Origin of the sequence: uncultured Pontibacter sp. (assembly GCF_947499215.1) — a bacterium.
Classification (GTDB): Bacteria; Bacteroidota; Bacteroidia; order Cytophagales; family Hymenobacteraceae; genus Pontibacter.
In genome coordinates, this window is record NZ_CANMNI010000002.1 from 346,029 (window position 1) to 403,699 (window position 57,671).

At 49.4% G+C, this 57,671-nt stretch carries 42 protein-coding genes and 1 tRNA gene (2 of these 43 cut by a window edge); 24 read left to right on the top strand and 19 right to left on the bottom strand.

What is annotated here, in order from left to right; genetic code table 11:
• Positions 1-1,314: the 5' portion of a S41 family peptidase gene (locus tag Q1A04_RS09450; RefSeq protein ID WP_299704503.1), read on the bottom strand. 402 nt of this gene lie to the left of the window's left edge; the window shows 1,314 of its 1,716 coding nt (coding positions 1-1,314); the start codon lies at positions 1,312-1,314; the stop codon falls past the left edge of the window.
• A gap of 481 nt (positions 1,315-1,795) precedes the next feature.
• Between Q1A04_RS09450 and trxA the strand changes: the two genes are divergently transcribed.
• On the top strand, positions 1,796-2,122 hold the full coding sequence (gene trxA / locus Q1A04_RS09455) for a thioredoxin (protein ID WP_191184504.1): 327 nt from the start codon (positions 1,796-1,798) through the stop codon (positions 2,120-2,122).
• Between the two features lie 59 nt (positions 2,123-2,181).
• Here the strand turns inward: trxA and Q1A04_RS09460 are convergent, their stop codons facing one another.
• Together Q1A04_RS09460 and Q1A04_RS09465 are read right to left on the bottom strand one after the other, a co-directional pair.
• Entirely contained in the window at positions 2,182-2,679 is a 498-nt protein-coding gene (locus tag Q1A04_RS09460; RefSeq protein WP_299704511.1) for a DUF421 domain-containing protein, read from the bottom strand.
• Between the two features lie 41 nt (positions 2,680-2,720).
• Entirely contained in the window at positions 2,721-4,649 is a 1,929-nt protein-coding gene (locus Q1A04_RS09465; RefSeq protein WP_299704514.1) for a hypothetical protein, read from the bottom strand.
• A gap of 146 nt (positions 4,650-4,795) precedes the next feature.
• Between Q1A04_RS09465 and Q1A04_RS09470 the strand changes: the two genes are divergently transcribed.
• The 3 genes from Q1A04_RS09470 (at position 4,796) to Q1A04_RS09480 (ending at position 6,644) form a co-directional block, all read left to right on the top strand.
• Positions 4,796-5,188, top strand: coding sequence for a DUF5329 family protein (locus Q1A04_RS09470; protein ID WP_299704548.1), 393 nt, complete (start codon positions 4,796-4,798; stop codon positions 5,186-5,188).
• Between the two features lie 98 nt (positions 5,189-5,286).
• Positions 5,287-5,652, top strand: a complete 366-nt coding sequence (locus Q1A04_RS09475; protein WP_299704552.1) for an STAS/SEC14 domain-containing protein — start codon at positions 5,287-5,289, stop codon at positions 5,650-5,652.
• A 275-nt stretch (positions 5,653-5,927) separates the two neighbouring features.
• Positions 5,928-6,644, top strand: coding sequence for an OmpA family protein (locus tag Q1A04_RS09480; RefSeq protein WP_299704555.1), 717 nt, complete (start codon positions 5,928-5,930; stop codon positions 6,642-6,644).
• Between the two features lie 75 nt (positions 6,645-6,719).
• Here the strand turns inward: Q1A04_RS09480 and Q1A04_RS09485 are convergent, their stop codons facing one another.
• Together Q1A04_RS09485 and Q1A04_RS09490 are read right to left on the bottom strand one after the other, a co-directional pair.
• Entirely contained in the window at positions 6,720-7,244 is a 525-nt protein-coding gene (locus tag Q1A04_RS09485; RefSeq protein WP_299704558.1) for a DUF6141 family protein, read from the bottom strand.
• An 84-nt stretch (positions 7,245-7,328) separates the two neighbouring features.
• On the bottom strand, positions 7,329-8,468 hold the full coding sequence (locus Q1A04_RS09490) for a cystathionine gamma-synthase (RefSeq protein WP_299704561.1): 1,140 nt from the start codon (positions 8,466-8,468) through the stop codon (positions 7,329-7,331).
• Between the two features lie 171 nt (positions 8,469-8,639).
• Here Q1A04_RS09490 and Q1A04_RS09495 point away from each other — a divergent pair, with 171 nt between their 5' ends.
• Entirely contained in the window at positions 8,640-9,359 is a 720-nt protein-coding gene (locus Q1A04_RS09495) for a TVP38/TMEM64 family protein (RefSeq protein WP_299704564.1), read from the top strand.
• Positions 9,360-9,426: 67 nt separating this feature from the next.
• Positions 9,427-9,503: transfer RNA gene (locus tag Q1A04_RS09500), tRNA-Arg, on the top strand.
• A gap of 750 nt (positions 9,504-10,253) precedes the next feature.
• Here the strand turns inward: Q1A04_RS09500 and Q1A04_RS09505 are convergent.
• The 3 genes from Q1A04_RS09505 to Q1A04_RS09515 form a co-directional block, all read right to left on the bottom strand.
• Complete coding sequence (locus Q1A04_RS09505) at positions 10,254-13,433, bottom strand: type ISP restriction/modification enzyme (protein ID WP_299704567.1); 3,180 nt, start codon at positions 13,431-13,433, stop codon at positions 10,254-10,256.
• Between the two features lie 178 nt (positions 13,434-13,611).
• A complete protein-coding gene (locus Q1A04_RS09510) occupies positions 13,612-14,013 on the bottom strand; it encodes a hypothetical protein (protein WP_299704570.1) in 402 nt (133 codons plus the stop codon).
• A gap of 513 nt (positions 14,014-14,526) precedes the next feature.
• Positions 14,527-15,756, bottom strand: a complete 1,230-nt coding sequence (locus Q1A04_RS09515) for a hypothetical protein (protein WP_299704572.1) — start codon at positions 15,754-15,756, stop codon at positions 14,527-14,529.
• A gap of 24 nt (positions 15,757-15,780) precedes the next feature.
• On the opposite strand from Q1A04_RS09515, the gene Q1A04_RS09520 reads away from it, so the two are divergent.
• The 3 genes from Q1A04_RS09520 (at position 15,781) to Q1A04_RS09530 (ending at position 17,980) form a co-directional block, all read left to right on the top strand.
• Complete coding sequence (locus Q1A04_RS09520) at positions 15,781-16,428, top strand: hypothetical protein (RefSeq protein ID WP_299704577.1); 648 nt, start codon at positions 15,781-15,783, stop codon at positions 16,426-16,428.
• A 95-nt stretch (positions 16,429-16,523) separates the two neighbouring features.
• Positions 16,524-17,711, top strand: a complete 1,188-nt coding sequence (locus tag Q1A04_RS09525) for a helix-turn-helix domain-containing protein (RefSeq protein ID WP_299704580.1) — start codon at positions 16,524-16,526, stop codon at positions 17,709-17,711.
• Positions 17,712-17,794: 83 nt separating this feature from the next.
• On the top strand, positions 17,795-17,980 hold the full coding sequence (locus Q1A04_RS09530; RefSeq protein ID WP_299704583.1) for a hypothetical protein: 186 nt from the start codon (positions 17,795-17,797) through the stop codon (positions 17,978-17,980).
• 243 nt (positions 17,981-18,223) lie between these two features.
• Here the strand turns inward: Q1A04_RS09530 and Q1A04_RS09535 are convergent, their stop codons facing one another.
• Both Q1A04_RS09535 and Q1A04_RS09540 read right to left on the bottom strand, forming a co-directional pair.
• Positions 18,224-19,009: a hypothetical protein gene (locus tag Q1A04_RS09535; RefSeq protein WP_299704586.1), complete on the bottom strand. Its 786-nt coding sequence runs from the start codon at positions 19,007-19,009 to the stop codon at positions 18,224-18,226.
• A gap of 102 nt (positions 19,010-19,111) precedes the next feature.
• Positions 19,112-19,636: a hypothetical protein gene (locus Q1A04_RS09540; protein WP_299704589.1), complete on the bottom strand. Its 525-nt coding sequence runs from the start codon at positions 19,634-19,636 to the stop codon at positions 19,112-19,114.
• Between the two features lie 239 nt (positions 19,637-19,875).
• Between Q1A04_RS09540 and Q1A04_RS19040 the strand changes: the two genes are divergently transcribed.
• From Q1A04_RS19040 to Q1A04_RS09570, 7 genes are all read left to right on the top strand, one after another.
• Positions 19,876-20,193, top strand: a complete 318-nt coding sequence (locus Q1A04_RS19040) for a DUF6660 family protein (RefSeq protein WP_366943841.1) — start codon at positions 19,876-19,878, stop codon at positions 20,191-20,193.
• Positions 20,194-20,300: 107 nt separating this feature from the next.
• On the top strand, positions 20,301-24,689 hold the full coding sequence (locus tag Q1A04_RS09545) for a CusA/CzcA family heavy metal efflux RND transporter (RefSeq protein WP_299704592.1): 4,389 nt from the start codon (positions 20,301-20,303) through the stop codon (positions 24,687-24,689).
• Between the two features lie 25 nt (positions 24,690-24,714).
• Entirely contained in the window at positions 24,715-25,902 is a 1,188-nt protein-coding gene (locus Q1A04_RS09550) for an efflux RND transporter periplasmic adaptor subunit (RefSeq protein ID WP_299704595.1), read from the top strand.
• A 10-nt stretch (positions 25,903-25,912) separates the two neighbouring features.
• Positions 25,913-26,359: a transcriptional repressor gene (locus Q1A04_RS09555; RefSeq protein WP_299704598.1), complete on the top strand. Its 447-nt coding sequence runs from the start codon at positions 25,913-25,915 to the stop codon at positions 26,357-26,359.
• Positions 26,360-26,388: 29 nt separating this feature from the next.
• Complete coding sequence (locus Q1A04_RS09560; RefSeq protein WP_299704601.1) at positions 26,389-26,760, top strand: DUF3703 domain-containing protein; 372 nt, start codon at positions 26,389-26,391, stop codon at positions 26,758-26,760.
• 6 nt (positions 26,761-26,766) lie between these two features.
• Entirely contained in the window at positions 26,767-28,794 is a 2,028-nt protein-coding gene (locus Q1A04_RS09565; protein ID WP_299704604.1) for a heavy metal translocating P-type ATPase, read from the top strand.
• 252 nt (positions 28,795-29,046) lie between these two features.
• Positions 29,047-30,009: a hypothetical protein gene (locus Q1A04_RS09570; protein WP_299704607.1), complete on the top strand. Its 963-nt coding sequence runs from the start codon at positions 29,047-29,049 to the stop codon at positions 30,007-30,009.
• 122 nt (positions 30,010-30,131) lie between these two features.
• Here Q1A04_RS09570 and Q1A04_RS09575 read toward each other — a convergent pair whose 3' ends face one another.
• Both Q1A04_RS09575 and Q1A04_RS09580 read right to left on the bottom strand, forming a co-directional pair.
• Entirely contained in the window at positions 30,132-30,725 is a 594-nt protein-coding gene (locus Q1A04_RS09575; RefSeq protein WP_007654348.1) for a hypothetical protein, read from the bottom strand.
• 5 nt (positions 30,726-30,730) lie between these two features.
• Positions 30,731-32,020, bottom strand: coding sequence for a tyrosine-type recombinase/integrase (locus Q1A04_RS09580; RefSeq protein ID WP_299704614.1), 1,290 nt, complete (start codon positions 32,018-32,020; stop codon positions 30,731-30,733).
• A gap of 678 nt (positions 32,021-32,698) precedes the next feature.
• Between Q1A04_RS09580 and Q1A04_RS09585 the strand changes: the two genes are divergently transcribed.
• The 3 genes from Q1A04_RS09585 (at position 32,699) to Q1A04_RS09595 (ending at position 41,849) form a co-directional block, all read left to right on the top strand.
• Positions 32,699-38,068, top strand: a complete 5,370-nt coding sequence (locus Q1A04_RS09585) for an alpha-2-macroglobulin (RefSeq protein ID WP_299704617.1) — start codon at positions 32,699-32,701, stop codon at positions 38,066-38,068.
• Positions 38,069-38,358: 290 nt separating this feature from the next.
• Positions 38,359-40,707, top strand: a complete 2,349-nt coding sequence (pbpC, locus tag Q1A04_RS09590) for a penicillin-binding protein 1C (RefSeq protein WP_299704620.1) — start codon at positions 38,359-38,361, stop codon at positions 40,705-40,707.
• 266 nt (positions 40,708-40,973) lie between these two features.
• The gene (locus tag Q1A04_RS09595) at positions 40,974-41,849 is read left to right on the top strand and encodes a hypothetical protein (protein ID WP_299704623.1); all 876 of its coding nucleotides are present in this window, start codon (positions 40,974-40,976) and stop codon (positions 41,847-41,849) included.
• Between the two features lie 20 nt (positions 41,850-41,869).
• Here the strand turns inward: Q1A04_RS09595 and Q1A04_RS09600 are convergent, their stop codons facing one another.
• Positions 41,870-42,226: a hypothetical protein gene (locus tag Q1A04_RS09600; RefSeq protein WP_299704626.1), complete on the bottom strand. Its 357-nt coding sequence runs from the start codon at positions 42,224-42,226 to the stop codon at positions 41,870-41,872.
• A gap of 461 nt (positions 42,227-42,687) precedes the next feature.
• On the opposite strand from Q1A04_RS09600, the gene Q1A04_RS09605 reads away from it, so the two are divergent.
• The gene (locus tag Q1A04_RS09605) at positions 42,688-43,104 is read left to right on the top strand and encodes a BrxA/BrxB family bacilliredoxin (RefSeq protein ID WP_299704628.1); all 417 of its coding nucleotides are present in this window, start codon (positions 42,688-42,690) and stop codon (positions 43,102-43,104) included.
• 76 nt (positions 43,105-43,180) lie between these two features.
• On the opposite strand, the gene purD is transcribed toward Q1A04_RS09605, so the two are convergent.
• On the bottom strand, positions 43,181-44,473 hold the full coding sequence (purD, locus tag Q1A04_RS09610) for a phosphoribosylamine--glycine ligase (protein ID WP_299704631.1): 1,293 nt from the start codon (positions 44,471-44,473) through the stop codon (positions 43,181-43,183).
• 206 nt (positions 44,474-44,679) lie between these two features.
• Positions 44,680-46,860: a DNA helicase RecQ gene (gene recQ, locus Q1A04_RS09615; protein ID WP_299704634.1), complete on the bottom strand. Its 2,181-nt coding sequence runs from the start codon at positions 46,858-46,860 to the stop codon at positions 44,680-44,682.
• A gap of 67 nt (positions 46,861-46,927) precedes the next feature.
• Between recQ and Q1A04_RS09620 the strand changes: the two genes are divergently transcribed.
• Complete coding sequence (locus Q1A04_RS09620) at positions 46,928-47,899, top strand: KpsF/GutQ family sugar-phosphate isomerase (protein WP_299704637.1); 972 nt, start codon at positions 46,928-46,930, stop codon at positions 47,897-47,899.
• 2 nt (positions 47,900-47,901) lie between these two features.
• Positions 47,902-48,978, top strand: a complete 1,077-nt coding sequence (locus Q1A04_RS09625; RefSeq protein WP_299704640.1) for a mannose-1-phosphate guanylyltransferase — start codon at positions 47,902-47,904, stop codon at positions 48,976-48,978.
• A 106-nt stretch (positions 48,979-49,084) separates the two neighbouring features.
• On the opposite strand, the gene rlmB is transcribed toward Q1A04_RS09625, so the two are convergent.
• The 4 genes from rlmB to Q1A04_RS09645 all read right to left on the bottom strand — a co-directional run bounded on the left by rlmB (position 49,085) and on the right by Q1A04_RS09645 (position 54,902).
• The gene (rlmB, locus tag Q1A04_RS09630; protein ID WP_299704642.1) at positions 49,085-49,930 is read right to left on the bottom strand and encodes a 23S rRNA (guanosine(2251)-2'-O)-methyltransferase RlmB; all 846 of its coding nucleotides are present in this window, start codon (positions 49,928-49,930) and stop codon (positions 49,085-49,087) included.
• Positions 49,903-51,165 (bottom strand): GWxTD domain-containing protein, encoded by a 1,263-nt coding sequence (locus Q1A04_RS09635; RefSeq protein WP_299704645.1) that lies wholly within the window; start codon positions 51,163-51,165, stop codon positions 49,903-49,905. The genes rlmB and Q1A04_RS09635 overlap by 28 nt, the downstream gene beginning before the upstream one ends.
• 90 nt (positions 51,166-51,255) lie before the next feature.
• On the bottom strand, positions 51,256-54,213 hold the full coding sequence (locus Q1A04_RS09640) for a DUF2723 domain-containing protein (RefSeq protein WP_299704648.1): 2,958 nt from the start codon (positions 54,211-54,213) through the stop codon (positions 51,256-51,258).
• 128 nt (positions 54,214-54,341) lie between these two features.
• On the bottom strand, positions 54,342-54,902 hold the full coding sequence (locus Q1A04_RS09645; RefSeq protein ID WP_299704651.1) for a T9SS type A sorting domain-containing protein: 561 nt from the start codon (positions 54,900-54,902) through the stop codon (positions 54,342-54,344).
• A 583-nt stretch (positions 54,903-55,485) separates the two neighbouring features.
• Between Q1A04_RS09645 and Q1A04_RS09650 the strand changes: the two genes are divergently transcribed.
• Complete coding sequence (locus Q1A04_RS09650) at positions 55,486-56,961, top strand: T9SS type A sorting domain-containing protein (protein ID WP_299704654.1); 1,476 nt, start codon at positions 55,486-55,488, stop codon at positions 56,959-56,961.
• Between the two features lie 144 nt (positions 56,962-57,105).
• Positions 57,106-57,671 carry the 5' portion of a YceI family protein gene (locus tag Q1A04_RS09655; protein WP_299704657.1) on the top strand. 28 nt of this gene lie beyond the right edge of the window, so 566 of the gene's 594 nt are visible here — the first part of the coding sequence; the start codon lies at positions 57,106-57,108; the stop codon falls past the right edge of the window.

The window sequence follows — 57,671 nt, forward strand, 5'->3', positions numbered from 1 at the left end:
GAAGCCTGGGAATTGCACAAGAGCTTCGGAAGAGGTTGACACATGAAAGTTATGACCATAGAGGGCTGGTAACGTCTGCTGGTATACCTGAAAGTTCGGGTAGCCTCTCAAGTCAAACACAACTGCTTTGGCACTTTGCATAGCTTTGAAAAGCGCCTGTAGTGTATCAGTTTTCTTGATGCTAGTAAAATCAACGTATAGGATATCCTTCTTAAGTTCGTTCCACAGCGTCTGAGTTGGCTTATCACTGAGTATTACCAACTCCTGATAAGGATAGCGACTGATTTGCCTGACAAGACTGTTTTTACCACGTCGTATCTCTATAGTCACTTGGTTGTCAGTGTTTACATTCAGCAGGTAATTGGCTATGTCCCGGTAAGTTGCGGCTTCGTTGGAACCTACCATAAGCGGCTCCAACTCCCTCACCCGTTCCTTTACAGGTTTTCCGTCAATGGCTGTGATTACATCTCCTACCTGCACATCCTGCGATTTCGCGATAGAGTCTGACAACATTTCAGTAATAACGAACTGGTTCTGAACGTAACTGACCTTAAAGTAGGGGTTTGGCCCCCATATTCTATCCAATACTGGGCTGCTCACATAAGTGTGGCTGTCCCGAAGTTCCTTGTTCAAGCGTTGCATAGCCAAGTGATAGGCCAATTCATTTTCCACATTACTGAACACAGGTATGTACTTTGCCAACGTTGTTTCCCAGTCCTTGCCGATTGTCAGTTTATGCGGATAGAAAAAGTTAATCGCATTCCAATACCTCGCTAAAGCCAACAACCTAGTTTCCCAATCAGGATAAGCCTTATCAGGCATAGGGTTTTCAAGAAATCGCACATGATCCAAAGTATATTCTTTATACTTGTTGCTGGTATACCTATTCTCAATTGGCAGGTGCCGTTCGTACAATTCCTTCAGTTGCCGCTTTAGGGGGATACTGGCATTGTAATTTGAAATCTCTTGCACTGAGAAAATTGAAACCACCGTATCGGACTGCGGTAGGTTATAGGCAGTAGCGAGCTTTGGAGCATGTACTTGGCCATAGAGATTATCGAGTAATTTGTGAAACTCCTGCTGATTTTTCGCTTTCGCCACTTCAGGTACAGTAACTACAAATAAAGAGTCCCAATCCATAGTCCCAGTGGCAACTCCTGGATGGTAATACTTCATTAGTCCCCAGACCTTTGTGAAGGTAGCAATACGGTTGACGGTCTTCTTGTCTAATTGCTTCGGGATATCGCCACTATACGCATAATTGCCTACTAATTGCAAAAACGCATAAACAAGGTAAGTTCTGAATAGCTTCATAAGGTATAGGGTTAAGTATTTTAATTAAATTCTACAGACTAATCACTTAACTGAGTTTCCTTAGATACAATCAATATCCAAACAGCAATAACAGCCGTTCATTATCATATATAAATTACTATTTTTATTAATAAAATACCAATATAAAAAAATTTATAAAGTTAATTTGTTTTAAAACTGCAGGGGTAAACTCGAGATAAAATTCAACAGACACAGATTGCCCGCTTGTCACAAACACTACCCTAGCCTGTATACCTTACCCACACCATTGCCACTGAAACTAAATCCTATAACATTTGTTTATACAAATAAATATACCCTCGGCTTGCAAAAGACGTATGTATAAGTTCTAAATTTGCAACGGGAGTTACCCGAAAACAGGACAGCTTGTCAGACAAACCAAGTTTGGGCTCAAATTTGACAAGCTAATAAATGTTACTATATTTAAAACACAGAATTTAACCAACAAAACGTTAAAGTTATGGCTAACAAAGCATTAGAAATCACTGACGCTAATTTTGATGAGATCATCAATTCAGATAAACCCGTGCTGGTAGACTTTTGGGCAGAGTGGTGCGGTCCGTGCCGCATGGTAGGTCCAATCGTTGAAGAACTGGCCGGCGAGTACGAAGGCAAAGCCGTGATCGGTAAAGTAGACGTAGACGCCAACCCACAGACTTCTGCCAAGTTTGGCATCCGTAGCATCCCGACGCTTCTTATCTTCAAGAACGGTCAGGTAGTGGACAAGCAAGTAGGTGCTGTTCCAAAAGGCGCACTGGCTCAGAAGCTGGACGCTCAGATGGCCTAAGCACCAGCTTATCATATTTAAACACGAAAGCCTTTCCGGTGTCGGAAAGGCTTTCGCGTTTAGGAGTCTTTTTTGACAATGCTGATATCTCCACTCCGTTCCAGACAGCCGTAGGCTACGTCTTTTACTTCTGTAACACCTCCGACGCGCAAGGCTTCCTGCAAGTCTTTCTCGGTCAAGTTGTGTTTCTGTAACTCATCTTCTTGAATTTCGCCGTCTTTTATTAAACACACGGGACTCCCTTTGATCAAAGGCCCAAAGAAGCCAGAGGTATTATAGGCGAGAAACGCAAAAAAACGGTGCAGCAAAACCAGCGTAAGTGCGGCGGCAAGCGTGGGCCAGAAAGGAGAATTACCTGTAATGGCGCGACTCAGGATAGAGCCGTAGATAATACCCAGCACGATATCGAAAGCGGTATGCTTGCCAAAAATACGCTTGTTGCCAATGCGCATGATCAGTAAAGCTGCTATGAAGACCACAACCGCCCGGATGGACATCTGCCACCACGTGAGTGAATCGGAGCCTATACCTAAGAGCGTATACAGAAAATCAACCATACACTCCCAACGGGGAAAATCATGGGAATGTTATTGCCTCACTATTGGCACTCGCAAAGCTTCTTATCCAGCTGACAGAGCATGGTATAGTGCTGTTCTGCGTCTTGCATCAGCCTTTTAAGCTGTTTGTTGTATTCCTGCACCTGCTGCAGCCGGGCGTTGGCAGGTTCGTTTTTTACCAGTGCGTCCAGTTCTTTGATGGTAGCGGCAAAGTCATTACTCTTCTCATTCAGCTTACTGTAATACTTGTCCATCCCGTTTTCGGTGCTGGCCACGGCTAACGCCTGCAAGTTGTTGTCGAAGCACGATTGCCAGCGCAACTGACGGAGCACCTGCTGCTCGGCGGCGCTTTGCAAATTGCCCATTTCCTTTTTCTCTTCCTTCAATCTGAATGATTCGTAGCGTTTGTTATACTCTCCCACGGCATCGCGCACCTTGTCGCGACAGCTCAGGCAGTTGCTCGTGTTGGCTTTGTCTTGCAGGGCATTGCGCATTGGTATGGTTTCGTCAGAGGCCTGCGTATCGGCTAGTCTCTTCACTTCCCTCTCGAACACCTCGCGGTACTGCAGGTCTTCTAGCTTTTTGGTCAGACGCACGATGGCCTCTCCTTCCACCGAAGCTGACAGATAATCGGCCCGAGGTAATTCTACTGATGAAAGCTTAGCCAGTGCGGCTTCGCGCTTAGTTGGCGTATCCCACGCTTTTGGGTTATTCTCGAGTTCCTGCAGCGTATTTACCAGCACCTTGGCATTCTTTAGGTTATGGTCGGCGTCAAGGTATAGGTCAGCGTTGGACAAAATGGACTCGTACTCTGAGCGGAAGATGTTCTTATAAGTGGTGTTCTTATCAAACTCCTTTTCACGTGCCTCAAAAGCGGTTTTCATGCGCTTATACTCTTGCATGATACCGAACAGGTTTTTGGCATTGATCTCCGGGGAGTTGTTGCGGTAATTGAGTCGGTAGGCGTTCAGGTTCTGCTTCATCTCGGCGAATATGCGCAGGAACTCTACGTATAGCTTCTCCTGACGATAAGTCTCGTCGTTCATCAGCTTAGTGTCATAAGCGGTCTGGATCTTCTGCTTCCGCTTCTCGATCAAATCCATGGTCACTTCATCGCCCGTCAGCACATCCACCTTATAGAGCGACTTGTAATTGGCCACCACAATGTAAGGGTAGTCTTTGTATCCGATGACCTCTTCCAGTTGCTTGCGATCCAGCTTGCTGGTGTTCTTGCTGAGGTAGTCGCCGAGTTTGGCGGGTTTTAGGGTTACGGTTTTTACGCTGCCCGGCACGAAAACGTATACCTTCACTGAGTGCAGGCGCGTGTCGAAGTCCTGCCCTTCGTAGAGGCGGATCGTCGAACTGAACTTGTATTCCTTCTTCTTAGCACGGGCGTTCAGCAAATTGCCAAACTCTCCCACCAGCGACATCACCGCCACCGAAGGGGTGGTCAGGTTCGAAAGGCTCACCAGTTGGTTTGCTACCAAATTAAATACCTGATCGCCATCCTGATTGGAAACCGCCTTCGCATTGATGGCCGCATCGATACTGTTCTGCGCCGAGGTCAGCGGCATTTTGTCGATGATGCGCACTACCTCCAAATGGTCGCTCACCTGTGTGTGGTAATCGTTTTTGTCTTTGTTGATGTGGAAGTTGAAGAGTGGGTACACGATCTGGTCGTTACCGAAAAGCTTCAGGTTTTTGAGCTGTGCCGTGATGAAGAGGTACTCCAGTTCATAGGCATACCTCTTCTTGTTTTTCTTTTTTACACCAGAGTCCAGTTCGTTGAGCACACGGTTGAACTGACCGCCATTATAGAGGTAAATATCGGTGGAGAGGTATTGCCACTCGTCCGAAAATTCAAATTTGTCGTTGTAACTATAACCCAGTCTGGTTTCGATGTTCTGCTGGGCAAAGGCCTGCTGGCATAGCAACAGCGCCATCGCAAAGAGTGAGAAAATTTTCTTCATAAAATACGTATAGCCGATAAAACGGCAGATTCAGGTATAGCTTTTGCTTCTGAACCTAACGTTAAGACTTGAAGTTAAGTGCATTATCGCTGCGGTAAATATCGCTAATCGTTCAGATTTTTTTAAAATAAAGAAGTACAAAAACTATGCTTAGAATATTATTTATGGCGCTTGCCATTACGTTTACCCAAAGTGCTCTACAACCTGTGGCAGCTCAGGCATCCTATGAAAACAGTGAAGTTCCCGAGGTGCTGTCAGAAGCGCAAAAGGTACAGAAACTGCTTGATTATGTCCGCTCCTTAGAGGGCGCCACTTTTATTCGGAACAACAGCGAATTTTCCCCTGAAAAGGCCGCCGGGCACCTTTCCTCGAAATGGGAGAAACACGCGGCCAGAGTAAAGACCGCTGAGGGCTTTGTTACAAAGCTGGCTTCGGAATCTTCATCGGGCGAGCCCTATAGCATACGCTTCGCCGACGGCACTACCAGCACCACACGCGATGTTTTGCTTCGGCACCTGCGAACTCTTGACGTCAAGTAAGAAAAACTGTACAAAAAGAGGGATAAGTATCGTTGTAGCCATATATTATACCGGAACGCAGCACCCTGCGTTACGTATCTATGACAAACTTAATTCCGATGCTACAGTTACTTGAAGAGTCAAGAGACGAGCTGGTTGCTTTTCGACTGGCAGGCAGTATAGACCGGCACGATTACGATGTAATGCTTCCCATTCTGGAGGAGAAGATAAAGCAGTATGGGAAAATTCGGGTGTACGCTGAACTGCAAGATGCCGAAGACGTATCGTTGCAGGCACTCTGGGAGGATCTGAAATTTGATTTCCGCCACGCCACGGATTTCAGGAAAGTGGCATTGGTTGGCAACCGAAAATGGCTGGACTGGCTTACTGTTATGGCCTCGCCATTTACTACGGCAAAGGTAAAGTACTTTGAACCCATGGACCGTGAAAAAGCGCTTGACTGGGTAAAGGCAGACCAAGAATAGATAAATTTACTAAGTATAAAAACAGAAGAGGCAGACTGTAAATGGTCTGCCTCTTCTGTTTCTGATCGCAAATTCCGCTCTAAAATCTTCTTTCAGAATTATTATTCGCTATATCACTTATAATATATAGTTTTAGCATAATATTTGCTCTTGTATGGAGGCTGTGCTGCTAAACATTTGAGGGGTTGATTATAATATTAGGCCTCCTTTTTTCGTTTTGACCCATAGTTGCCCGTTAAAAATTAACAAACAACACAACAAACAATCAAACCCACATGAAATCTAATTTCACAAAAGCCTCTTTGTCTCTGCTGCTATGCGGCGCCCTTATGTCTTCGTGCGTGTCGTCTAAGAAATACGACGAATTGAAAGCTAGCAAAGAAGCGTTGGAGCGCGAACAAGCCGCCAGCCGTGACAAGGAAAAAGAACTGAACAACACGCTGAAAGAGCGCGAACAGAAACTCGCTGAACTGGAGCGCGCTATGAACGACCAAAAGAAGATCTTGGACGATCTGCGCAACGAAGTGAACGCTGCCCTTTCCGGCTTCAACCAAGGAGACCTGAGCGTAAACATCCGTGATGGCAAAGTATACGTGTCCATGTCAGACAAACTGCTTTTCGCGACAGGAAGCACCAAAGTAAATTCCATTGGCAAACAGGCACTGGACCAACTGGTGACTGTATTGAAGAAAAACCAGAGCGTAGGCGTGATGGTAGAAGGCCACACCGATGACGTAGAAGTACGTCCAGGCACAAAAGACATCGCCGATAACTGGGACCTGAGCGTGCTGCGCGCCACTGAGATTACCCGCCTGATGGCACAGCGTGGCTTGTCGCCTGACCGAATCACCCCAGCCGGACGCGCTTACTTCCAGCCGGTTGACACAGGCCGCACGCCTGCCGCAAAAGCCAAAAACCGCCGTACAGAGATTATCCTGACCCCTGACTTCACCGAGATCTACAAGATCCTCGGCATTCAGGCGCAGCAGTAATTCTTATACCTAATGCATAACAAAAGGCCGTTGCCCCTCAGGAGCGACGGCCTTTCTGTTTTCTATACCTAATTTCTATACCTCTATACCTTTGCCCATTGATTTTGCCTGCTCGATGGCTCTAAACAATTCAGAGGCCCGTTGCGAGCCGATTAGGAGTGGCTGCTGGTTGTAAAAGTGTAGCAACACCCCTTCCCTGCCCGACATACTGTAGGCTTTACCTCTGGTACTCCAGCGAATGCCCCAGCCGCCATACTCTCGGATCGGATCATAGGTCACCTTCTCGAAAGTACGCAGCGTGTGCAGCGGTATGCGCACCGGTTTCATGTGGAAAGGCTTGAATCGCACAAAGAGCACACCGGGCTGTACCTCTGTCGTCATCGACATCCAGTAGAAGAAAAAAGGCAGGCCAAAGCCGATTAGTGCCAGCATGACACTCAGCTGAATGTCCGATACGGGTCTGTTCCCAAATGCACCACCCAGCACCACTTGGTACACAAAACCGGCCCAAAAGATAAATGCTATACCCAGTATGAGCGCCCAAAGCCAGAATTGCTTAAACCGCTGCCGCTCTCGGAATATGACTTGTGCATTTTTCATTTTATACCTGCATGAACCGATAATTTACGAAAAAAGCCGTTCCGGTTTAATCCGGAACGGCTTTAATTTCGATGGTTCAATTAACTATCCTATCGCCTGCTCGAGGTCGGCCAACAGGTCTTCGATGTCTTCTATACCTACACTCAAGCGAATCAGTGAGTCGCTCAGGCCTGCCTTCAGACGCTCCGCACTCGGTATGCTGGCGTGCGTCATAGAGGCCGGATGTCCGCACAGCGACTCTACGCCACCCAGCGACTCGGCAAGTGAAAAGTACTTGAAGCGCTCCAGCGCTTTAATGGCATCTTCCATTTTATCACCTTTCAGCACAAAAGAAACCATGCCACCATAGGAGCGCATCTGCTCTTTGGCCACTTGGTGACTTGGATGGTCTTCTAAGCCTGGCCAGAATACCTTCTCCACCTTGTCGTGGTTTTTGAGGTACTGTGCCACGGCACGACCGTTTTCGCAGTGGCGCTCCATTCGGATATGCAGCGTCTTGATACCGCGCAGCACTAGGAAGCAATCCTGCGGACCCGGTATACCACCGCAAGCGTTCTGGATAAAAGCCAGTTTTTCGTGCAGTTCGTCATCCTTTACAACCACGGCACCCATCACCACATCCGAGTGGCCTGCCATGTACTTGGTGAGCGAGTGCATCACAATGTCAGCGCCCAGTTCGAGCGGGTTCTGCAGGAACGGGGTTGCGAAGGTATTGTCGGCCACCAGCAAGAGCTTGTGCTTTTTGGCGATCTCCGCGCAGCCTTTGATGTCGATGATGTTGAGCAATGGATTTGTCGGGGTCTCTACCCAGATCATGCGGGTGTTTTTGTTCACAAGCGCCTCCACTTTGCTCAGGTTGCTCATGTCGGTGAAGTGGAATTTGATGCCGTAGTTGGCAAAAATTTTAGTGAAGATGCGGTAGCTTCCGCCATATAGGTCGTTTGTGGAGATCACCTCGTCGCCCGGCTTCAGCATTTTGATGATAGCGTCTATGGCCGCCATGCCGGAAGCGAAGCATAGGCCATGCTTGCCGTTCTCCAGCTCCGCCAAGGCGTTTTGCAGAGCCGTGCGGGTCGGGTTGTGCGTGCGCGAGTACTCATATCCCTTGTTGTCGCCCGGCGACTTCTGGACGTAGGTAGAGGTCTGGTAGATGGGCGTCATGATAGCGCCTGTGGTCGGGTCTGGCTCCACGCCGGCGTGTATAGCTTTTGTTCCGAATTTCATAGTTTCTATTTTAATGATGAATGGTATGCTACAAGTTAATAAATTTACAATCGAGGAAGCTGCGTAGCCCCTAAGCTTTCGAAAACTGTTGCATACCCGTCTGTTTTGCGTATACCTTCACCAGACTTATATCAGCCCTTAAGTGGCTTTAAATGAACTAACACACAGTTTATGCTGAAACTATCCATGCTGCGGACTTTTATACGGGAAAACGCCTCCTCGTTTATCTCCATGCTGCTGTTGGTGGTGGTGCCACTGGTGGTGAGCTCGTCTGCGGCCGTATACCTGTACCAGAACGAAACCCTGCTGCAGGACCTGAGCTGGCCCCAAATGCTGCTTTATTTTGTGGTGATCTCCTTTACGATGTCGCTTGCTCTTACCCCTACCACCTTTGTGGCGCTGGTGAGCGGCTTTTACTTGGGCTGGCCCGGCTTTGCAGGTGTGGTGGTATCCTACGGCATTGCCTCGCTCATCGGCTATACCTTGGCCCAGCTGATAGACCACGGCAAGATGATGTCGTTCCTGAACCGCTTCGAAAAGACCATGTACCTGATGCAGGAGCTGCGCGACCAGAGCTGGGGCCTGATCTTTTTGACCCGCATCTCGCCTGTGCTGCCCTTCGCGCTTATGAATTTTGTGCTCTCTCTGCTGCAGGTAGACAAGACCCGGTTCTTCTTGGCGAGCATTGTAGGTATGTTGCCGCGCACACTTTTCTTCTTTTGGGTGGGCACACAGGCCAGCGACGTTATAAAATTATTGCAGGACCCGGGAAGCAACAAGGGTAGTCAGCTGCTTATGATATCCTTGATTATCATTTCGATAGGCGGATTGTACTTCATTTTCGACCATGCCTTGAAGCGGGCGCTGCGGAAAGCGACGGCAAAAAATTGATAAAAATTCGCTTTGGGGCTTGCATTGCAAGAAAAAAGGCCTTTACTTTGCATCACAATAACGGAATGGTCACGTAGCTCAACTGGATAGAGCATCTGACTACGAATCAGAAGGTTAGGGGTTCGACTCCCTTCGCGACCACCACTTTACAAAGTTAACCGCTAAGACTCAATGACTTAGCGGTTTTTTTGTGCCCATGCACCACATTCTTTCACCACAAACACACTTTCACCACCTCACACAATAGTTACATTTTACAATATTTACATTTTGTAAAAAATATTTCTACATCCAAAGCTCTGCTCTCAGACACTGTAGTGTAGGGTGAATCAATGTAGACACGCTGCGTATATATTTATCGCATTACCCCCTTCACGGTTATTAACCCAAAAGAGCGGCCCTACCTAGGATATATAAGGAAAACTCTAACATGCAGGAACACCTTGATGCCATAGATTTCCTTCGCCAGTTCGGTAGTTGTACTTATGTAACGACCTATAGGAACATTGATTTTGAAATCTCATTACGTGTAGTGGTGAGTGGTGAGCCATACTATAATTATGTCTTTTCTATGTTCGGCTTCGGTGAAGCCATAGTCGACATGTTACAACAGAGCATTCATTCAAAACAAGAAGTCTGCATATTCACTGCATGTTTGTCAGAGCAACTCTCGCCCCTCGATGTACCTGTACAACAAGTGCCAGTCCACCAGCTCAGCTCATTAGAGATTGAGATAAGAATGCCAACAAGCACAGAACCCATAGATGCATCTTCCACGCACATTAAAACTCGGTTCAGCGAGTATAAGGGCTAATATTAGTTTATTGATTATGCTCAGTTGCCTATGCTCACTGCGAAATGCAGTTTACTTGCGTTTAGACTTACAAAGATGCGCTACCTTTCAACTTCCTTTACTTCCTGAGCCTCCACTACCCTAATCTTATCAATCTCCTTCATGAGCCTATCCGTCTCGTTCAGGGCGACAATGATTTTCTGGTAGTGGAGTATCTCATCGAAGCCCAACTCCCGACCCTTGCGGTCTTTCAACCACTTCTGCGCTGGTTGGTATCCACCGATATAAAACTCCCATACTGGCTGCGGCACATCAGCAAAATACTGTGTGTCGTTTATGTAGACGTTTCCATCCACGTACTGTAATTTCTCCACCAGATTACTTCCATCCTCCGGGTACTGGGTTATGTACTCTCCCACCACCCTGCTTTCTAGAAGATGTACCTGCCGAAGCTCCCCTCCAAGTTCCACGAGCTTCCAGAACGTATCAGGTCCACTTGGGAAGGGTACACGTGGGAAGCCGACCTTTAGGAACTCCTTGTACCTCTTCCGATATGAAGGGCTGTGAAGAACCGCATATATATAGTCGAGAATGTCGATTGGCGCAAATGTGTTTTCGGTTTCGCTTCGTTCAGGAGTGAACTTCATTCCCATACGCTCCTCTATCTGCTGTACAATATCTTTTCTCAGATTAGGAGTGCGTTCCATGCTGCTGCCAAAGGTCGTCTGTCCCGAGTGCTCAGCATAAAGATAGAGCGGGAAGGCATACCCAACCTCGCCCGTCTGCAAGGACACGGTACACCTCTCTACAATATTCTTAGAAATGAAGACATGTTGGAAGTCGAAAGATGTCTGCTGACGACATGCCAACAGAGCGAGATTTTCCTTCTCCAACATGTGTTGCATCACCTCGTTCCTTGGATAGGCCATGAAGCCCTTGCTCCGGCCTGTATAGATTGTCTTCCGTATATCGAAGGGCCGGTATAATACATCCTGTACCTCCCCCCGGTAAGTAGCTAAATCATTCTTCGCATATGACACCTTCCAATCCCTTCCGTCCGGCTTAGGAGTGTATGTCTTACGGAATGCATCTTCCGATAGCACTTGAATGTCCCTGCGTATATCGTGGAGCTTTGCCTCATCGAACTGAATCGTGAGGTGGTCTCTCTCAGTGGTCATACCGCTTGCATTCAATTGGAACAGGTCGCTAATAGAGAACCCAGCTTTGTAAGCCTGTTCGCTCTCTAGGTTCTTGTTAACAAAGAAGAAATCCGGTTCCCTAATCACAAGCTTTTCCCAAGCGATGGTGCCCAGTGAGTTAATGGAAAGCTTCTCGTATTTGTAATCTCGTTTTCCCCACAAATCGCACCTGTATACTTCCCCTAGCTCCTTCTTCTGCTTCTTTCCCGTTTTTACAAGTAGATTTATACTTACCCCTTGCATGATGTCGAACACGTTTTGGTCAGCGGAGCCATCCGGGGCGACCTCCTTCTTCTTGGAGTTGCCGTGCAGGTCCAGAATGTAAACTTTGTCAAAGCTCTCCAACAGACTCTTGCGCATCTGCCGATGGATTAATCCCTCAATGAAGCTGTTGTTGGATATGTAGGCCAACACCCCCTCACCATTTTTATCGATGAAGTGCTGCCCAAAACGAATGAATTTGATGTAGTCATCTGACAGAGGCTGTATGTTCCGCTCGTTCAGGTTCTTCTTGTAGTCCGCCACCAGCCTCTCTATCCACTCACTCTTATTCGTACTGCTCACGCTGTAGGGTGGGTTCCCCATTACCACCATGACAGGCGTGTCACGCTTGATGTGATTGGCCTCGTTCGCCTCATTGGCCAGTGCGGTTGCGAACAAGGACCCGGTATCGGGGTGGTGCTCCTCCAAGCTGTTGGTCAGGTATACCCGGAAGCGCTGGTCTCTGGTGGGCTTGTAGCCCGTCTCTGTCAGCAGCAGGTCCAGTTTAAGGTGCGCCATCGCATAAGATGCCATCAGCAACTCGAAGCCGTTCAAACGTGGTATCAGGTGGTTCTCCACGTAGTTGCTCCAAATACCCTGCTGGCCTTTAAACCGACTGTGGACATGCTTCACGACCTCGGCCAGAAATGTCCCGGTTCCCGTTGCTGGGTCGAGTATCTGGACCTTGTGGACCTCCTGCTCGTACTCACGTTGACCCGCCTTGAAGCGCTTATCATGCGTGGGCACCTTCAACGTCACCTTCGTCTTGGACGTGTCTGCCAAACCCTGTGGCAAACTGAACTCCGTCTTTAAAATGTCATCTACCGCACGCACGATGAATTGAACCACCGACTCCGGGGTGTACCACACGCCACGTGCTTTGCGCAGCTTCGGGTCGTACTCAGCAAGGAATGTTTCATAGAAGTGTATGATAGGGTCATGGGTCTGCGTGGCCTTGCCGAAGTTCTTCAACAGAGCAGCCACGTCCGTGGCCCGGAAGAGGTCTGCCAGCCCGTCTACTATCCACGTGATGCGGCTGTCAAGGTCGTAGCCAGCGATGTACTGGAATAGGGTACGCAGGAAAGGGTTTGACTTGGGTATGAGTTGTGCCGCCTCCTGCCGGGTGAAGGTAGGCAGGGTAGGGTCGTGCAACCGGGCAGCGAACATGCCATAGGCGATGGTCTGGGCATAGATGTCAGCAAACTCTCTCGTCTTGATGTCGTGTAGGAGAACCTGTCGGAAGGCTTCCATCTGTTCTTGCAGCGTGCTGTTCTCTCGGTTCTCCTCGTCACTGTTCAGTGCCTTCCCAATCACCTCAGAGAGCATACGAGCTTTGCCTGCCATCATCTCTGCCAGCTTCCTAGAACTCTTGATGGTTTGGCCATTAAAGGTGCAGAAGTCCTTCATCAGATTCTCGAACATGGTGTAGTTGTCCGGGATAGGACGAACCTGACCATCCTGTATTTCTGCAATCCTTACAGATGTCGTGAACTCGCCCTCAATGTAAAGGTGAAAGTCCATGTAATCTGTTATGATGAGGTTATCCAGTGACGCACGGTAGCGTTCGAACTGTTCCTTCAAGCTCTTGCTACTGAGTTGTACACCTATGTCCTTCGCCTCGATATAGCCCACCGGGATGCCTTTCTTGGTCAGGATGTAGTCGGGCGCTCCGCACGCAATTCTAGCAGGTTCATTAGTCACCAGCACGTCAGGAGCGAGTGATTCCAATAGGTTCTGTAGGTCGCCACGGTAACTGTGCTCTCTCGATATTCCAGCCTTGTACCGGGTATTAAGTCTGTCGATGTATTCGCTAAGTGTCATATTACTACTTGCATCAAGGTCTCCGTCCATCATACTATTAGTCGGAGTAGATTCATGATTTATCTACTAAATGCAATATAGAAATATATAATAAACTTTCTCACTCTAATGAATGAGCATGGCAAGTCCCAGAGAATATTATCAATTGATAATGTGGGAATAAATTTCTACAAAATTGCTATAGGGGCATATGCTGGCCCTTGCTTTCAATTACACGCATGAACTCGTCATAACTTAGGATGGGGATGCTATGATACATACTTTCAGGTTCCCGGTCGTGTAATTCTTCCACGGTGAGATGAAGATGTTTCAACTGAATCAGTGTAGCGCCATCCTGAGCGAGGTACTCGGTAACGCAAATATCAGCTTGCCCTGCGCCATTTGCTTTCAAACAGTATGTAACCACTCCGGGTATCCGCTCCGCTAACTCGTTCATGGACAGCATAAAATCGTAGGCGGGCCGCACATTCTCTTCTCCGAGATAGAGCGAGACGTAGTAGTCTTTACCTTCAATATTTTGTGTATAACAGAAAGTGCCTGTAAGGTACAAGTAATTCATATTTATCATGACCTTTCCCATCGTTTTATCGCAGATATGAGTTTCCGGAGAGCTAAGTCAATTACCTCATTCTTCTTCAAATAATAGCCATGCCCCCGTAGTATTTGGACCGCCTCAGTAACTGTGGACCACGTTTCCGTTTTGCATTTTACACTCTGGTATTTGCTCATAAGATGCTGTTCATTTCTGGTATATATAAATTTTTCCACCCGTTTTTCTACCAGTTCGGTCTTTTCTGATGTAGGAATAAATATATAACTACACCGCAGCTGATGTGGGAATGAAAAAATGAACCAACTAATGGATGAACAAGGAGGCAACATGAAGATTACAATTATTTTAGAAGGAGAAGAACTCCGGGACGTACTCGGGGAAATTATAGAACGGATGACTCCCAAAAGGCCGAACGGTGGATACCAGCACGTTCCATCGCAAGAAACAACCTGTGCTGCTAACGAAGAGGATGACTTTCTAGGTGACTTTATAAAGGAAATGAACTTGAAAAGACGAGGCAGGTCATAGTGGTCCAGAACATTATAGGCCTTTCAGTATGACCCCAGATGGCCTGCTCTCTAGGTATTCTTTCATCTGCTCAGGCGACATATCGAAGAAGTCTTCCTCGCTTATGATATCCCTGCCTGCCTTCTCCATAGCCAACATGCCTGAGGTGGCACCGGGAGTGGTATGCAGACCCACTCGATTCTCCTTCCAACCATCGTAGAATCTAGCCCCTCCTTCTTCCACCTCAGACGAGAACACACCCATCATTTCATTGATTGATTCGCTGGCATCCTGCTGCTCTATAATCACTTTCGTTGACAGGTATTCGGCACGTAGGCTTGGCTCCACGCCACATGCGTGGCCATAGTACACCTTCATCAGGTTTACCACCTCGTCCACGTGCTTCACATCACAAAGGATAGAATCATGGACGTGGCTGAACCAGTCACACTTATACCTGCCAAACAGATAGGTAAGGGTCTGGTCGAGACAAACAGTACTCTCGATGCGCTGCATCTTGATTGAGAAATCAGCGTGGTCACACGCTCTCTCCTGTAAGGTAATCTCTGCCACGGTTGGAAAGATTTCATGGAACGCCTTGAACTCAGGAGACTTAACTGCTGTCGAGTTGCGACAGTAAAAAATGTTCTTGAAGAACCGCTCCTTGAAAGTCCCATCTTCGTCCGGTATCCCAAGCTTCTCTTTCATATAGGAGTAGAACTCACCGTTGCGCACAAGGTCCACGTACTTCTGAGTACTCTTGGAATACGGGGTGTTATTGATTCGATGATACTCCTGTATGATGGCTGTCATAATAAAGGGTTGGCTGTTCCGACAGTCTATCTGCACCAAAGTGACCTCCGGTACCGCCAGATACTGCCTCAACTCAGACGCCAAGTTCGTCAGATTGGTGTGAACACGCCTTCCGGCCTTATCACGAATCGAATAGAACTCCTTTCGGTGGATGCTACTGATACTGGTGTAGCGTGTCCTGAACCTATCGATGACATTCTCCGCTCTTGCTTGCGCAGTCTTGGACCCGGTTATAACTTTCGGCACCAGCACGGTATACTGTCCTGCTACCATCTCCTCAGCAACGGTGACGTCATCGGGCAACTCGTTGTACAGGTCCGTTACCGCCTCGTTGTTCGCTCCGACCACCGCCTCCATGGCTCTGCCATAATCGATTCCTACGTGTTCGAGGTTGCGGAAAATATCTCTGGTGACCGCATCCATCTTACTCCTGTTCGCAACGGCTTTCAATCGGAGCTTTGTCTCCAACTTCTCATGCAGGAACATATCCTCGAAGAAGAGCGGGTGCTCCTTTATGAACTTCTTGGAAATCCTGTACCCGAGCGCTTTACTCCTCATACTGTATCCGTAGTTGTGGTAAAATATATTATCACATTCAACGATTCCCTTTGTAAGATAAAATTCAAGGATGTCTCGGTAGTAGTTCTTACCAAGCAGCGCACGGAAGTCATCAGCACATATTTCGATGTAACTGTTGAACGTCTTGTTCTTGCTGGTGACAGTGCGCAGGTAGATGAAGTGCAGGAAATACTTGTACTTATCGGTATGCGTGTCGAGGTACTGACTACGCCTTCCTTCCGACTGGTCGGGATGGAACGTTCTCCTGTAATCTCCTATTTCCTTACGAAAGTCAAAATTAGGAGGGGTATACAATCTGAGGTTCATGTGTGGGGAAATTTTGGTTATATATCAGCCAGAGACACTCTCTCCCTGATGCCATTCCCTACTTCTATCACAGATTCCTCAAAAGTTTTAAGGCCAACTCAACTATTTTTTCTCTATCATTCCATTCTATTTTTCTTTTGTTTATGGTCTTATGGGTGGGCAAGTTTTATAACAGCAGTTAAAGTTTCAACAGATAAACAGTTTATGTTACCCGCATACCAATTAGTGCAAGAATGAAGAATATTACTATCTTGTATTAGTTATATGAGCATTATTCGAGACGTATTGGCATCACATGTCATATTCACTAAATTCTTTAAAAAAGACGCACCATGATGGACATTGAAGAACTAATCAGGTACCACAATGAATGTGTGTATCTTGACTTCAAATTGGATGAGTACTCAAAGGAGAAAAAGGCGGAGTTGATAAAGGATGTGATGAGTTTCGCCAATGCGCACCACGATGGCGACAAGTACATCATCATCGGTATAAAGAAAGAAGCTGGCAAGCATATCTACAACTCCATAGACGCTCCGAAGGACTCAGCCGGTATTCAGCAGACCATCCTTCATAACATCGAGCCGGAGCTTGACATCTCCTATACGCCTTTTCACTTGGATGGAATCAAGTACATGGTGCTGACCATCAAGTCACCGCAGAACCAACCATACTTGGCCAAGAAGACCATTAACAGTGAAAATGGCAAGGCGATGTTAATAGAGGGAGACTGCTGGGTTAGAAAGGGGGACCTAAAACTGAAAGCAACCCGGAAGGACTTCGACCGGATGTATCTCAGACATTTAGAGAGTAGGTACTTCAAGGGAGACGTGGAAATACTTTTTACACCAGCCCAAAGCAGGAGACTGTGCCTCCAAACTATCGGTGACATTGAGTTACCATCGACATTGACGCAGGAGCGAATACGGAAGATTATTGACAAAAAGGAAGCTCTCCGTGCAAAGGACCCAAAGGCCTATGAGTTCTCCAACATCAATCTCGCTCCGATGTTTTCAGGAAGACCCTATGAGAAACGAAGCATTGAAGAGTTAAAGAAGATATTAGAGACGCTCCGGGAAGACTTCTTCGAAAAGGATATGCACCATGTGTATGAGGAAAGGTCCCATAGGGTAAATCTAAGCATAACGAATAGAGGCAATGAGTACATTGAGGATGCCAGCATCCAAGTCCGTATAAAGCGAAGTGGTGGTCTCGCCATTGCTGATGTGGTGTATAAGGTAAGGGAGAGCAGTAGCAACCCCATGCTCCCGTACGTCCCACGTGTTGCCTCCTACAGTGAGTTGAATTACCCTTCGGTTGAGGTCATTGACGATTTCTATGTAATCTCAGAAGATATAGGCGACCTAAAGCACGATATTACACAGAATGCCTTCAAGGTTCCACTCAGGTTGGTGATAGAGAATAATGCGGTCGAAAGGGAAATACCAGTCGAGTGTCTGATACGAGCCAAGAACCTAAAGGAACCTATCAAACAGATACTTATTATTGAGGTTGTATAGCGAATGTTATAGAGGGTCGTCAACACCTTTGAATCACGACAGTGTATAATGCGGGTAATATCTACAATGGTACCGTGTCCGACATGTCGCTCATACCCAAGCACCGGGGAAACACAGTGTTGATGCTGGAAAAGGAGAGCAAGAGCAAAGAGGCGTATACGCAGGGAAGCATGATATTTACCTCGAACGACATCATCAACAACAGTTGTGTGATTCTGGCTGGCGTGCTGGTTCTCCTCATGGCTCCGCCCTTCCTGACTTGGTGGTAGGTAGGTGCTATCGTGTTCAAGGTCGTTATCCGGGGACCGTTCAGGATACTCAAACTGGCAAAGGAAAACACCATTGGAACCTGTCTCTCGTGCTTAGGAAATGCAGGCCCCAAGGCCCAATAAAACACCAATAAATCTTGAATGTGGGTATTTTTTGTGGTGAATTCCTTAAAAGGATGTCTGTAGGCCTCAGAATGAACACTTGTTGGGGTCCCCTGCGGACTCCAATTAGGTCTATCACAGCTAGAATCCAAGCTTAGCCAGTTTTGTAATGCGTGTGTTGTAAATACGGGTCCAACCTTTTGGCTTCTGCTTGATTTCATCTTCAGTAGTGATGTTCTTCCAGGCCAGGTTCTGATATTTGTATTCACCAAAGTCTACCTGGCTACTGTATTCAAGTTCATCAGGATGAAACAGAGTGTAGATATCGAGAGAGTCCCTACACCTAAAATAAATAGTGTAGCCGTCATTATACTTATCTAGCTCATACCGTTCAATCGCAAAGATGTACAGCGTGTCGAAGTTTACTGCTTTGACCTTGGAAACCGGTTCTTCTAAATAGAGTAGCTGAAAGCCGTTTTTTATATGTCCGGACTCATACACCACGTAGTCCTCTTCTTCCCCCACGTAATCCTCTCTTTCCTTTAGGTTGTCGAAATAGATGTGGTTGTAGTTGAACGAAACGCATGGCTTCCACCTAGAGCTATCATACGGTATGTACGTCCCGTGTTGTTCCACTTTCAAACTTGAATCAGTGGCACCTGTAGTCTTACTGTGTTCTATTCCCATTTCTTGAATGTTTCTATGATATACATCAATTATAGAATCAGCTATAGTAAAAGTTTTAATCGGGGTCGAAGTTTTTTTCTCTATGTAGGATTCCCAGGGCCATGTACGGCCGATGCTTCCATGTGTATACTTGAGAAAGCTCGGCCCGGTAAGGGCGTGCAGTAAAAGTCTGTACAGGGGTGAGGCGCTGTCCACACGTTTGTTAGTGCTGGTGCCCTCACAAGCCCAAGCCCCCTTCATCGTTAACCTTGTAGGTTACGAATGTTACGGTCATATTTACCAAGGTGAGTGGAAGAGCTGGGACCTGAGGATGCCGACCTGATGTACCGCCATAGGCGGATGTTAGAAGCCGAGGTTGGTCAACTTATTCACTCGGGTGTTGTAGTAGGTGACATTATCTATTTGGCTTATTTCTGCTTCCGTCACTTTGTTTCTCCAGGCAAAGCTTTTTTCAAAGTCCCAAGCTTCAACGTCTGAGTCACATGCAAACCGAAAATACATAGGGTACTCTAAAAAGTAAATATCAAGTGTTTTCAGGCATTTGAAGTACAAGTCGAAACCATCCAAAAATGGATACCATTCGTAGTGCTTGACAGCATAGATGTACAACTGCTGAAAATCTATGGCCTTAGGTTGAGCATCTCCTGCCTTCTCCTTGTACAGTAGCTGGAAGCCTGGTTTTACATGCTCGTCATCGTAATATAAACAATCTCCCTCTCCTAAAAGCTTCCTGAAGTATATGTGGTTATAATTTAGGACCGTAGATGGATTCCATCTTGAGCTGTCAAACAGCTTATCCATTTGATTTTTTGCCGCTGAAAATTTTCTAACTATTGTTCCAGCATGTAGTTTTTGAAATGATTTCATATAAGTAAAGGTTGTGTATCACATCTTATAGAAACAGGTTATGGAAAAGTTTTAAAGAGTTATCGATTTTTTTTGATTATTCTAACGGAAGGTCGTTAGAAGGCCTATGGGCGCTGGATGAGTTAAAACTATGCATTTAAGATTCACGTTACGATGGATAAGCTTTCTGGCGTCTCTATAACGATGGATGAACAACAGGAAGGGAGCATGAGTAGCTAAAATTTATTACCTTTGCACAAATGAAGTACCTGTCTGTCATATGGGGAATCGTTATCTTTCTACTGGCGTGCCTGCCGTGCACGGACAGCGGGACGGCCTACGCCCAGTGTGAAACAACGACAGTCCAGGCTACCCACAGTCATGCTGACCCGGCACAGGGCGCTGACCTCTGCTCTCCCCTGTGCGAATGCAACTGCTGCGGGGGAATCACACTTTCTTTCAGCTGTCCGCAATTAGCGGAGCCACCTCATAATCCGCAAGGTTCTTACCTGAGCGCCTACCTTCCCGGTGGTGCTGCTTCCCCCTCTTTTACTTTCTGGCACCCGCCCAAGGCTTAACCTATTTCTGTTTTAGGTAAGTAAACACGTGCTGCCGCGCCCCTGTGCGGCCTCAAGAGGCGTGCGCATACTTTTGTATGTGGTTTTTGGGATTAAAGAATTAAAAGGTGCTAGATAAAATCATTCATTTTTCTATCCATAACAAGCTCATCATCGGAATTTTCACCCTTGCGCTTGTTATCTGGGGCGGCTATTCCGCCACGCAGCTGCCCATCGATGCCGTGCCTGACATCACCAACAATCAGGTGCAGGTCATCACCACCAGCCCCTCGCTTGCCGCGCAGGAAGTGGAGCGGCTCATCAGCTTCCCGGTGGAGCAGACCATGTCCACCATCGCTAAAATTGAGGAGGTGCGCTCCATCTCCCGATTCGGCCTCTCTGTGGTAACCATTGTCTTCGAAGAGAACGTGGACATATACTGGGCACGCCAGCAGGTAAGCGAACGACTCGTAGAGGCCACGGGTAACATACCGCCTGGGCTAGGTAGTCCGGAGATGGCCCCTATCTCCACCGGCCTTGGGGAGATATACCAATATGTGGTACACGCCAAGCCGGGGTATGAGGAGCAGTACTCGGCTATGGACCTGCGCACCATACAGGACTGGATTGTGCGCAGGCAACTGCTTGGCACGCCCGGTGTGGCCGAAGTGAACAGCTTCGGCGGCTTCCTGAAACAATACGAGATTGCTGTTGACCCCGACAGGCTGAAAGCCCACAACCTCAGCATCAGCGATGTGCTGGAGGCGCTGGAACGCAACAATGGCAATACCGGGGGAGCCTACATCGACAAAAAGCCAAACGCTTACTTCGTACGCAGCGAGGGCCTCATAGAGAGCCTGGACGAGGTTAAGAAAGTGGTGGTCAGCAATACCTCCAACGGCACACCCTTATTTATCGCTGATATTGCCCAGGTACAGTTTGGTAGCGCTAACCGCTACGGTGCTCTGACCGATGCCAACGGAGAGGCGGTGGGGGGCATTGTGATGCTCCTGAAGGGGGAGAACACCAATCAGGTGGTGGGTCGCGTGAAAGAGCGCATGGAGCAGATTGCAAGGTCCCTTCCGGAAGGCGTGGCAGTAGAGGCCTTTCTGGACCGGAGCGAGTTGATTGGGCGGGCAATGGGCACAGTGGAGCGGAACCTGATTGAGGGCGCTCTGATAGTGATTTTCGTGCTGGTGCTCTTCCTGGGCAACCTGCGTGCTGGCTTGGTGGTGGCCTCTGTCATCCCGCTGGCCATGTTGTTTGCCATCATCATGATGAACCTCTTCGGCGTATCAGGCAACCTGATGAGCCTCGGGGCCATCGACTTTGGACTCATTGTGGACGGGGCCGTTATCATTGTGGAGGCGACCATGCACCACTTGGGCCTGCGCAAAGAGGGAAGACTGACGCAGGCCCAGATGGACGAGGAGGTGTATGAATCTGCCCGTAAAATTCGGACTGCCGCTGCCTTTGGTGAAATCATTATCCTGATTGTATACCTGCCGATTCTGGTGCTGGTGGGCATTGAGGGGAAAATGTTCCGTCCCATGGCGCTGACCGTCTCCTTTGCCATATTTGGTGCCTTTATCCTCTCGCTCACTTATGTGCCTATGATGTCGGCGCTATTGCTGAGCAAGAAGACCACTCATAAGCGCAACATTTCCGACAGGATGATGGACTTTTTCCAGCGTATGTACAGCCCCGTAATCAGGGGTGCCCTTCGGTTCAAGGCACTGGTGCTTGTTTCTGCGCTTACCTTGTTTGCCCTGAGCCTGATGCTTTTTTCCCGCATGGGAAGTGAGTTCATTCCTACCCTGGAGGAGGGCGATTTTGCTTTGGAGACAAGGCTATTGACCGGCAGTTCACTTTCCGAAACCATCGAAAAGGTATCGCTGGCTTCTCAGATTCTAAAGGAGCGATTCCCGGAAGTGAAGGAGGTAATCAGCAAAATAGGTGCAGCTGAGATTCCGACAGACCCTATGCCCATGGAATCCGCTGACGTCACTATACTCCTCAAGGACAAGGACGAGTGGACCAGCGCCAGCACCCGAGAGGAACTGGCCAGCCAGATGACGGAGGCGCTGGAGGACATACCCGGTGTTACGTTCGGCGTTTCACAGCCTATCCAGCTACGCTCTAACGAACTGATTTCAGGCGTGCGCCAAGACGTGGGCATCAAAATCTTCGGAGAGGATTTGCAGGAACTGACCAGGCTATCCCAAGAGGTCGGCCGTGTGGTTTCTACCGTGGAAGGGGCTGAGGACCTCTACCTGGAGCAAGTGTCCGGACTGCGACAGATTGTGGTGGACATCAACCGGGGACAGATAGCCAAGTACGGTCTTGACGTGGAGGCGGTTAACCAGGTTATCAACGCTGCCTTCGCCGGGCAGAGCGCCGGGATGGTGTACGAAGGGGACCGCCGCTTTGACCTGGTCGTCCGGCTGAAACAGGATGACAGACAGGATATCGCCGATGTGCGTCGACTCTACGTGACCACCCCGAGCGGACTGCAGGTGCCTCTGGAGCAGGTGGCCGATATACAGTACCGGCAGGGACCGAACCAGATACAGCGCGAGGATGCCAAACGCCGTATCATCGTGGGTTTCAACGTGCGTGGGCGGGACATCGCCAGTGTGGTGGAGGAAGTGCAGCAGAAGATAGACCGACAGGTAACACTGCCCACAGGTTACTTTGTGACCTACGGGGGGCAGTTTGAGAATCTTCAGGAGGCAAATAAGCGCCTTTCTGTGGCCGTTCCGGCTGCTTTGGCGCTGATATTTCTGCTGCTGTATTTCACCTTCGGCTCCGTGCGCCACTCGCTGCTCATCTTCACGGCTATTCCACTGTCGGCCATTGGGGGCGTACTGGCCCTGTGGCTGAGGGATATGCCCTTCAGCATATCGGCCGGTGTAGGCTTCATCGCCCTGTTCGGTGTGGCGGTGCTCAACGGCATTGTGCTCATCGCCGAGTTCAACAGGCAACGCAAGGAGGAAAGTATTCAGAGCCTCCGTGAGGTGGTGCTCAAAGGCACCTCCATACGACTTCGCCCTGTGCTGATGACGGCTACGGTGGCCTCCCTGGGCTTTCTGCCGATGGCGCTCTCCAACACAGCCGGGGCTGAGGTGCAGAAACCACTGGCCACCGTAGTGATAGGCGGACTTATCACCTCCACTATGCTGACGCTAGTGGTGCTGCCCGTGCTCTACATACTCATAGAAGGGTATGTCTCCAACAGAAAGAAACGCAACGCGAGCGGCAGCGGATTACCGGCAACTACCATAGTAACCATTATTGCCTCAGTTGCCCTGCTTATGGGTAAGGCGCAGCAGGCACAGGCACAGCAGCTGCCAGTAGAAGTGTACACGCTGGATGAGGCCGTTGCCAAGGCAATCAGCCAGAACCCTGCAGTAGAGGCCGCCAGGCTTGACATCAAAAGAAGCCAGTCGCTTAAAGGGGCGGCCTGGGACATCAATAAGACGCAGCTACAGTACTCTACCGGTAAGCTGCAGTCTGGAGAGTATGACAGTGAGGTTTCGGTATCGCAGACGTTTGCCTTTCCGACTGTCTATGTCAGACAGGCAAAGCTTGCCGGGGAACTCACCCAAGCGAACAGAATTGGCCTGACACAGCGCCAGCGGGAAATCGTCCGCGATGTGAGGCTCAACTACTACGGAATGGTCTACGCGCGCTCCCGCCTCAGCTTGCTCACCTACCAGGATAGTTTGTATACGGCTTTCCTCAGGGCCGCCCAAGTGAGGCTCCGGACCGGGGAAACCAACCTGCTGGAGAAGGTGACGGCCGAAACACAGCTGTCTGAGGTGCGCAACAGTGTCTTTCAGGCAGAGGCTGACAGGGACGTTTTTCAGCAGCGCCTACAGGCTTTGCTGTCAACTGATACGCTGATAGCCACGGCAGACACGGCACTGAACCGCTTGCCTCTGCCAAGCATAACCGAGGAAATGCTGGAGCAGAATCCAAGGCTCCTCCTGGCCCGGCAACAGGTCGAGGTGCGGCAGGCGGAGACCAGGCTGGAGCGGGCCAGGCTACTGCCGGACCTGCAGTTAGGCTACACGAACCGAACCATTGCCGGGAGCCATGGGAAAAGGGGGATAGAGGAGTTCGAGCCGCCGCAGGAGGTGTCCTTCGGCGTGGTCATCCCGCTGTGGGCAAAGCCACAGAGGAGCCGTATAGAGGCTGCCAAGTTACAGGCTGACGTAGCCCAGTTGAACCTACAGTATACTCGCAACGAGCTGCGGGCCGATGTGGCGGGCGCACTACAGCAGGCGCTCAAGCTGCAGGGCAGCCTGGATTACTATGAACGCACGGCACTGCCGCAGGCGCGGCTCATCATAGACCACGCCACCAAAGCCTACCGGGTAGGGGAAATCAACTACCAGAACTATATCCTGAGCCTAAGCAGGGCATTGAGCATCCAGGCGAACTATCTGGAAACACTCTACGCCTATGACAGGGCTGTCATTGAACTCCACTATATTACAGAAAACCAACAGTAACCAACAAAAGCAGAATCTATCCCATATGAAAAGGATTATCCATATATTTTACCTAGCGGGTGCATTGCTCTTTTTATCCTGCGGCAGTGAGTCTGAGCCGACGAAAGTGGCCACGGAGGAGCATGGTGAAGAGAACCCAAACGAGGCGGAGCTGACCGAGCAGCAGTACAAGGTGGCGGGCATAGCGCTGGGCAAGCCTGAGATGCGCAACTTGAGCAATACCCTGACGCTGACAGGCAAGCTGGACCTGCCGCCACAGAACATGGCCTCTGTGAGCGCCCCCCTGGGCGGTTATGTGAAGAGCACGGAGTTGTTGGAAGGCATGCGTGTAAAGAAAGGGCAGTTGATTGCAAAGATTGAGAACCCTGAGTTTGTGACACTGCAGCAGGATTACCTGGATGCCAGAAGCCGCCTTGGTTTCCTGGAGTTGGAGTACGAAAGGCAGAAAGAACTGTCCGCTGAACAGGTCACCTCCGCCAAGACGTATCAGCGGACTGCTTCCGAGTACAAGTCTGTAAGGGCACAGGTCGAGGGGCTGGGGGAGCGACTGCGCATCATCGGCGTCAACCCCGCTTCTTTGCGGGAAGGCAACATCAGCCGCATCCTTCCCATCTATGCTCCGATTGAGGGCTTCGTGACTTACATCAACGCCAGCATTGGGCAGTTTGTGAACCCGACGGACGTACTGTTCCGCATCGCTGATACCGACCACCTGCACGTGGAGCTGACGGTGTTTGAGAAGGACGTGCCGACGCTGAAAAAGGGGCAAAAGGTATTGTACTCCCTGCCCAATGAGACAGAGGCTAGGCACGAGGCCACCGTCTATCTGATTGGAAAAGAAATAAGCCCGGAGCGGACGGTGCAGGTGCACGCCCACATGGAGGAGGAGGACAAAGACCTCGTGCCGGGCATGTACGTGCAGGCGCGTGTGGCACTGAACGGCCAGGAAGTACTGGCTCTGCCGGAGGCGGCTGTGCTGCATGACAATGGCAACAACTATATCTTCATCTACACAGGCGATGAAAAAGAAGGCGAGACGGTGATGAAGCGTTTCCGCATGGTGCCCGTGGAGCGAGGAACCGAGGAAGGAGGCTATGTGCAGGTGGCGCTTCCTGCCGGAATTGATACCGCTGCCGCCAATTTTGTAACGAAGGGTGCTTACTCTTTGCTTTCCAAGATGCGAAATGCTGAAGAAGAAGGAGGCCATCATTAAACAATTCCCTATGCTACAAAACTTAGAACTTATCCTGCAAGAAAAGGGCGTCCGCCCGACGGCCATGCGCCTGATGGTGCTTGACTTCCTGCAAGGCCAGTCTTCGGCAGTGAGCCTGAATGACTTGGAGGCACACTTCCTTCGCTCAGACCGGATTACCTTATACCGTACCCTTAAAACCTTTGAGGATAAAGGACTTGTACATAGTATAGAGGACGGAACAGGTTCTACGAAGTATGCGCTCTGCGAAGAAGGCTGTGCATGTGCACCTGAAGACCTGCATGTTCATTTTTCCTGCAGCAAATGCCAGGAAACATTTTGCCTCCCGATGTCACGCATCCCAAAGATTCCGCTGCCTGACAACTTTACCATGGAGGAGGCTAGCCTGGTGGTGAAGGGCCTCTGCGGCAGTTGCGCCACCAAAAATGCAATGCGATTGCAGGGCGATGAGGCGTAGCTTTACATAACTGGACAAGAAAGCACATCATGAAACTCAACTGGAACATGCCCGCCAAGCTCAGGCCCTTTTACCGACAGGAACTGACCGCTTACCACACCTGCTGGAGAGAGGGCAATCCTGTCGCTGCCTGGAAGCATTTAGAAAGAGCGCATATCCTGGGGCAGCCATACCCGCTGGAGCATACAACCGTACACTGGAAGATGCTCAGATTCGGTCTTAGGACAAAGAACACGACAGAAGTGATTGGACAGCTTCCCCGTCTGTTGGTAGGTGGGGTAAAGTCCTGGGCCGGAAAGATTCCAGTGGGCAACACAGGCGGAGCCAATGTTCCGCCCCTCCGGCCAATGCCCATCCCGAATGACTTAAAGCGAATCATAGCATCTGCTATTAACCATTAGAATATTATGAATAAGAGCGATAGTACATCAAAAAGCATAGAAGAGGATTTCAAACCACTGGAGATTACCTCTCCCAGAACTGCGGAGGCCCCTGGACCCAATGTCGGTGCGGAATGCTGCGCTGCGGATGGCAGGACCAAGCAGGCTGGTGCTATGGAGCATGAGCATGCCGAGGAGGAGGCAAAGTCCTCCTACATTCCAACGGCCATCAGTCTTGTGCTGCTATTGGGAGGTATTCTGCTTGATTACCTCGACACACCCTGGTTCTCCGGATATGTGCGGCTAATAACCTATGGCATAGCCTACGTGTTGGTTGGTTGGCGCGTGGTATGGCATGCCATCAAGAGCCTTAGGAGCAGCTTCTTCAATGAGTTCTTCCTGATGACCATGGCCACCCTGGGTGCCTTCTACATTGGGGAGTATGCTGAGGGGGTGGCCGTGATGCTGTTCTATGTGATTGGGGAGCATTTTCAGGAGGCGGCCGTGCTGCGCTCCCGCCGTTCCATCAAGGCGCTCATCGACAACAGGCCTGATGAAGTGGGACTGGTGACGGATGACGGCATCGTCACAGTGAAGGCGAAAGAGGTGCAGGTGGGCGATGTGGTGCAGGTGAAGGCCGGTGAGAAAGTGGCGCTGGACGGGGAACTGCTCACCGAAAAGTCTTCCTTCAACACAGCCGCACTGACAGGTGAGTCAAAACCTGACACGAAAAAGCAAGGCGAGACGGTATTGGCGGGTATGATTAACTTGGACCGCGTTATTGAACTGAGGGTCACCTCTGCGTATGAAAACAGCGCCCTTTCAAAAATACTGAAGCTGGTAGAGGAAGCAGGCAGCCGGAAGGCCAAGACGCAGCAGTTCATCACCAAGTTTGCCAAAGTATACACGCCCATCGTGTTCTTCCTCGCAATTGGTCTTGTCTTTATTCCTTACTTTTTTGTGGAGAGCTATGACTTCAACCAATGGCTCTACCGGGCGCTGATATTTCTGGTAATCTCCTGTCCCTGCGCCCTGGTTATCTCCATACCGCTCGGTTACTTCGGCGGCATTGGGGCAGCCTCACGCAACGGACTCTTGTTCAAGGGGTCTAACTTCCTGGACCTGATGACGCAGGTGGACACGGTGGTGATGGATAAGACCGGTACGCTGACCGAGGGGGTGTTTCAAGTGCAGCGTGTGGAGACGGTACTGCCCGAGAAAGAGTGGTTCCTGTCGGCCGTGGCTGCGCTGGAGAGCAAATCCACACACCCTATCGCACAGGCCATCGTCTCAGAGGCGGGTCAGGTATACCAGCAACATGTGGTCAGTGAGGTGGAGGAAATCTCCGGCCACGGTCTAAAAGGGAGTGTTGACGGCAAGCTTCTACTGGTTGGTAATGCCAGGCTGCTGGATAAGTACAGTGTGCCGTATGACCCTAGCCTGAAAGAAATTGTGGAGACGATAGTGATAGTGGCCGTGGACGGAACCTACGCAGGCTATATCACCATCGCTGACAAGACGAAGGAAGACGCTCCGCTTGCTGTAAAGAGAATGCGGGAGTTGGGGGTGAAAAGGCTGGTGATGCTCTCCGGTGATAAGGACTCAATCGTCCAGAAAGTGGCAGCCGAGCTGAAGTTGGACGCGGCCTATGGCGGACTGCTCCCGCAGGACAAGGTGAGCCATGTGGAGAAACTGAAGGCTGAGGGCAGAACGGTAGCCTTCGTGGGCGATGGCATCAACGATGCGCCCGTGATTACGCTCGCCGACGTGGGCATGGCCATGGGTGGCCTTGGTTCAGACGCGGCCATTGAGACAGCGGACGTAGTGATTCAGATGGACAATCCCGCCAAAATAGCTACCGCAATCAATATCGGCAAGAAGACCAAGCAGATTGTCTGGCAGAACATTGCCCTAGCCTTTGGGGTGAAAGCCATCGTGCTGATACTGGGTGCCGGAGGGTTGGCGACCATGTGGGAGGCTGTCTTTGCCGACGTAGGCGTGGCATTTCTGGCTATTCTGAATGCAGTGCGGATTCAGCGAATGCATTTTGACTAATTCGGCATGTGTTCCCTCAGCCGGGACCAGCTTTTTGCAGGTGTAGCCAGTGTGAGAGAAAGGTTTTAGAATGTAAAAATTAGCGACAGCCTGCCCTATGATTAGCATCAACGTTGCCAATGCCTAACATGACCGACCGGTATAGGTATAGGCGGTATCCTGGCAGGGTATAGAATTGTTTTGTTAGAAATGCTGGGCAAAGCTGCCTGCCACTCATGTGGCTTGATAGTATCATAAGTTTATTGATAGCGAATGAGTCTGCTAAACAAACTCCACACCCTCATTATAATAGCAGCGGTTTTACTTGGCCTGCTCCTGGCGCAAGTGCCATTCATTGCTGCGCACGCAGCCACGTTCATCATACCTTTCCTGATGCTGATGCTCTACGGCTTGTTCCTGGCAATGCCACTGCAAGGGCTAAAGCAGGGCTTCCTACACAGAAAGTTTGTGACCATAAGCCTTCTTATCAACTTCGTGTGGACCCCGCTGCTGGCGTACCTCTTAGGTTATATGTTCCTGTCACACCAGCATGCGCTTTGGATTGGGTTCGTCATGCTGATGGTGACACCCTGCACGGACTGGTATATCATCTTCACCGGCATTGCGAAAGGCAACACGGTGCTCTCGGCTTCCATCCTTCCTCTCAACTTGTTGCTGCAGGTAATCTTGCTGCCCATTTACCTGCTGCTGTTCTTCAACCAGACAGGCATGCTACCATTAGGGTCTTTGCTTGAAAGCATCGTGCTGGTAATTGCCGTGCCCTTTATATTTGCCCATGCGACAAGGCTTCTCATGCTCCGGTCAGGCAGGCAGGGCCTTTTCGAGGAACGGCTCCTCCCGACATTTGAGTCCGCCCAAATCTTTTTTTTAGGATTCGCCATCATGGCGATGTTCGCTTCCGAGGGAGGTGTGCTGGTAAACAACCTAGAGGTAGTGTATGTCATGCTGGTCCCTTTGCTGCTCTTCTTTGCCATCAACTTCATCGTTGGTCGACTCGGCAGCCACTGGGCGAGGCTCAATTATGGAGACGGAGCGAGCCTGAGCCTTACCACCCTGGCCAGAAACTCACCCGTAGCGCTAGCGATAGCCGTTGCAGCTTTCCCGGATACACCGCTCATAGCGTTGGCGCTGGTAATTGGTCCTCTGATAGAGCTTCCCATCTTGGCCATAGCCTCTCATATCCTGCTGCGTGCAAAGGGAAGGCTGCTCAACTAACAAATCAAGTGGCAAGAGTAGTGTCAGCGTATTTATTTTCCTGTACCCGCAAAATGCCCGGGAGGCGGTACTCATAGTACTGCCTTCCGGGCAAACAACAAATGTGAGAGAATTTTTAATGACTACAACTGGCCTTGCAGAGCCTCCCGCAACTTCTTCTGGTTCGGAATGTACTGATACTTCTCCCGAAACTCGTCATCGACTATGAGAGTACGCCCTAGCACCTCCTCGTACTTTCGGCAGAAGTCTTCCTCCAATACAAACTTGGCTATCCCGGGTAATTCGAATGCCCTCAGATAGCCACCACGTTTATGGGTCCAGTTGTTAACTGTGGGCTTGGTTACACCAAGAATGTCAGCGATGGTCTGAATTTTATAGACTGGCTGTTCAAAATTAATGGCCCTACCTTTATTCTTCTTTATTGCCAGCAACCTCTCAGTTATCACTCTGTCAGTTATTCGAAAGAGCTTATCGAGTCCTTTCTGAATGAGCTTTAACTCCTCCTCATCTGAATGCTTACCACTTCTGAGTACCAGCCGTTGGTCTGCCCAATCGCTCATCATCCATTCTACCTCCTTCAACTCAGCATCTGTGGCCTCTGCGCACACGGTAAGTAAATGCGAGTATGGCCGTAAACTTCCTTCGAAGGCTCTGAGGATTCTACCAACTTGGCGTTCACGAACCTCTTTGTTATCTATTTCAGTTAAATATCCCATATCTACTACATAAGAGCTTTAGACCACGCTTCAACACTTTTATTGGCTGTTACCTGCTCTGATATTCTCACATACTTTTCGAAGTCCGTACTATTGAAACTGTGACCACTTATTGTTTTTACCTCGGTCGGAGTCATTCCTAGCATGAGAAGGTTAGTTATTCCGCTGCGTCTCATACAGTGACTACTGATGAACTTCTCCTTGGGAACGTACTCAACAACCTGCTTACCACGCTTCCACCGAACCCGCTTAAAGTCCTTCTCCCAGTCGTTACCTACTATATTTAGCTCGTTGGATTGTTTTAGCTCTTTCAGGTGCGATTTGAACGCAGCCGCTAAATCTTTTAGGTTCTCATTGAACTTCACACTGCTGATTGGTGGAAGTAACGTCCTGTATTTCTTCCTGTACCGCTTGATAATTTCTACTCCTATTGGGTTCAGCCTTACTGTGAGATTTTTCTGGGTCTTACCCACCAACGTGTTAATATAATACTCATCACCTATTACCAGCAAATCATTATCGGTTAAACTCAGCAGGTCCTCTACCCGGAGACATGTGAAGGCTCCTATTAGAAAAATATCCCTTGTCCGGGTCAGCTTATCGCTCTCAATCTGCATGTTGTGTAGTATCCTGATTTCATCAGCATACATGACCAGTATTTCGATTTTCTCTTTCCACACCTTCCAGTTCTTCATATTGATTGGGCTATTTATAATGCCCCTGTCAAAGCACCAGTTCAGCATGGTGTTTATAATCTTTACTGCCTTTCCGGTGTGATTATCAAAGCTTTTAAGGTCCGTCCAGTAGTACTCGCAGAGCGCATGATAGAACTTGTCATTGATATCTTCCCAGTTAAGGCTATAGACCTTGTTGAATTTATGAAGGTTGGCCAACGTGGACTTATAGGACTTTATAGTATTCTTTGCATACCGCTTGTTATCCCGGGTCAATTTTACTCCTGACTCACAATCATCAATAAATTTTTGGAAAGCCTCCAAAAAAGTGAGAGGCCTTGACACTACCGGTGCGGACGGCAGCACCCCCTTCTTTATGTATACGGTAAGCTGCTTAGCAGTTAAGTCAGGGTAATTGTCTAACGCTGCTTGTACCTTCTTCAAGGTATCCTTGATGTGATTGTTCTTGCCTTCGATGTCGGACAAGCCGCAAGTCTTGTTTAGAAGACCGTTTGCGTTAAGTTTGTCCACCCTGAATCCACATGGTATACGGACATGTTCACGGAATCTGGACGCATAAATGTACACACTGCCTTTGTAGATGATGCTCTTTGCTAACATTGCTCTTAGAGGTTAATGGCGTCTGTTCACCACAGAATTCACCACATATTTGTAAATTTCACCACAATATTGGAAAGAAGCAATATTTTGTAAAGTCTGAAAAATGTGTTCCTAGTCGAGTAGCGGATATTTTCACATTTTTGTAAAGCATACTGTATAGTTCGTGGTGGTCCCTTCGCGACCACCGAAAAGGCCTCTCAGAGAAATCTGAGAGGCCTTTTTCTTTTACATTCCCCCTCCACCTTATTACAGTTGCTAAACATTTATTTAGCATCCTTTATAGCTTATCTTATACATAATTGTAAATTAGTCCTTCGATATAAGTAGGCCTATATCCTATTAAATGGGGTTAAGTAAGTGGCGGAAATGCTTTCACCAAAATCCTGTCAACCGGAAAGCACAGGGTGGGCAAGCTTAAGCCAGAAACAAGGAGGGCATCATACCTGCCTCAGGACCAAAGCAGGCGGTTGATGAGAAAAATGACCCGCTTCACAAAGAAAAAAGGAGGTCAGTTAGCCAGTATCAACAGCACATTTAGCTATAGAAATAAATGTTACCTCTATACATGGTGAATTACAACCAGATAGTTTTTGCCCTTCTTCTGCTCATACTATGAATTTAAGACAAGCCCATCCCGCTCCGCATAAATACCTGCTCAGATTCAGTGTATTCCTTTCAATGCTTAGTATAATTAGTTGCCGCAGCAACGGCGATGAACTGCGGTTGACAAGCAAGAACTTTAACCAAGAAATTGCCCAAGAGCAAAACTTGATGTTCACGTTCGACAAAGATTTGGTAGGTGATTCGCTGCTGAACCAATGGGATACCACTTCTTATATAGCATTCTGGCCTCAAATAGCCGGCAAGTATAAGTGGACAGCTCCGAACGAACTGGTCTTTTCGCCGGATAAGCCTTTTACTCCCACTACAGATTACAAAGCGGAATTAACCGAAAACCTGCTCAGACACTCGACCGAAAAGTATAAAATTCCCGCCGGACAGGGCATTACCTTCCATACGCCATACCTGAGGCTGCAACAGGTAAAGAGCTACTGGGTGGCCAACGAGAACAACCCGAACCAGCTGGAAGCAAGTCTGCAGCTGGATTTTAACTATCCGGTGCTGTTTCAGGAATTGCGTGAGCATTTGCGTGTGTATGCCGGCACCAAAGAACTGCCTGTAGAGCTGGCCAGCGGCAACCGCGACAACATCACCATCCGGGTCAAAAACGTGGAGGGGCAACAAGACAAAGAAATTCCGCTACGCCTGAGTATAGCAAAAGGCCTGAGCGTTGCCGGAAGCACTAACCAAACTGACCACACCTTAGAACGTGATATATTATTGCCAAGCCGTCAGCGCATGATGGTATCAGAAGTTACCTCCGCTTTGGAAGAAGGGCAAGAGCGCATTTACATCCTCACTACACAGCCTGTTACCAACAGCAGCCTAGGCGAATTGATCAGCATAAGCCCACGCCGCGAGTATACCGTAGAGCGCCTGCAAAACGGTCTGGTCCTGAAAGGTAACTTCAATCAGAACAGCACCTATACCCTCACCCTCTCCGGCGACCTGATGGGCATGGAAGGCAAACCGATGGGGCAACCTTACCGGCACAGCGTCACGTTTGCCACAACGCAACCAAGCATCAGTTTTGCCAATGCCAAAAGCATTTACCTCAGCAGCCAAGGTGCCCGCAACATCGCCCTGAACCTGAGCAACGTACCGCGCATAAAAGTGAGCATCAGCAAGGTATACGAAAACAACATCCTGCACTACCTGCGCGAGGGCAAGATGTACGACGGCTACTACGACGAGGAAACAGAAGAATACTACTCCAGTTCTTACTTTGATGTGAATGAGAACAACGGCAATACCTTGTTTGAGCGCGAATACAATACCGAAAGCCTGCGCAAGCAAGGCAGTTCCCACCTGCTTAACCTCAACCTGCACGACCTCGACTTCGATAGCCAGTTCAAAGGTCTGTATGTAATTACGGTGGAAAGCACTGACAAAAATTGGCTGAAGGACTCCAAGATCGTGTCGGTTTCGGATATCGGCTTGATTGCCAAACAGGGCAAAGATGAGGTGCTGGTGTTTGCCAATTCCATTCGTGAGGCCTCTACCATGGAAGGTGTCGAGGTCCGATTCATCAGCACGAATAACCAAGTGGTGCACAAAGCCACTACCGATAAAGATGGCGTGGCCAAGTTTAGCAACATCGGTAAAGCGGCTCCTGACTTTAAGATGGGCATGATCACGGCCCGTAAAGGCGACGATTTCAACTACATGCCTTACAGCCAGACACAGGTAAACACTTCCCGCTTCGACGTGGGTGGCAAACGCTTGAACGAACTCAACTACGATGCCTTTATCTACGGCGACCGCGACCTCTACCGCCCCGGCGACACTATCCATGTCAACACCGTGGTGCGCACCCCAGATTGGAAAACGGTGGCTGGGTTACCTATCAAAGTGAAACTGCTGCTGCCCAACGGCAAAGAGTACCGCAGCACCAAAGGCAAACTGAACAACCAAGGCGCCAGCGAAACCAGTTTCATCTTAAACGGGGCCGCTGTCACGGGCACCTATACCTTGGAGGTATACTCGGGCAACGATGTACTGCTGAACGCCAAAAAGATCGGCGTGGAAGAGTTTATGCCGGACCGTATGAAAGTGACGGCTGTACTAAACAAAAGCACTTACAAGGCGGGCGAGAAACTTATACTCAACCTGACGGCGCAAAACCTGTTCGGGCCACCGGCTGCCAACCGCAACTACGAAACACAGCTCAGTCTCAAAAAGAAAACCTTCGAGGCCAAAAGCTTCCCCGACTATACCTTCGACATCCATACCTCCGGCTCCATCGACATCCAGACCAGCACCCGCCAAGGCCAGACTGATGCGCAGGGTAAAGGGCAGGAAGTGTTTGAGCTGGATAATTTTCAGGATATCGGTTTGTTGGACGGTTCTCTATATACCACTGTTTTTGATGAAACAGGTCGGCCGGTAAACCGCCTGAACAAATTTGACGTGAGCACGCAGCAGGCCTTCTTCGGTATTCAAAATTTTGACGATTATGTGAGTACCCGCCGCGCTTTGAACATTCCGCTTGTTGCGCTAGATCGCAACGGAAACCCGACAGCTGCTACCGCCAAAGTACAGCTAGTGCGCTATACCTACGAATCGGTGATAGAGCGCCACAGCGATGAGTACAACTACAAATCGCAGCGCAAAGAGAATGTCATCAGCAGCCAAAACATAGCTGTACCTGCATCCGGAGCTACATTTAATTTCACACCTGTTTCGTCTGGTCAGTATGAATTGCGCGTGATGCGCCCGGGTGCCTACAACTATGTGGCGCAGGAGTTTTATGCCTACGGCTGGGGCGATACCGAGAGCACTTCCTTTGCTGTGAACACCGAAGGCGAGGTGGACATCTCCTTGGATAAGACGCAGTATGAAGTAGGCGATAAGGCCAAAATTCTATTTAAATCGCCATTTGCGGGCAAGCTACTCGTGACCGTGGAGCAGAATAAAGTGCTGAGCTACTACTACCTCAAAACTGACAAGAAAGCTGCTTCGCTTACCCTGCCCATCAAAGACGAGCACCTGCCAACGGCCTACATCACCGCTATTGCACTGCGTCAGGTAAAAGACAACCAGATGCCGCTTACCATCGCCCGTGGTTTTAAGCCTTTAACGGTTACCAAGAAGAGTACACAGCTGGATGTCGCCATACTTGCCCCTGAGGCATCTCGCTCAAACAGAGTGCAGCAGGTGAAGGTGAAAACGGCTCCTAACGCAGAACTGACACTGGCTGTGGTGGATGAAGGCATCCTGCAGATAAAGGATTACCAGACACCTGACCCGCACGGCTTCTTTTACCAGAAACGTGCGCTGGAAGTAAATGGCTACGACTTGTACCCCTACCTGTTCCCCGAGTTAGTCGCACGCTCCAGTGTTGGGGGAGACGGGTACGACTTGGCAAAACGAATCAACCCGCTCACCAACAAACGGGTAAAGCTAGTGTCACTATGGAGTGGGCAGATAAAGGCAAACGCCAATGGCGAAGCAACGGTGCGGGTGCGTATACCTGAGTTTTCGGGAGCGGTCCGCATCATGGCGGTGGCTTACAAAGACAATGCCTTTGGCTCTTCCGAGAAGATGATGCGGGTGTCGGATCCGGTCGTGATCAGCACGGCCCTTCCCCGTTTTGTGAGTCCACGCGATACGATCCTAGTACCTGTAACGCTCAGCAATACCACTACTAGCAGAGCCACAGCCGCGAGCATGATCTCCGTGACAGGCCCCTTACGCGTGGTAGGCGAAACCAAGAAATCAACAGGTATAAATCCGAACACAGAAGCACAGGTTATCTATAAACTAGTGGCTACGCCTGCCATCGGACAGGCTACGGTTAAGGTGGCGGTCAATGCGCTAAACGAGGCTTTTGTCAGCAACACTGACATCACGGTGCGCCCCATCGCGCCGCTCACCAAAGTAACGGAGGCCGGCAGTGTGAAAGACGGAACCACGGCTGATATCAAACTGGCCAACGACTTTATACCTTCATCAGTATCAGCCAAGCTGGTGGTGAGCCGCTCCCCGCTGGTACAGTTCACCGATGATATTACCTTCCTGCTGCGTTACCCGCATGGTTGTTTGGAGCAGACTACTTCCACGGCTTTTCCGCTTTTATACTACACCGACTTGGCCCGCTCGCTGAACCAAGACCAGAAGAGCCGCGCCTTTAACCCGAACTACCTCGTGCAGGAGGCCATCACCAAAATTGAGCTGATGCAGCAATACGACGGTGGCTTTACCTACTGGCCCGGCGCCACCTACACCGACTGGTGGAGCAGCACCTACGCCACACACTTTTTGCTGGAGGCCAAAAAAGCCGGGTTCCCGGTAACGCAGGATGTGCTTGATAAGGCGGTGCGCTACCTGCAGCAAAAGGTAAAGGGCAAGGCCATGGAAGAATACCGCTACTACGATGCCAGCCGTCAGGTGCAGAGCAAGTACATCGCAGCCCGCGAAACCACTTACTCGCTTTACGTGCTCAGCATCGCCGGCACAGTAGATTGGTCAACGATGAACTACTACAAGGCCAAACCGGAGCTGCTTTCTATTGATGCGCGTTACCTGCTGGCCAGCACCTATGCGCTGAACGGCAGTCGCGAGAGCTTTAACCAGATCCTGCCCCGCTCCTTCTCCGGCGAAACATCGGTGCGGGCGCTTGGCGGCAGTTTCTACTCGCCTATCCGGGACATGGCCATCTCGCTGAACAGTTTGATAGAGGCTGATCCAGATAACCCGCAGATCGGCACACTGGCACGGCACTTGTCGGATGAACTGCGCTCCAAACGCTGGTACAATACGCAGGAACGCGCTTTTGCCCTAATGGCCTTGGGCAAGCTTTCGAGCAGAAACCAAGGCAACCAAACGGCGCAGGTATACCAGAACGGCAAAGAGATCGGTACTTTCTCCGGCAAGGACCTGACCTTAACCAGCAACATCGGCAGCGGCCCAATCAGCATCCGCTCCAAAGGCAACGGTACTTTCTACTATTTCTGGGAGCTGGAAGGTATCAGCCAGAGCGGCGATGTGAAACGCGGAGACAATTACCTGAAAGTACGCAAAACCTTCTTCGACCGGAATGGCAAGGAGATCACCAACAACACCTTCAGACAAAACGATTTGGTGGTAGTGCGTGTAGTGTTGCAGTCGCTGGATGGCAGAAGTATGCCAAATATCGCCATCACCGATATGCTACCAGCCGGCTTCGAGATAGAAAACCCGCGCCTGATGACGGCCCGCGAGTTCAGCTGGATAGAAGCCCAAAAGCCCGCCACCACGGATCATATTGATATCAGAGATGACAGGATAAATCTTTACGCGACAGCAAAACCGGAGCAGCAGTACTTTTTCTATCAAGTAAGAGCGGTGTCGAAGGGCACGTTTCAGTTAGGGCCGATCGGGGCTGATGCGATGTATAATGCGGAGTATAATAGTTATTCCGGTGGTGGGGTAATTAGAGTGAGGTAGAGTTTGGGAGTTAATATTTATGGCGCGAGCGTCCTCGCTCGTGTCTACTATGGTGGGGCCTCTGGCCCATTAGGATTGATGAAATAATTCAATGCAGGTACAGGTCGTGACCTGTACCTGCATTGAACAGTTGAAATAGGACTTCTTTATAAGATGATTAATAAAAGGGGTTCTTTTACATGGTAAGGACAAGCATAATTGCCCAGTGCTGAAAAAAAGGCTGGGCCGGAGGCCTCACCATAGTAGACACGAGCGAGGACGCTCGCGCCATAAAAGTATATAAACCAAAAATGCCAACACAACAACCAACGTATACCCTCCCCCAGCGGCTGCTAGCCTACAGCAAGCCCTTGCTCAGGTATATGCTATACCTTGTGTTGATACTTTGCCTAGCCTTTGCCCTACTCAACTACCTATACCCACTCAAAGTATATATCTCCTACTCCCCCGTTATCGCCGCCTCGGATGGCAGCGTGATCAATGCTTTTCTGAGCCGGGATGATAAGTGGCGGATGCAGCTGGAGCCTGATGAGATCAACCCTGTCCTTAAAAAGGCTGTGCTGCTAAAGGAGGATAAATTCTTTTACTACCATCCGGGCATTAATCCTTTTGCCATTACCAGAGCCTTGGCAAACAACATGCTGCAAGACAGGAAAACCTCCGGTGCCTCTACCATTACTATGCAGGTCGCGCGACTGCTTTACCCGCAGCAGCGCACTTATGCTAACAAGCTATTCGAGATGTTCCGGGCACTACAACTAGAATGGTATTACAGCAAAGACGAGATCCTACAGTTATATCTAAACCTAGTCCCCTTTGGCGGAAACATCGAGGGTGTAAAAGCCGCTTCTGTTTTATACTTTCAGCAGTCACCGAGGCAGCTGAGTATGGCGCAGGCGGTCACACTGACGGTTATACCTAATAAACCCTCTTCACTACGCATTGGCGAGCAGAATGAGCGAATCGTGGCGTTCCGGAACAAGTGGCTGCGCTATTACCAAGGGCAACAGGCTTTCCCGGCCTCCGAGATTGAAGATGCTTTGCTGGAACCGTTGGAGGCACGCAGGCAGGATGCACCCAAAGTAGCGCCGCACTTCGCCTACCGCATGCACCGCAAGTATAAAATTCAACCTATCATCAAAACCACGCTTAATCGACAGATGCAGGAAAAAGTGGAGCAGCTGGCTTACAACTACATGCAGCGGCTTCGCTATCAGAACATTCACAATGCCGCGGTGCTGGTCATCAACAACCAAACCCGGGCCGTAGAAGCTTACCTAGGCTCTGCGGATTTCAATGATTTTGCTAACCACGGGCAGGTGGACGGCATCCGGGCGATCCGCTCACCGGGTAGTACGCTAAAGCCTTTTCTATATGCCGCCGCTTTTGACAAAGGCCTGCTTACGCCTAAAACCGTGATTACCGATGTACCTGTGGATTATGCCGGGTATCGCCCGCAGAACTATTTTGGCAACTACAACGGCAACGTAACCATAGAACATGCGCTGGCCACCTCCTTGAACGTGCCTGCCGTCAAAGTGCTCGACCAGTTGGGTGTTTATACTTTTGTGCAGAAACTAAAGCAGGCGGAATTTTCGGAGATGAGGCGTATGGGCAACCAGTTCGGCCTGTCTTTGATTTTGGGTGGCTGTGATGTGAAGTTGGAGGAGCTGACACTGCTCTACTCTGCTTTCGCCAACCAAGGAAGGTATAGCCCCATCAAATGGCTGCATGAGGACACGGTGCAACAGGAAACACAGCTGCTGTCGCCGGTATCAGCTTATATGGTCAATCAGATCCTCACGCAGCTCACGCGCCCTGACCTGCCGCACAATGCGCACAACAGTCCGAACCTGCCCCAGATCGCTTGGAAAACCGGCACCTCTTATGGTCGCAAAGATGCTTGGAGCATTGGTTACAACAAAAAGTATACGGTGGGTGTGTGGGTCGGCAATTTCTCTGGCGAGGGTGTGCCAGAACTAAACGGCACGGACTCCGCCACTCCCCTACTTTTCGACATCTTCAACAGCATTGATTACAACTCTACCGACGGGTGGTTTCAGCAACCTAAAGGCATTGGTTTAAGAGCAGTATGCGCCGAAAGCGGCAGCCCTGTTAATAGCTTCTGCAAAGATCAGGTGCTGGATACGTTTATACCCGGCATCTCGTCTACACAAAAGTGCGGCCACCTAAAACGCATCGCGGTATCTCCAGATAAGAAGCACAGCTACTGTACCAGCTGCCAGCCAGCCACCAGTTTTGTGCAACAGCTATACCCGAACCATGCGCCGGAGCTGCTTACTTTTTATGACTCCGAGCGGATACCATACCAGCAGATCCCGGTGCACAACCCTAGTTGCAGTCGCATTTTTAAAGAGCATGCCCCGGTTATCACCTCTCCCGCCTCCGGCATGGAGTATTTACTTGAACAGGAAGAACGTCAGCAACTGATGCTACACTGCAATACCCACAATGAGGTGAAGCAGGTATACTGGTACATCAACGATGAATTGCTACGCGCCACAGCGTCTAACGAGAGGGTGTTTTTTGAGCCGCAAAGGGCCGGAAGGTATAAAATATCCTGTGCCGATGACCAAGGCCGTAACACGGATACTTACATCACAGTGAAGTTTTTGTAGGCCACAGGTTGTTTTGTCCTTTGTTATCGTCTTATCCCAATTCCATACATTCGTAGCGGCTTGTTTGCTTTCTGAAACCGGGGAGTCAACAAGTAGTGCTAAAAGAAACCTCCACATTCGCATGCTACGGCCTGCAGGTGCACTAGGAACCTGTGTCACATCGAGTTTGTTAGCGATTATTCGGAATATGTTACCAAATAAGGTAATACACCTGATTGTACATTTGACAGGGCGCCTCCGACTACATGTACCGCTTATATTACCCTATGAGAACAAACAATTACCTGCAAGCTATCCTGTGTTTGGGCTTGTTGATTACATTGGGCTCCTGTGAAAAGGAAATGGTAGGAGATCCGAGAGAGCATGAGCAATCCGCGCTTTTTCAGGCAACTCCCGTAGCCCCCGAACTAAGCGAAGCATCTGGCATGGCCGATAGCAAAACTCACCCAAAACACCTTTGGGTACATGAAGATAGTGGAAACGCGACACAGCTATACCTCTTGGGTTATGACGGCAACATAAACAGGAAAGTATTCTTGAAAGGGACCACTAACAGAGACTGGGAAGCCATGGCACGATTGGGGAATGATTTGTATGTGGCTGATATTGGAGACAACAACCAAGTCCACAAAAGCTATTGGATATATAAATTCGCTGAACCTACAGCTGACATTGACACCGTTAGCAGCATTCAGAAAATAAACTTCACCTACGCTGATGGCGCGCACGACGCAGAGGCTTTCCTGATAGATGCTAAAACCCAAGACATCTTCCTAATCACTAAGCGGGATAGTCCGTCCAGAATATACAAACTAAGCTTGTCTGCTGCTAACAAGGGGCTTTATGTTGCGACCTTGGTGGGTACCTTGACTTACGCTGGGGTTGTGGGCGCCGCACAATCACCAGACGGCAAAGACATTATCATAAAAACCTATACCGGCCTGTATCGATACAACCGCACAGCCGAAGAATCAATTGATGAAGCGCTAGGGAAGAACTTTGAAGTACTGCCGTACCAACTAGAACCACAAGGGGAAGCGGTGACTTTTGCTAATGACAACTCAGGTTTCTTTACCTTAAGTGAGAAAGGGCTTGCCAGCGCTGTGAGCTTATATTTCTACTCTAGAAATACAGTTCTTTAATAGAAGTTCCACAGATGTTGTTACGCTGCCATACCTTCTGGGAGCGGGTATTGGTCTTTAAAACGCATTAAAACCGACACGATATGGTTCTCTACTTTATAGCGATTGTGATCTTCCAGCAATTCATCCCAAGAACCAAAGATTTGCCATACCTGCCCATTACTAAAATTCTGGATCTCGGATTCGGTCATATTACGCACAAAAAAAGCATCCAGCGTAACGTCCTCCTCGCGCATGGGCACATGAATGTAGGTACGGTTGCAGTTCAAAATCTCAATTAACTCTGCAGGCCTTTCGTCGTTGGCGGGCATGTAAAAGTAGGCTGCTTGGTGTGGTTGTGTGACACCGGATAGACTTGTGTAAGGGTGAAGGTACATAGGCAGTAGATTATAAGAAAACCTTTCGTACTAGGTAACCAGCCAGTGACACCTCATGCTGAGGCATAACCGCTTAGTTACATAATTTATCAAAACCGGAAAACCGGCACATGTTGTAACTATTCCATTAAGGCGCAATTACCAACTCAAATACCAGATAACTTTTTGAAGCACTTAACCACCTTATACCTTAGTGGGTTGCCTTTAATAAATCCGATTAAGTATGAGCATACGTTTACTGTTAACACATCAGATTTCCGGTGTTAGGTGTATATACATAGTAGCCTATGATTCAGTTTAGATAATTTGAATATTCGTAAAACTATACAAATCTATATCCCTTAAGTTTAGTTTATAACAGTATATGTATACTCAACCAATTGCTTTATAGCCTTTTTGCGGAATTATGATTAATTTTGCAACATCAATTATCTATTAATTTAAAGCTGATAATCATGGGAATGTATCCTGAATATATGGTGGCTCCGATCCGCGAAGACTTGACTTCTGCAGGCTTCGAGCAACTGATGACTGCCGAAGAAGTAGAGCAGGCTTTGTCGTCTAAAGAAGGCACTGTATTGGTAGCCGTTAACTCTGTGTGTGGTTGTGCCGCCTCTAAAGCTCGTCCTGCCCTGAAGATGGCCGTTGCCTCTTCAGAAAAGCGTCCGAGCAAAATGATCACGGTGTTTGCCGGTATGGAGCAGGACGCTGTAGCCAAGGCGCGCGAGTTTATGTTGCCATACCCGCCGTCATCGCCTTCTATCGCCCTGTTTAAGGACGGTGAGCTAGTGCACATGATTGAGCGCTACCACATTGAGGGTAACGAACTGAACCGCATTGTAGACAACCTGCAGGGCGCTTTTGAAGCTTACTGCTAAGCATCGGGTTATACTCAACACAACAAAAAAGGCCGGTGTTATCGAACACCGGCCTTTTTTATATGCTATACCTACACTATTGCATGGACTGCTTCTGCAGATCGAATCCAATATCGCGACGGTAATAGCGGTCAGTCCAGTTAATGCTCTCGGCCGCTGCGTTAGCTTTCGCCAGCGCCTCTTCCATGGAATCACCCAAACCAGTGACCGCTATCACGCGGCCGCCATTGTTTAATATTTTATCATCCACCTGCTTCGTGCCAGCGTGAAACACCAGCGTGTCCGCATGCACCTGCTCCAGCCCGCTTATCTCTTTCCCTTTTTCAAAACCCTCTGGGTAGCCACCCGACACCAAGAATACTGTGGCCGCTGTACGCGGGTCAATCTCTAATTTGAAATCACCAAGCTTGTGATCATGCAGCGCCAAGAACAGCTCAAACAAATCGGACTTGATGCGCGGCAAGATAGCCTCTGTTTCCGGATCACCTAATCGCACGTTATACTCGATCACATAAGGCTCGCCGTTCACATTCATCAAGCCGATAAACAGGAAGCCGGTATAGTCAAGGTTGTCTTCCTGCATACCGCGTATGGTCGGCTCAATGACACGTTCCTTTACCTTCTGCATAAAGACCTCATCAGCAAACGGAACCGGCGAGATAGCGCCCATACCGCCTGTGTTAAGACCGGAGTCGCCTTCGCCAATGCGCTTGTAGTCCTTGGCCTCTGGCAGCAGCACATACTCCTTGCCGTCCGTCAGGATGAAAACCGATACCTCTATACCTTGCAGAAACTCCTCGATCACCACCTTGCTGCCGGCCTTACCGAACCTGTTGTTACGTAGCATAGCCTCCAGACAGTCTATTGCCTCTTCAAAATTCTGAGCGATGATCACACCTTTACCCGCCGCCAGTCCGTCGGCCTTAAGCACCACCGGATAGCTGTGCGTGCGCAGGTACTCAACGGCATCGCGGTAGTTTGTCTCCGTGAAGGTCTCATACCTTGCCGTCGGGATGTTATACTTCTGTAGAAACGCCTTGCAGAAATCTTTGCTTCCCTCTAGCATGGCACCTAGCTTTTTGGGCCCTACCACCAACACGTCGCGCAGATATTCCTTCTCCTGAAAATAATCGTGTATACCTTCCACAAGGGTGTTCTCCGGTCCCACCACCACCATCATGATGTTGAAATCGGTCACGAATTTGGCAACCTCGTCAAAATTATGAATGTCGATGGCACAGCTCGTGTGAAGCTCGGCCGTTCCGGCGTTTCCGGGTGCCACGAATATCTGTTCGGCATATGGGCTTTGGCTTAGTTTCCATGCTAGTGCATGCTCTCTTGCTCCGGACCCTATAATCAATACGTTCATATTCTAATTGAATTGCTAATTACTGGTTGTTGATAGCTGCTCTCTGCCTTATAGCATGTTGCGAAGGTATAAATTTATAATGCTCAGTGCAGCACAAACCATGCTTTTTACTTTTCAGTGTCCCAAAACAAAGAGACCGCTGTAAAAAACAACGGTCTCTCCATACAAATTATTCTAATAGCGGATCACCTCTCAATGATCATAACTTAATTCGCGTACTCCGAAAGGAATTTAATGCGCATCAGTCGCAGGTCCTCTTCGGAATAGTCATCAGTACCGAGTTCTTTCAGCGCCACCGCGATGTTGTCGGTGCTGGCGTTCATAAAGTAATCGTATATCTCATCCTGACGCTCATCATCCAGTACATTGTTGATGTAGTAGTTGAGATTGAGCTTGGTGCCTGAGTAGCAGATATGCTCGATCTCCTCAATGAGCTCCTGCATGGTCAGGTCCTTAGATGAGGCGATTTCCTCTAAATCTACTTTTTTATCAATCTGCTGGATGATGTAGATCTTGATCTTCGACTTGTTCACCGTGGTTTTCACCACCACGTCAGCCGCCGTCACAATATCGTTCTCCTCCACATACTTGGTGATCATGTCTAGGAAAGGCTTCCCGAACTTCTGCACCTTGCCCATACCTACCCCGGCTATGTGCGCCAAGTCTTCTTTGGTAGTCGGGTATACCGTGGCCATCTCTTTGATGGATGGGTCTTGGAACAGCACGTAGGGCGGCAGACCTTTCTCTTTTGCCAGCTTCTTACGCAGATTCTTGAGCATGTCGAACAACACCTCGTCATGTCCGGCCGATGCCTGCGTTTCCTCCTTCTCCTCGTCGGCTTTTACCTCCTGCTCGTAGTCATGGTCTTTGCTCAACTGGATCGGATGTGGCTTCTCGATAAAGTCGAGTCCTTTTTGCGTAAGCTTCACGATGCCGAAGTTCTCAATATCCTTCTCTAAGTACTCTGACAACAGCACCTGACGCAGAACGGAGCTCCAAAACTGGGCATCATGGTCCTTACCGGCACCAAACACCTCAAGTTTGTCATGATCGTAGCTAGTCACATACTGGTTACGCAAGCCTGTGAGCACGGCCGTGTTATGGTCGATGCTAAAGCGCTGCCCTGTTTGCTGTACCGTTTTCAATGCCAGCTGCACCTCATTCTGCGCCTCAAAGCGCTCCTTCGGATGCAGGCAGTTATCGCAGAAGCCACAGTCTTTCTCGTAGGCTTCGCCAAAGTAGTGCAGCAGCTGCTTGCGGCGACAAACGGCCGAGTCAGCGTAGGCGGCCATTTCCTGTAGCAAGAGTTTGGAGTTGTCGCGCTCTGTTACCGGCTTGTCTTTATTGAATTTCTCCAGCTTAATGATATCGTCATAGCTGTAGAACATGATGCAGTTTCCTTCGAGACCATCACGACCGGCACGGCCTGTCTCTTGGTAGTAGCCCTCAATGGATTTAGGCGTGTCGTAATGAATCACAAAACGCACATCCGGCTTATCGATGCCCATACCAAAGGCAATAGTCGCCACAATCACGTCGGCATCCTCGTTCAGGAAGGCATCTTGGTTAGCCATGCGTATGCTCGAGTCCAAGCCGGCATGGTATGGAAGCGCTTTCACGTCGTTTACGCGCAGCAGTTCGGCTACCTCCTCCACCTTCTTGCGGCTCAGGCAGTAAATCACACCGCTTTTGCCTTTGTGCTTCTTCACATACTGGATAACCTGCTTCTTGGTGTTGTGCTTCGGACGCACCTCGTAGTACAGGTTCGTACGGTTAAACGAGGACTTGAACACTGAAGCCTCGTCCATCTGCAGGTTGCGCTGAATGTCGAGCTGCACCTTAGGCGTTGCTGTGGCAGTCAGGGCGATAATCGGCAGATTACCGATCTGGTCGATAATGCCGCGTATACGACGGTACTCCGGGCGGAAGTCATGGCCCCACTCCGAGATGCAGTGCGCCTCGTCGATAGCCACAAACGAAATATTGGAATTGCGTAAAAACTCAACCGTCTCTTCTTTCGTGAGTGACTCGGGCGCCACATACAGCAGTTTTACCTCGCCTGCCAAGGTTTCTCTCTTCACCTTATTGATCTCCGATTTGGAGAGCGTGGAGTTCAGAAACTGGGCATTCACTCCGAAAGCGTTCAACTGATCCACCTGATTTTTCATCAGGGCGATAAGCGGGGAAATAACGATGGCAGTTCCCGGCAGGGAAAGGGCAGGCAGTTGGTAACACAACGACTTGCCAGCGCCGGTCGGCATAATCACGAAGGTGTTCTTTCCGTTGATAATATTGTTTATTATCAACTCCTGATTCCCCCTAAATTGATTATACCCAAAAACTTCCTTTAATTTGTTCTTGAGATTGATCTCCTGTTTGGTAGACATGTAATAAATCAGAAATTTAACTGTACAGCAACGTATCCCCTCAGGGTACCTTTAACACAAATTTAAATTGAATCTTCTTAATAATATAGCGCTTACAGCAAAAAAAGTATTGACCGACGAAGCCGAGGCCATCGCTAGACTGGCAGATTTTATCGACGAAGACTTCGAAAATTGCGTCAAAGCCATTCTTCAAATCAAAGGCCGCGTGGTGGTAACCGGTATCGGTAAGAGCGCTAACATAGCCGGCAAGATCGTGGCTACCCTCAATTCAACGGGTACGCCCGCCCTGTTTATGCACGCCGCCGACGCCATTCACGGCGACCTCGGCATGATACAGCCCGACGATTTTGTGATTTGCATCTCGAAGAGCGGCAATACACCTGAGATAAAGGTACTTGTTCCATTGCTCAAACGCAAAGGTGCCCAATTGGCCGCCCTTGTGTCCAGCACCGACTCCTACCTTGGCCAAAGCGCTGACTTCGTGCTGAATGCCTCGGTAGAACGCGAGGCCTGCCCGCACAACTTGGCACCCACCACCAGCACCACGGCGGCACTGGCCCTCGGCGATGCCTTGGCGGTAAGCCTGCTAGAGGCTCGCGGCTTTAGCAGTGCCGATTTTGCGACGCTGCACCCAGGTGGATCGCTTGGCAAACGCCTATACCTCAAAGTGGAGGACATTTACCGCCAAAATCTAGCTCCGCATGTTAAGGAGAACGCCGCCCTCAAAGATATTATTATCGAAATTTCGTCTAAGCGACTGGGCGCGACGGCCGTTGTAAAGGAAGACAGCACAGAATTGGTCGGAATTATAACTGATGGCGATTTACGCCGTATGCTCAACAAATATGACTCAATAGACGGTATACGCGCTTCAGATATCATGACAGCATCTCCCCTCTCCATAGAACCGGAAACCTATGCGGCAGAAGCGCTGGCTATCATGCAAAATAAAAACATCACGCAACTCATTGTCACTAAATCAGGTAGATTCGAGGGCTTTGTGCACCTCCACGATCTACTGAAAGAAGGACTCATATAGACATGAACGAAAACACCTATGTGGTAATCATGGCAGGCGGCATCGGAAGCCGCTTCTGGCCATTCAGCCGTACCGATTTCCCAAAACAATTTCATGATGTACTAGGCGTAGGCGAAAGCATGCTCCAAATGACCATGAACCGCTTTAAGGATGTCTGCCCACCCGAAAACGTGTATGTGGTAACCAACCGCGACTACGAAGGACTGGTAAAAGTACAACTTCCGCAGTTGAGCGACAACCAGATTCTGCTAGAGCCCATCGGCCGCAACACAGCCCCCTGCATCGCTTACGCTTCTTACAAGATAGCGCAAATCAACCCGAAGGCCAACCTAATCGTGACGCCCTCGGACCACGTAGTGCTCAAGCAGGACGCTTTTACAAAGGTGATAAAAGAAGCCGTGGAGGCCGCCGATAACAATGATGTGCTGATCACACTGGGTATCACTCCTAGCCGCCCTGATACAGGCTACGGGTACATCCAGTTCATCGACGACGAGGCGCAGACGATCAAAAAGGTAAAAACCTTTACAGAGAAGCCAAACCTTGAGCTTGCCCAAATGTTCCTCAACAGCGGTGATTTCGTCTGGAATTCAGGCATCTTTATCTGGAATGTGCAGAGCATCATGAGTGCTTTCAGACAGCACCTGTCTGAGATCAGCGAGATTTTTGAAGAAGGCGCTGCATGCCTGCATACACCCGAAGAGCCAAACTTTATTGTAAAGGCTTACTCCCAGTGCCGCAATATCTCCATCGACTATGGCATTATGGAAAAGGTGGACAATGTGTATGTTGTGCTGGCTGATATCGGCTGGTCAGACTTGGGCACGTGGAACTCGCTTTACACGATCAACAACAAAGATGAGCAGGGCAATGTGGTAGACGGTGATGTGATGCTGTACGACACTAAAAACTGCATCATCAAAACACCTAAAGACCGCCTCGTGGTATTGCAAGGACTGGAAGGCTATATTGTGGCCGAGCACGATAACGTACTCATGATCTGCAAACTGGACGAGGAGCAAAAAGTGAAAGAGTTTATGTCTGACGCCAAATCAAAAAAGGGCGCCGAGTACATTTAAGCTAAACTCTATACCTTATGAAAAAAGGTATAAAAAGGGAAGGGCCGTGAGATATCTCACGGCCCTTCCCTTTTTAGGTATAAAGAACCTTCTTCAATCAATCCGTTTATCTCGGCTCAAATGTATTGAGACTAGAATATCCGCTTTCACGCAGCCTATGGCTCATGGCCTCATACAGAATGATGCCGGTGGCCACCGAAACGTTTAACGACCCAATCTGACCCAGTAGCGGAATGCGCACTTTCGCATCGGCCCGCTTGAGATACTCAGGCGAAATACCGTCTTCCTCACTGCCCATAATGATGGCAGTAGGCCCCACAAAATCAACGGTGTTGTCCGTCAGGTTGTGTTCTGTCTTTTCGGTACATGCCACAATCTGCACACCGTAGTCTTTGAGATAATCGATCGTGTTTTTCAGGTTATGCTCGCGGCACACGGGTATGCTGTGCAGTGCCCCCGCCGAGGTCTTGATAGCATCCGCGTTGATCTGCGCACCGCCTTTGCTCGGAATTACGATGGCATCCACTCCCATGCATTCCGCATTTCGGGCGATCGAACCGAAATTGCGCACATCGGTAATGCGGTCTAGAATGAGCAGTAGCGGGCTCTTGCCTTTTTCAAACAGCGACGTCACGATTTCATCGAGCGGCATGTACGTGATAGCCGAGATAAAGGCCACCGCCCCTTGGTGATTTTTGCGGGTGAGGTTGTTCAGCTTCTCGATCGGCACACTGGCCACCGGCACATCGTGCTTTTTGGCTAGGTCCAAGAGCTCATCCACGGTGGCGTTGCGAGCGCCTTTCTGTACAAAGACCTTCTCCAGCACCTTTCCGGCCAGCATGGCCTCTATGATGGGCCTTAGGCCGAAGATCATTTCCATTTTGTCCTCCTTCGGAGTTCTGGGGCCGCTATAGCGGTTGCCGCCTACATATTTGTTATTCCTGCTCTCCATCTTGCAACAGTGCTGTACCAGTTCTCCTCGTATTCGCGGTTCCGTGTCAGCTCAAAGTGATTTTCGGTAAAGTTATTCTCTTTTTTGGTAAAAACGAACTTAACGTAGGGCGCCGCCTCTGACTCACGGTAAATCCATGTCTCTGAATCGCCACTCACGCTCACGTTGCTCGGCTTACCATAGATGATGTAAATCATACCCCGATCTGTTGCCCAACCCGGTTTAAAGGAGGTGTAGAGCTTGTTTGCCATCTCTACTCGGGTATAATATGTCCTGATCAGTTCGCGGGCAAGCGCTTTGTCTTTGGCAATTTTCAGCCAAAAACCATCCACAGCCGCTTTCTGATCCTGCGCACTATACAGCGCCTCGCGCTCAGCGGAAGTGGTCAGGTAAATAAGCGGGGTGATCATATCCTGCACGCGTGTCACGAGCGGATAAGCTCCGTCCTGCACTAGCAGCCCCTTAGGAATCCCCATGCTAGGATTTATCAGGTATAGACCTTCAGATGAGAAACTAAGTGTATCTCCACTCGCATACTGCGCCGTGTCAATGGTCTGTCGTGGCACCTCAGGAAGCGCTTCCTGTCGGGTGGACATGGGAGGCAAAGCCGGCTGAAGATTGTAGTCTGCTTTTAAAACTGCGAAAGATGCAATACCAGTCGTATCGCCTTGGCGCCGTAGTTGGAGGCTGTCGCCTGTGGTCACAAAGCCCTGCACCAAGGGGCGCCCGGTCGCCGTATGCAGGAGTTGATAGTCGCGTTGCAGCATCCGGGGATGCAGCGCAAACTTGTGACTCATACCTAAGCGGGCCTGCCCTGTCGATTGCAGCCATAGCCGTACCTGCATCACGTTACCAACGACCGCAAAGCCTCGCGGTATACGCAACGGCACCACCAAGGTACCTTCTGCCGGTACACGGTGCTGAGCGGTTATCGCCAGTGTATCGCGGAACAACAACGCGTCGCGCTCGCTCCCTCCCGACCTAATTACATACTCTATGCGGGAGGCGGACTGCTGCAAGTCCAGCAATTGCCTTAGCTCCTCAAACCGCAAAATCAGATGCAGGCTGTCGGCGGTGCCATAGTAGGTATACTGCATGACCACTTCAGGCTGTTCGGCCCTAGCGGCGGCGGGAGCCGCATCCCGATACATAGGTGCATAGCCGATATCCGAGCCGCCACAGCTCGACAGCATCAGTAACAGAGATAGGCAGGTAAGCAGGCAGATCTGTTTCATTCTCTTGAAGGTAAAGCATGTACCCTAAAATAGCAAAAGCCGGACACAATAGGTAGTCCGGCTTTTGTACTGTTTAACTCTCTATTTTGTTTAACGGCGCGCGCGCTGCAGATATTGCACAAACACCTGTTGCAGTTCTTGGGCCTTTTGCTCCTCGCCAATAGCCTGTGCCTCGCCAATTAACTGCTGCATAATGAACAGGTTGGTCTGTATCTCCATGTCAAACAGCGGGCCCTTCGCCATGTAGTAGTCCACCGACTCACGAGCGCTCTTCGCCATGTCGCCCCATAGGTTCTTGGCACGCTCATCCTCCCCTAGATCAGCCATAATAGAAACGAACTGCGGGGTGTAATAGTCGTAAGGTACTGTGCTTGGCGGCAGCTGCTCAAAAGCATAGTCCACGATCTCTTTGGCACGGGCGTTGTCGCCGCTCATCAGATACTCGGCGGCCAGCTTTCCGAACTTGTCACGGGCATTGGCGGCAAAGCGGTAATAGTTCTCGTCGTAGAAGATGCTCGGGTCATTGAAGTTGCGGAAGCGGAACTTCTTCATCATGTTCTCATACATCAGCTCCTTGTTCAGGAAGCCCGGCATTTCCTCGCTGCTCACCTTCACAGGCACCACGCGGTAAGCCAAGCCCTCCAGCTGGAAGTATTCTGACAGCCCCATAAAGTCGGCGCTATTCACGGTAGTGGAGAAGTACACCGGACGGTCCCACTCATTGGTAGCCAACAGGTCCAGTATGATCATGTGCTTCTTCTCGAGCAGCGATTTGTTGATGGTCCACTCCATACGATCAGCTATCTGGTCCTGGTAGTCGGCAGCCACAAAACCCGCGTTCTGCACCTTGGCTTTGTCCACGTTCAGGAAGAAGTTTTTAGTCGGGAAGCTCAGCAGCGTGCTACCGCTGCCCGCCTGCACCTGCAGGGCCGGATGGTTCTGCTTAACTAAGCTCACAAACTGCTTCAGGTCTATACCTGCCGCCACCTGTGGGCGCTCCACATATGGCAGGTAGTCGTTGGTGCCCTGACGGTAGTTCTCGTTCTCCAACATAAGTGGCCACGGGTCAGACTTGTAGGACGGACGTTTCATCTGGTCGATGTACCAGTCGGTGTTCAGGTAGCTCAGTACGGCTACGCGCACATCAGTACGGTACCCTTCCACCTCCTGCGCATACCAGAGCGGGAAGGTGTCATTATCACCATTGGTAAACAGGATGCCGTTAGGCGCAACCGAGTCCAGCAGGTTTTTGGCGGAGTCCACTGAGTGGTAGCGGTTAGAACGGTCATGGTCATCCCAACCTTCGGCAGCCAGTATACCCGGCACTGCCAAACCAATGACGGTCGCGATGGCTCCACTAGTTATCACGTTGCGTAGGCCTCTGTTGATCAGTTCGGCTATACCCAGCACACCCAAACCAATCCAGATGGAGAAAGCATAGAATGATCCCGCAAAGGTGTAGTCACGCTCACGCGGCTCAATCGGTGGCTGGTTGAGGTAAAGTGCGATAGCTATACCTGTAAAGAAGAAGAGCAGGCCAACTATAAAGGCATCGCGCTCATTCTTGCGTATCTGGAAAATCAAACCGATGATACCGAAAATAAGTGGCAGCAGGTAGAAGATGTTTCGCGCCTCGCTATTGGCCACTCGGTCGGGAACGCCATCTGTTGGCTTACCGAACCAAAGCACACCGGCCTGCTGCACGTCACTTTCGCGTCCCACGAAGTTCCATAGGAAATAGCGCCAGTACATGTGCCCCAACTGGTAGCGCAGCAGGAAGCTTAGGTTCTGCCCAAAGGTGGGCGCCTCCCCGTCGCGTAGGTCCACCCACTTTTTATACTCCTGTAGGTGCTGCGGATTGTCACTGTAAATACGTGGCAGCAAGGTTTTGTCTTTGCTGTCATAAATTGTCTCAAGCTTGCGGCCCGTCACAACATACTTGTCTTCTCCTTTTACATAGCGTGGAGCTCCCTCCTCTTGGGCAGTCGGCTGCGCATTGTACTGAGGTCCATACAGCAACGGTCTATCACCGTACTGCTCGCGCTTCAGGTAAGACACGAAGCTTAGGATATCATCCGGATCGTTCTCATCAATAGTCGGGTTGTAAGACGACCTGATCGGGATGATCATGTAGGAAGAGTAGCCGATGAGAATAAAGGTGAAGCACAGTAGCGCCGTATTGAGAATGCGGATGTTATGCTTGATAGAGTAGCGTATGCCGTAGATGATGGCTGCCACCAGCAGAATCACAAAGAAGATGATCCCCGAACCGAAAGGCAGACCGAGGGAGTTCACAAAGAATACCTCCACGTTACCGGCAAGCGATGGCAGACCGGGAATGATACCCCATAGAATGGCCATCACGATCACGGCGCTAATCAGGAAAGCGATAATACCGCCTTTCCATGTTGGCTTGTAAAGTCTAAAGTAGTAGATGAAGGCCAAGGCGGGAATGGCCACAAGGTTCAGCAAGTGAGCGCCGATGGAAAGACCAACCAGATAGGCAATCAGAACCAACCACTTATCTGACAGCGCCTCTCCCACTTTGGACTCCCAACGCAGCATGGCCCAGAAAACAATGGCTGTGAAGAAAGATGACATGGCGTACACCTCCGCCTCTACTGCTGAGAACCAAGCCGAGTCAGTGAAGGTATAGGCAAGCGCACCCACGGCACCGGCCCCCATGATCAGTACCGTCTGGCCTTTGGCTGGGGCTACGCCTTCCTGTCCCACCAACAAGCGGCGCGAGAGGATGGTGATAGACCAGAAAAGGAAAAGTACAGTAAAGGAGCTACTCAATGCCGAAAGCAGGTTAACCCACCAAGCCACCTGTGTAGGATCGCTGGCAAACATGGAGAAAATTCGCCCAACCAAAAGATAGAAAGGGGCCCCTGGAGGGTGTGGCACTAAGAGCTTGTAAGAAGAGGCGATGAATTCGCCCGCATCCCAGAAACTGGCGGTAGGTTCCAGCGTCAGTATATAAACGGCGGTCGCGATCAAAAACACGAGCCAGCCAACGAGGTTGTTTATCTTTCGATAATCCGTCATAGCAATTTACAAATATTCAGCGTCGAAAATACTAAATAAATCGGTGTGTGTGCACGTTTGGCTAAGGATGCGCCAAAAAAAAGCCGGTCTCTCAACCGGCTTCTGCTATTGTACAGGTATAGCTCCCTTTATTTCTGCAAGATTAAGCGCTTCGTTTCCACGGTCTTGTCATTTACCAGCAGGCTGTAGAAATACACTCCAGCCGGATATCCTGTCATGTCAAGGATAAAGACATTAGAATGTGTCACTGGCAATTCATGCGTCTCCATCACTTTGCCGATCGTGTTCGATATTTTGAGTTTGTAGTTCTCAGACATTCCCACTTGCGAAAGCGACACCCGCGTGATACCGCGTGATGGGTTCGGGTAAGCGTTGATGGAAGGTGTAGAGCGCTCAGCCGAAGGCATCCACGCCATATAAGAGTTGATGACGAATTTAGAGGAACTGGCATAAGCTGTCTCTGTCAGGTATAAGCCCCTTCCGGCATTACTGTTATAATGCCTAGTCCAAGAACGCGATTTGGCGCTCTCCGCTTTCGCATTAGCCTCGGCGCGCTTTTCAGGCATTGTCTTCCATGTGGAGACGCCACCGGTGTTTACCGGCAGCACGCCCGCCTCTCTGATGCGGCCATCAGCCATTACCGTGAATGCTGCCAAATGCGAAATGGCAAATACAGCTATTATTATCAATCGGGTAAAAGTTCTCATATATCGCACCTCAATTTTATAAGGGTTTTGCCATAAGCTGACATAGAGTCAAAGATATAGCAAAATATAGTTAAATAGAAAGAATCTAATTAAAAATCAGCTTTAGTATTAGAGACGAACTTGAAAGACGCATGTCAGTCCGTTACTATGATCGGAATTATCAAGAACCATGCCCTTTATCCCCTCTTACAAACCCATGACCCCTTTCCCACAACCTAGGTTGCACGCTTTAGCACACATTGTCCAAAACCACCCCTCCGGAGAGCCAACAATAAATTGCACTTATACCATCACACTTAAGCTGAAACAACCCTTAACTCGAAAGCAGAATTATTATACATACCCCTCCTACGCTCCACTAACAACACACTGTCAAAAGTCCTCTAATACAGGGCTAAAACCACTTTAAACATTAAAAAATAGCGATATTTATTTATTGAACAAAAAAAAGAATCTAATTGAACTATATGGCTATATATATAAAATGTGCAACTATAAAAAAAGACCCCCGTTACATTTAAAACAAACCTATTATAGGACAAAACTCAAATGAATAGAACTTTACATGATACGATTTATTTTTACTCTAATTTTAGTTTTCACCTCTACCGCTTTTGCATTTAGCCAAGCAGACAACTGTGTGCGAGAGGAAGGATGCTTCAGAATGGAATATCTGGGAGCAATCGAAAACACTGACAACACTTTCACGCTGACTTACACCTTGCAGGTAGACTGCGCCACTCCGCTGGATTACATCGCTTTTGAACTTCCTGAAGGTAGTAGAGCCGCCAATCCGGCCAATATTTATGCCCGCGACCCTAAATACAAAGTCGATAACGGGATAACAAGCGGGTCTAAAATCCAGACGGACTTCAATGCCATTCAGTTTAATGCCAAGCCGAAATTTGTTATCAACAATGGCATGGTCGATACGGTCCGCTATTACTTGACAGCCGAGGACTTTGCCAGTATGGGCGATGTGCGGGTGCAGACCAAAGCTGGTGACAATCTTAGCCTTGTCACGTTCAACCTAACAGCGTGCGGCATGGAATCGACAATACCAGAGCCTGTCTGCACACTTGACCTCGGAGAAATGGAGTTCGGTTTCGTAGGGGCAGACGACAACGGCGACGGCACGTCCACTGTTTGGATCAGTGTTCGCAACAATACCGAAAGTGACATCCAATCTGTGGCATTTGAGTCTACGAATGCGGCAGTTACCCTGAGCGCCCCCATGGAAGGAGCTTCCTACAAAAGCAAATACAAGTATAAGACTACGGCTGAAGGTGGCACCATCACCTTCGAAGCGCAAAACACCAACGGCTACGCCAACATGATGCAAGACATGTTTGGATTTGTAGTACCGACAGCCGCCTATGAGTCAGAGCCGTTTTACTTGATCACAGCCACCACCAACACCACCACCGTTTCCACAGGGTTCGACACAGAGACCTGTGAAGACTCGCCTATCGTACCGCTTCCTGTAGAACTGATTTCTTTTACAGGCAAGGCCACCCAGAGCGGTATCGAACTGAAATGGAGCACCGCCTCGGAACAGAATAACGACCGATTCGAGATAGAGCACAGCGCCGATGCCAAAGCGTTTAACAAGATCGGCACGGTAAGCGGAGTGGGCAATACCTCCCTAACGCAGCACTACAGCTTCGAGACAGAATACATGGAAAAAGGCGTTCACTACTTCCGCCTCAGACAGATAGACACAGACGGCACATTTGAATTCAGCAAGACAATAGCAGTCAGCGTGTCACAAAACCCACTCACAGCCGCCGGCATGGCGCTCTACCCTAACCCGACCACAGGCGGCGAAGTAACAGTTGCCTTGCAGAATCCGGCTACACAGCAGGGGGCACAGGTACAGATCATGCACATGAACGGCCGCGTGGTGCACACCGAGCAAATTGCCCCGGGCGGCATACATACAAGTATCTCAATACCTCGTCTGCAGCTAACCAAAGGCATGTATATGGTCACGCTAAGAAACGGAGACACATTGGAGACACAGAAACTATTGATACAATAACACCGGCTGAGGACTAACTAGATAAAAATAGCGGGCACTTTACTTAAAAGGCCCGCTATTTCACTCTAAAAGCCCAACAAAGTCTGGCCGAAAGAGTTAAATAAATATAAGGAAAGCTTAAAAAGAGAAGAAGGCGAGGCATGTATGAAAAAGCTACTCCTACTAGCGCTAAGCCTGTGTTGGCTAGTCCCTCAGGGGATGGCACAATCGGGCGTTTACAAAGGCATCGGCACGATTGTGTTTGAGGCCGGCGCACCACTGAGTCTGATTAAAGGCACATCTGAATCCGCGAACGGAACCATAGACATCGAGACAGGCAAATTCAAGTTTGACGTCCCGATCACCTCCTTTCAGTTCCTGAACTCGCTCATGCACGAGCGCTTCAACGATAAGTACATGCAAAGCCACCGCTTTCAAAAGGCTTCTTTTACAGGCCACATTACAGAGAAAGGACCTGTAACAGAGAAAGGGGGAAGAAAAGTAACCGCCAAAGGTATGCTTACCATACACGGTGTCACGCGGAAGCGAACCATCACGGGCACCCTCCATCAGAAAGGAAACACATGGCAGCTGGTATCGGACTTTGAGGTAAAATTGGCAGACCACCACATACAGGCGCCCAAGCTTAGCACAGGCTACGGTGCCAGTTCTATGCATGTGTCGATCCAGATGCCGTTACGACCTGCGGACCCGACATCGCAGCAGATTGC

Bases quoted from the DNA above. Each gene is read 5' to 3' on its own strand.
- Q1A04_RS09475 (WP_299704552.1), top strand. From the start codon at position 5,287: ATGCTACAGTTACTTGAAGAGTCAAGAGACGAGCTGGTTGCTTTTCGA.
- Q1A04_RS19040 (WP_366943841.1), top strand. From the start codon at position 19,876: ATGAAGTACCTGTCTGTCATATGGGGAATCGTTATCTTTCTACTGGCG.
- Q1A04_RS09485 (WP_299704558.1), bottom strand. From the start codon at position 7,244: ATGAAAAATGCACAAGTCATATTCCGAGAGCGGCAGCGGTTTAAGCAA.
- Q1A04_RS09640 (WP_299704648.1), bottom strand. From the start codon at position 54,213: ATGACGGATTATCGAAAGATAAACAACCTCGTTGGCTGGCTCGTGTTT.
- Q1A04_RS09570 (WP_299704607.1), top strand. From the start codon at position 29,047: ATGAGTCTGCTAAACAAACTCCACACCCTCATTATAATAGCAGCGGTT.
- Q1A04_RS09530 (WP_299704583.1), top strand. From the start codon at position 17,795: ATGTCGCTCATACCCAAGCACCGGGGAAACACAGTGTTGATGCTGGAA.
- Q1A04_RS09565 (WP_299704604.1), top strand. From the start codon at position 26,767: ATGAATAAGAGCGATAGTACATCAAAAAGCATAGAAGAGGATTTCAAA.
- Q1A04_RS09510 (WP_299704570.1), bottom strand. From the start codon at position 14,013: ATGGGAAAGGTCATGATAAATATGAATTACTTGTACCTTACAGGCACT.
- Q1A04_RS09575 (WP_007654348.1), bottom strand. From the start codon at position 30,725: ATGGGATATTTAACTGAAATAGATAACAAAGAGGTTCGTGAACGCCAA.
- Q1A04_RS09490 (WP_299704561.1), bottom strand. From the start codon at position 8,468: ATGAAATTCGGAACAAAAGCTATACACGCCGGCGTGGAGCCAGACCCG.
- Q1A04_RS09465 (WP_299704514.1), bottom strand. From the start codon at position 4,649: ATGAAGAAAATTTTCTCACTCTTTGCGATGGCGCTGTTGCTATGCCAG.
- pbpC (WP_299704620.1), top strand. From the start codon at position 38,359: ATGCCAACACAACAACCAACGTATACCCTCCCCCAGCGGCTGCTAGCC.
- Q1A04_RS09635 (WP_299704645.1), bottom strand. From the start codon at position 51,165: ATGAAACAGATCTGCCTGCTTACCTGCCTATCTCTGTTACTGATGCTG.
- Q1A04_RS09535 (WP_299704586.1), bottom strand. From the start codon at position 19,009: ATGAAGGGGGCTTGGGCTTGTGAGGGCACCAGCACTAACAAACGTGTG.
- Q1A04_RS09460 (WP_299704511.1), bottom strand. From the start codon at position 2,679: ATGGTTGATTTTCTGTATACGCTCTTAGGTATAGGCTCCGATTCACTC.
- rlmB (WP_299704642.1), bottom strand. From the start codon at position 49,930: ATGGAGAGCAGGAATAACAAATATGTAGGCGGCAACCGCTATAGCGGC.
- Q1A04_RS09560 (WP_299704601.1), top strand. From the start codon at position 26,389: ATGAAACTCAACTGGAACATGCCCGCCAAGCTCAGGCCCTTTTACCGA.
- Q1A04_RS09550 (WP_299704595.1), top strand. From the start codon at position 24,715: ATGAAAAGGATTATCCATATATTTTACCTAGCGGGTGCATTGCTCTTT.
- Q1A04_RS09505 (WP_299704567.1), bottom strand. From the start codon at position 13,433: ATGACACTTAGCGAATACATCGACAGACTTAATACCCGGTACAAGGCT.
- Q1A04_RS09650 (WP_299704654.1), top strand. From the start codon at position 55,486: ATGATACGATTTATTTTTACTCTAATTTTAGTTTTCACCTCTACCGCT.
- Q1A04_RS09520 (WP_299704577.1), top strand. From the start codon at position 15,781: ATGCAGGAACATATCCTCGAAGAAGAGCGGGTGCTCCTTTATGAACTT.
- Q1A04_RS09605 (WP_299704628.1), top strand. From the start codon at position 42,688: ATGTATCCTGAATATATGGTGGCTCCGATCCGCGAAGACTTGACTTCT.
- purD (WP_299704631.1), bottom strand. From the start codon at position 44,473: ATGAACGTATTGATTATAGGGTCCGGAGCAAGAGAGCATGCACTAGCA.
- Q1A04_RS09495 (WP_299704564.1), top strand. From the start codon at position 8,640: ATGCTGAAACTATCCATGCTGCGGACTTTTATACGGGAAAACGCCTCC.
- Q1A04_RS09600 (WP_299704626.1), bottom strand. From the start codon at position 42,226: ATGTACCTTCACCCTTACACAAGTCTATCCGGTGTCACACAACCACAC.
- trxA (WP_191184504.1), top strand. From the start codon at position 1,796: ATGGCTAACAAAGCATTAGAAATCACTGACGCTAATTTTGATGAGATC.
- Q1A04_RS09625 (WP_299704640.1), top strand. From the start codon at position 47,902: ATGAACGAAAACACCTATGTGGTAATCATGGCAGGCGGCATCGGAAGC.
- Q1A04_RS09585 (WP_299704617.1), top strand. From the start codon at position 32,699: ATGCTTAGTATAATTAGTTGCCGCAGCAACGGCGATGAACTGCGGTTG.
- Q1A04_RS09480 (WP_299704555.1), top strand. From the start codon at position 5,928: ATGAAATCTAATTTCACAAAAGCCTCTTTGTCTCTGCTGCTATGCGGC.
- Q1A04_RS09580 (WP_299704614.1), bottom strand. From the start codon at position 32,020: ATGTTAGCAAAGAGCATCATCTACAAAGGCAGTGTGTACATTTATGCG.
- Q1A04_RS09540 (WP_299704589.1), bottom strand. From the start codon at position 19,636: ATGAAATCATTTCAAAAACTACATGCTGGAACAATAGTTAGAAAATTT.
- Q1A04_RS09470 (WP_299704548.1), top strand. From the start codon at position 4,796: ATGCTTAGAATATTATTTATGGCGCTTGCCATTACGTTTACCCAAAGT.
- Q1A04_RS09555 (WP_299704598.1), top strand. From the start codon at position 25,913: ATGCTACAAAACTTAGAACTTATCCTGCAAGAAAAGGGCGTCCGCCCG.
- recQ (WP_299704634.1), bottom strand. From the start codon at position 46,860: ATGTCTACCAAACAGGAGATCAATCTCAAGAACAAATTAAAGGAAGTT.
- Q1A04_RS09595 (WP_299704623.1), top strand. From the start codon at position 40,974: ATGAGAACAAACAATTACCTGCAAGCTATCCTGTGTTTGGGCTTGTTG.
- Q1A04_RS09525 (WP_299704580.1), top strand. From the start codon at position 16,524: ATGATGGACATTGAAGAACTAATCAGGTACCACAATGAATGTGTGTAT.